This window comes from Salmonella sp. 741265116_PST (assembly GCF_046567715.1).
In the GTDB taxonomy this organism is placed as follows: Bacteria; Pseudomonadota; Gammaproteobacteria; order Enterobacterales; family Enterobacteriaceae; genus Salmonella; species Salmonella enterica.
Map to the genome: position 1 here is coordinate 1 of NZ_JBKFPH010000003.1, position 56638 is coordinate 56638.

The 56638-nt window shown below is 51.8% G+C and carries 51 protein-coding genes, 7 tRNA genes, 8 other RNA genes, 3 pseudogenes and 1 other annotated feature (1 of these 70 cut by a window edge); of the genes and pseudogenes, 26 read left to right on the plus strand and 43 right to left on the minus strand.

Features of this window, described 5'->3' with window-relative positions; all coding sequences use genetic code 11:
- Positions 1 to 58 precede the first annotated feature (58 nt).
- Positions 59 to 604: pseudogene (locus tag ACLD11_RS02700) on the plus strand (tetratricopeptide repeat protein); the annotation flags it as partial.
- Positions 605 to 641: 37 nt separating this feature from the next.
- Positions 642 to 1496 (plus strand): 3-deoxy-8-phosphooctulonate synthase, encoded by an 855-nt coding sequence (kdsA, locus tag ACLD11_RS02705; RefSeq protein ID WP_000811046.1) that lies wholly within the window; start codon positions 642 to 644, stop codon positions 1494 to 1496.
- A gap of 53 nt (positions 1497 to 1549) precedes the next feature.
- Here kdsA and chaA read toward each other — a convergent pair whose 3' ends face one another.
- Positions 1550 to 2650, minus strand: coding sequence for a sodium-potassium/proton antiporter ChaA (chaA, locus tag ACLD11_RS02710; protein WP_000148418.1), 1101 nt, complete (start codon positions 2648 to 2650; stop codon positions 1550 to 1552).
- Between the two features lie 266 nt (positions 2651 to 2916).
- Between chaA and chaB the strand changes: the two genes are divergently transcribed.
- Entirely contained in the window at positions 2917 to 3147 is a 231-nt protein-coding gene (gene chaB, locus ACLD11_RS02715; RefSeq protein WP_023176685.1) for a putative cation transport regulator ChaB, read from the plus strand.
- 79 nt (positions 3148 to 3226) lie between these two features.
- Here the strand turns inward: chaB and ACLD11_RS02720 are convergent, their stop codons facing one another.
- Complete coding sequence (locus tag ACLD11_RS02720; RefSeq protein ID WP_001179794.1) at positions 3227 to 3580, minus strand: DsrE/DsrF/TusD sulfur relay family protein; 354 nt, start codon at positions 3578 to 3580, stop codon at positions 3227 to 3229.
- A 177-nt stretch (positions 3581 to 3757) separates the two neighbouring features.
- On the opposite strand from ACLD11_RS02720, the gene ACLD11_RS02725 reads away from it, so the two are divergent.
- Positions 3758 to 5182 (plus strand): YchO/YchP family invasin, encoded by a 1425-nt coding sequence (locus tag ACLD11_RS02725; protein ID WP_001116352.1) that lies wholly within the window; start codon positions 3758 to 3760, stop codon positions 5180 to 5182.
- On the opposite strand, the gene narL is transcribed toward ACLD11_RS02725, so the two are convergent.
- Positions 5183 to 5833, minus strand: coding sequence for a two-component system response regulator NarL (gene narL, locus ACLD11_RS02730; RefSeq protein ID WP_001064598.1), 651 nt, complete (start codon positions 5831 to 5833; stop codon positions 5183 to 5185).
- Complete coding sequence (gene narX, locus ACLD11_RS02735; RefSeq protein WP_000476244.1) at positions 5826 to 7622, minus strand: nitrate/nitrite two-component system sensor histidine kinase NarX; 1797 nt, start codon at positions 7620 to 7622, stop codon at positions 5826 to 5828. The genes narL and narX overlap by 8 nt, the downstream gene beginning before the upstream one ends.
- 338 nt (positions 7623 to 7960) lie before the next feature.
- Between narX and narK the strand changes: the two genes are divergently transcribed.
- The 5 genes from narK to narI all read left to right on the plus strand — a co-directional run bounded on the left by narK (position 7961) and on the right by narI (position 16408).
- A complete protein-coding gene (narK, locus tag ACLD11_RS02740; protein WP_000019850.1) occupies positions 7961 to 9358 on the plus strand; it encodes a nitrate transporter NarK in 1398 nt (465 codons plus the stop codon).
- A gap of 387 nt (positions 9359 to 9745) precedes the next feature.
- Positions 9746 to 13489 carry a nitrate reductase subunit alpha gene (locus ACLD11_RS02745; RefSeq protein WP_411014507.1) on the plus strand — a complete coding sequence of 1248 codons (3744 nt, stop codon included), beginning with the start codon at positions 9746 to 9748 and terminating at the stop codon, positions 13487 to 13489.
- A complete protein-coding gene (narH, locus tag ACLD11_RS02750) occupies positions 13486 to 15024 on the plus strand; it encodes a nitrate reductase subunit beta (protein ID WP_000702614.1) in 1539 nt (512 codons plus the stop codon). The genes ACLD11_RS02745 and narH overlap by 4 nt, the downstream gene beginning before the upstream one ends.
- On the plus strand, positions 15021 to 15731 hold the full coding sequence (narJ, locus tag ACLD11_RS02755; RefSeq protein WP_411014508.1) for a nitrate reductase molybdenum cofactor assembly chaperone: 711 nt from the start codon (positions 15021 to 15023) through the stop codon (positions 15729 to 15731). Before narH ends, narJ begins: the two co-directional genes overlap by 4 nt.
- Entirely contained in the window at positions 15731 to 16408 is a 678-nt protein-coding gene (gene narI / locus ACLD11_RS02760; protein ID WP_045343554.1) for a respiratory nitrate reductase subunit gamma, read from the plus strand. The genes narJ and narI overlap by 1 nt, the downstream gene beginning before the upstream one ends.
- 210 nt (positions 16409 to 16618) lie before the next feature.
- Here the strand turns inward: narI and ACLD11_RS02765 are convergent.
- From ACLD11_RS02765 to ACLD11_RS02845, 17 genes are all read right to left on the minus strand, one after another.
- Positions 16619 to 16750: non-coding RNA, RtT sRNA (locus ACLD11_RS02765), on the minus strand.
- A 50-nt stretch (positions 16751 to 16800) separates the two neighbouring features.
- A tRNA-Tyr gene (locus ACLD11_RS02770) sits at positions 16801 to 16885 on the minus strand.
- 34 nt (positions 16886 to 16919) lie between these two features.
- A non-coding RNA gene (locus ACLD11_RS02775) (RtT sRNA) lies at positions 16920 to 17051 on the minus strand.
- A gap of 44 nt (positions 17052 to 17095) precedes the next feature.
- A tRNA-Tyr gene (locus ACLD11_RS02780) sits at positions 17096 to 17180 on the minus strand.
- A 34-nt stretch (positions 17181 to 17214) separates the two neighbouring features.
- Positions 17215 to 17346, minus strand: a non-coding RNA gene (locus ACLD11_RS02785) — RtT sRNA.
- 44 nt (positions 17347 to 17390) lie between these two features.
- Positions 17391 to 17475: transfer RNA gene (locus tag ACLD11_RS02790), tRNA-Tyr, on the minus strand.
- Positions 17476 to 17509: 34 nt separating this feature from the next.
- A non-coding RNA gene (locus tag ACLD11_RS02795) (RtT sRNA) lies at positions 17510 to 17641 on the minus strand.
- Positions 17642 to 17685: 44 nt separating this feature from the next.
- Positions 17686 to 17770 (minus strand) — tRNA-Tyr (locus ACLD11_RS02800).
- Positions 17771 to 17804: 34 nt separating this feature from the next.
- Positions 17805 to 17936, minus strand: a non-coding RNA gene (locus ACLD11_RS02805) — RtT sRNA.
- 44 nt (positions 17937 to 17980) lie between these two features.
- A tRNA-Tyr gene (locus tag ACLD11_RS02810) sits at positions 17981 to 18065 on the minus strand.
- A gap of 34 nt (positions 18066 to 18099) precedes the next feature.
- Positions 18100 to 18231: non-coding RNA, RtT sRNA (locus ACLD11_RS02815), on the minus strand.
- A 44-nt stretch (positions 18232 to 18275) separates the two neighbouring features.
- Positions 18276 to 18360, minus strand: a tRNA-Tyr gene (locus ACLD11_RS02820).
- A gap of 34 nt (positions 18361 to 18394) precedes the next feature.
- A non-coding RNA gene (locus tag ACLD11_RS02825) (RtT sRNA) lies at positions 18395 to 18526 on the minus strand.
- A 44-nt stretch (positions 18527 to 18570) separates the two neighbouring features.
- A tRNA-Tyr gene (locus ACLD11_RS02830) sits at positions 18571 to 18655 on the minus strand.
- 28 nt (positions 18656 to 18683) lie between these two features.
- Positions 18684 to 18825: non-coding RNA, RtT sRNA (locus ACLD11_RS02835), on the minus strand.
- A gap of 170 nt (positions 18826 to 18995) precedes the next feature.
- Positions 18996 to 19838 carry a formyltetrahydrofolate deformylase gene (gene purU / locus ACLD11_RS02840; protein WP_001191156.1) on the minus strand — a complete coding sequence of 281 codons (843 nt, stop codon included), beginning with the start codon at positions 19836 to 19838 and terminating at the stop codon, positions 18996 to 18998.
- A gap of 50 nt (positions 19839 to 19888) precedes the next feature.
- A complete protein-coding gene (locus ACLD11_RS02845) occupies positions 19889 to 20347 on the minus strand; it encodes a YchJ family protein (protein WP_001540172.1) in 459 nt (152 codons plus the stop codon).
- A 110-nt stretch (positions 20348 to 20457) separates the two neighbouring features.
- Here ACLD11_RS02845 and rssA point away from each other — a divergent pair, with 110 nt between their 5' ends.
- The 3 genes from rssA (at position 20458) to galU (ending at position 23578) form a co-directional block, all read left to right on the plus strand.
- Positions 20458 to 21363 carry a patatin-like phospholipase RssA gene (rssA, locus tag ACLD11_RS02850; RefSeq protein ID WP_183058872.1) on the plus strand — a complete coding sequence of 302 codons (906 nt, stop codon included), beginning with the start codon at positions 20458 to 20460 and terminating at the stop codon, positions 21361 to 21363.
- A 90-nt stretch (positions 21364 to 21453) separates the two neighbouring features.
- Positions 21454 to 22467 carry a two-component system response regulator RssB gene (gene rssB, locus ACLD11_RS02855; RefSeq protein ID WP_000193432.1) on the plus strand — a complete coding sequence of 338 codons (1014 nt, stop codon included), beginning with the start codon at positions 21454 to 21456 and terminating at the stop codon, positions 22465 to 22467.
- 202 nt (positions 22468 to 22669) lie between these two features.
- Positions 22670 to 23578, plus strand: a complete 909-nt coding sequence (gene galU, locus ACLD11_RS02860) for a UTP--glucose-1-phosphate uridylyltransferase GalU (protein ID WP_000729450.1) — start codon at positions 22670 to 22672, stop codon at positions 23576 to 23578.
- Positions 23579 to 23709: 131 nt separating this feature from the next.
- Here galU and hns read toward each other — a convergent pair whose 3' ends face one another.
- Positions 23710 to 24123 (minus strand): histone-like nucleoid-structuring protein H-NS, encoded by a 414-nt coding sequence (hns, locus tag ACLD11_RS02865; RefSeq protein WP_001287383.1) that lies wholly within the window; start codon positions 24121 to 24123, stop codon positions 23710 to 23712.
- A 738-nt stretch (positions 24124 to 24861) separates the two neighbouring features.
- Between hns and tdk the strand changes: the two genes are divergently transcribed.
- Entirely contained in the window at positions 24862 to 25479 is a 618-nt protein-coding gene (gene tdk / locus ACLD11_RS02870) for a thymidine kinase (protein WP_411014509.1), read from the plus strand.
- A gap of 195 nt (positions 25480 to 25674) precedes the next feature.
- On the opposite strand, the gene adhE is transcribed toward tdk, so the two are convergent.
- Entirely contained in the window at positions 25675 to 28353 is a 2679-nt protein-coding gene (gene adhE, locus ACLD11_RS02875) for a bifunctional acetaldehyde-CoA/alcohol dehydrogenase (protein ID WP_411011252.1), read from the minus strand.
- 476 nt (positions 28354 to 28829) lie between these two features.
- Between adhE and ACLD11_RS02880 the strand changes: the two genes are divergently transcribed.
- From ACLD11_RS02880 to ACLD11_RS02910, 7 genes are all read left to right on the plus strand, one after another.
- The gene (locus ACLD11_RS02880; protein WP_000615840.1) at positions 28830 to 29477 is read left to right on the plus strand and encodes a YchE family NAAT transporter; all 648 of its coding nucleotides are present in this window, start codon (positions 28830 to 28832) and stop codon (positions 29475 to 29477) included.
- 777 nt (positions 29478 to 30254) lie between these two features.
- Positions 30255 to 31886, plus strand: coding sequence for an oligopeptide ABC transporter substrate-binding protein OppA (oppA, locus tag ACLD11_RS02885; RefSeq protein ID WP_001527794.1), 1632 nt, complete (start codon positions 30255 to 30257; stop codon positions 31884 to 31886).
- Positions 31887 to 32008: 122 nt separating this feature from the next.
- On the plus strand, positions 32009 to 32929 hold the full coding sequence (oppB, locus tag ACLD11_RS02890; RefSeq protein WP_000911097.1) for an oligopeptide ABC transporter permease OppB: 921 nt from the start codon (positions 32009 to 32011) through the stop codon (positions 32927 to 32929).
- Positions 32930 to 32943: 14 nt separating this feature from the next.
- Positions 32944 to 33852 carry an oligopeptide ABC transporter permease OppC gene (gene oppC / locus ACLD11_RS02895; protein WP_000979653.1) on the plus strand — a complete coding sequence of 303 codons (909 nt, stop codon included), beginning with the start codon at positions 32944 to 32946 and terminating at the stop codon, positions 33850 to 33852.
- 11 nt (positions 33853 to 33863) lie between these two features.
- Complete coding sequence (locus ACLD11_RS02900; RefSeq protein ID WP_411011253.1) at positions 33864 to 34877, plus strand: ABC transporter ATP-binding protein; 1014 nt, start codon at positions 33864 to 33866, stop codon at positions 34875 to 34877.
- Positions 34874 to 35878, plus strand: coding sequence for a murein tripeptide/oligopeptide ABC transporter ATP-binding protein OppF (gene oppF, locus ACLD11_RS02905; RefSeq protein WP_000994696.1), 1005 nt, complete (start codon positions 34874 to 34876; stop codon positions 35876 to 35878). Before ACLD11_RS02900 ends, oppF begins: the two co-directional genes overlap by 4 nt.
- 47 nt (positions 35879 to 35925) lie before the next feature.
- Complete coding sequence (locus ACLD11_RS02910) at positions 35926 to 36762, plus strand: ion transporter (protein ID WP_000059074.1); 837 nt, start codon at positions 35926 to 35928, stop codon at positions 36760 to 36762.
- Positions 36763 to 36809: 47 nt separating this feature from the next.
- Here ACLD11_RS02910 and ACLD11_RS02915 read toward each other — a convergent pair whose 3' ends face one another.
- Both ACLD11_RS02915 and cls read right to left on the minus strand, forming a co-directional pair.
- Positions 36810 to 37139, minus strand: a complete 330-nt coding sequence (locus tag ACLD11_RS02915) for an HI1450 family dsDNA-mimic protein (protein WP_411014562.1) — start codon at positions 37137 to 37139, stop codon at positions 36810 to 36812.
- Between the two features lie 33 nt (positions 37140 to 37172).
- Positions 37173 to 38633 (minus strand): cardiolipin synthase ClsA, encoded by a 1461-nt coding sequence (cls, locus tag ACLD11_RS02920; protein WP_411014510.1) that lies wholly within the window; start codon positions 38631 to 38633, stop codon positions 37173 to 37175.
- A gap of 142 nt (positions 38634 to 38775) precedes the next feature.
- On the opposite strand from cls, the gene ACLD11_RS02925 reads away from it, so the two are divergent.
- Positions 38776 to 38949, plus strand: coding sequence for a YciY family protein (locus ACLD11_RS02925; RefSeq protein ID WP_001531561.1), 174 nt, complete (start codon positions 38776 to 38778; stop codon positions 38947 to 38949).
- Between the two features lie 43 nt (positions 38950 to 38992).
- On the opposite strand, the gene ACLD11_RS02930 is transcribed toward ACLD11_RS02925, so the two are convergent.
- Positions 38993 to 39289, minus strand: a complete 297-nt coding sequence (locus ACLD11_RS02930) for a YciI family protein (protein ID WP_000967605.1) — start codon at positions 39287 to 39289, stop codon at positions 38993 to 38995.
- Between the two features lie 223 nt (positions 39290 to 39512).
- On the opposite strand from ACLD11_RS02930, the gene tonB reads away from it, so the two are divergent.
- Positions 39513 to 40235, plus strand: a complete 723-nt coding sequence (gene tonB / locus ACLD11_RS02935; RefSeq protein WP_023137495.1) for a TonB system transport protein TonB — start codon at positions 39513 to 39515, stop codon at positions 40233 to 40235.
- 58 nt (positions 40236 to 40293) lie between these two features.
- On the opposite strand, the gene yciA is transcribed toward tonB, so the two are convergent.
- From yciA to ACLD11_RS02955, 4 genes are all read right to left on the minus strand, one after another.
- Entirely contained in the window at positions 40294 to 40695 is a 402-nt protein-coding gene (yciA, locus tag ACLD11_RS02940; RefSeq protein ID WP_000210317.1) for an acyl-CoA thioester hydrolase YciA, read from the minus strand.
- Between the two features lie 160 nt (positions 40696 to 40855).
- Positions 40856 to 41395, minus strand: a complete 540-nt coding sequence (locus ACLD11_RS02945) for a septation protein A (RefSeq protein ID WP_000808683.1) — start codon at positions 41393 to 41395, stop codon at positions 40856 to 40858.
- Between the two features lie 56 nt (positions 41396 to 41451).
- Complete coding sequence (locus ACLD11_RS02950; RefSeq protein ID WP_000028507.1) at positions 41452 to 42195, minus strand: YciC family protein; 744 nt, start codon at positions 42193 to 42195, stop codon at positions 41452 to 41454.
- A gap of 25 nt (positions 42196 to 42220) precedes the next feature.
- Positions 42221 to 42625 (minus strand): YkgJ family cysteine cluster protein, encoded by a 405-nt coding sequence (locus tag ACLD11_RS02955; protein WP_411011256.1) that lies wholly within the window; start codon positions 42623 to 42625, stop codon positions 42221 to 42223.
- 336 nt (positions 42626 to 42961) lie between these two features.
- Here ACLD11_RS02955 and ompW point away from each other — a divergent pair, with 336 nt between their 5' ends.
- A complete protein-coding gene (ompW, locus tag ACLD11_RS02960; protein WP_411011257.1) occupies positions 42962 to 43600 on the plus strand; it encodes an outer membrane protein OmpW in 639 nt (212 codons plus the stop codon).
- A gap of 81 nt (positions 43601 to 43681) precedes the next feature.
- Here ompW and ACLD11_RS02965 read toward each other — a convergent pair whose 3' ends face one another.
- The 11 genes and pseudogenes from ACLD11_RS02965 to trpL all read right to left on the minus strand — a co-directional run bounded on the left by ACLD11_RS02965 (position 43682) and on the right by trpL (position 53208).
- On the minus strand, positions 43682 to 44560 hold the full coding sequence (locus ACLD11_RS02965; RefSeq protein ID WP_023185838.1) for a manganese catalase family protein: 879 nt from the start codon (positions 44558 to 44560) through the stop codon (positions 43682 to 43684).
- Between the two features lie 19 nt (positions 44561 to 44579).
- Positions 44580 to 44975, minus strand: a pseudogene (locus ACLD11_RS02970) (ferritin-like domain-containing protein); the annotation flags it as partial.
- Between the two features lie 122 nt (positions 44976 to 45097).
- Positions 45098 to 45211: pseudogene (locus ACLD11_RS02975) on the minus strand (DUF892 family protein); the annotation flags it as partial.
- 73 nt (positions 45212 to 45284) lie between these two features.
- Positions 45285 to 45788 carry a ferritin-like domain-containing protein gene (locus ACLD11_RS02980; RefSeq protein ID WP_001022826.1) on the minus strand — a complete coding sequence of 168 codons (504 nt, stop codon included), beginning with the start codon at positions 45786 to 45788 and terminating at the stop codon, positions 45285 to 45287.
- Between the two features lie 89 nt (positions 45789 to 45877).
- Positions 45878 to 46060 carry a general stress protein gene (locus ACLD11_RS02985; RefSeq protein WP_000807657.1) on the minus strand — a complete coding sequence of 61 codons (183 nt, stop codon included), beginning with the start codon at positions 46058 to 46060 and terminating at the stop codon, positions 45878 to 45880.
- A gap of 480 nt (positions 46061 to 46540) precedes the next feature.
- Positions 46541 to 47347, minus strand: coding sequence for a tryptophan synthase subunit alpha (gene trpA / locus ACLD11_RS02990; protein WP_023227058.1), 807 nt, complete (start codon positions 47345 to 47347; stop codon positions 46541 to 46543).
- Positions 47347 to 48540, minus strand: a complete 1194-nt coding sequence (trpB, locus tag ACLD11_RS02995) for a tryptophan synthase subunit beta (protein ID WP_411011259.1) — start codon at positions 48538 to 48540, stop codon at positions 47347 to 47349. Before trpB ends, trpA begins: the two co-directional genes overlap by 1 nt.
- A gap of 9 nt (positions 48541 to 48549) precedes the next feature.
- Positions 48550 to 49908, minus strand: a complete 1359-nt coding sequence (gene trpCF / locus ACLD11_RS03000; RefSeq protein ID WP_411014511.1) for a bifunctional indole-3-glycerol-phosphate synthase TrpC/phosphoribosylanthranilate isomerase TrpF — start codon at positions 49906 to 49908, stop codon at positions 48550 to 48552.
- A 3-nt stretch (positions 49909 to 49911) separates the two neighbouring features.
- Entirely contained in the window at positions 49912 to 51507 is a 1596-nt protein-coding gene (trpD, locus tag ACLD11_RS03005) for a bifunctional anthranilate synthase glutamate amidotransferase component TrpG/anthranilate phosphoribosyltransferase TrpD (protein WP_411014512.1), read from the minus strand.
- A complete protein-coding gene (locus ACLD11_RS03010; protein ID WP_001194386.1) occupies positions 51507 to 53069 on the minus strand; it encodes an anthranilate synthase component 1 in 1563 nt (520 codons plus the stop codon). Before ACLD11_RS03010 ends, trpD begins: the two co-directional genes overlap by 1 nt.
- A 22-nt stretch (positions 53070 to 53091) precedes the next feature.
- Positions 53092 to 53187: a sequence feature (Trp leader region), on the minus strand.
- Entirely contained in the window at positions 53164 to 53208 is a 45-nt protein-coding gene (gene trpL, locus ACLD11_RS03015; protein ID WP_010989026.1) for a trp operon leader peptide, read from the minus strand. Its footprint overlaps the feature before it by 24 nt.
- A 121-nt stretch (positions 53209 to 53329) precedes the next feature.
- Here trpL and rnm point away from each other — a divergent pair, with 121 nt between their 5' ends.
- From rnm to rluB, 3 genes are all read left to right on the plus strand, one after another.
- Positions 53330 to 54211: an RNase RNM gene (gene rnm / locus ACLD11_RS03020; RefSeq protein ID WP_000500442.1), complete on the plus strand. Its 882-nt coding sequence runs from the start codon at positions 53330 to 53332 to the stop codon at positions 54209 to 54211.
- Between the two features lie 7 nt (positions 54212 to 54218).
- Positions 54219 to 54839, plus strand: a complete 621-nt coding sequence (locus tag ACLD11_RS03025) for an L-threonylcarbamoyladenylate synthase (protein WP_183059651.1) — start codon at positions 54219 to 54221, stop codon at positions 54837 to 54839.
- A gap of 100 nt (positions 54840 to 54939) precedes the next feature.
- A complete protein-coding gene (gene rluB, locus ACLD11_RS03030) occupies positions 54940 to 55815 on the plus strand; it encodes a 23S rRNA pseudouridine(2605) synthase RluB (RefSeq protein WP_001291233.1) in 876 nt (291 codons plus the stop codon).
- Positions 55816 to 55901: 86 nt separating this feature from the next.
- Here the strand turns inward: rluB and cobO are convergent, their stop codons facing one another.
- On the minus strand, positions 55902 to 56492 hold the full coding sequence (cobO, locus tag ACLD11_RS03035) for a cob(I)yrinic acid a,c-diamide adenosyltransferase (RefSeq protein ID WP_001278865.1): 591 nt from the start codon (positions 56490 to 56492) through the stop codon (positions 55902 to 55904).
- Positions 56489 to 56638: the 3' portion of a YciK family oxidoreductase gene (locus ACLD11_RS03040; protein WP_000559310.1), read on the minus strand. The gene runs 612 nt beyond the window's last position; only the last 150 of its 762 coding nucleotides appear in the window; its start codon lies off the right edge, out of view; its stop codon occupies positions 56489 to 56491. Before ACLD11_RS03040 ends, cobO begins: the two co-directional genes overlap by 4 nt.

A 56638-nucleotide genomic window follows, 5' to 3' on the forward strand; every position in this document is an offset into this window, starting at 1 on the left:
ATAACAGAAGAACCAGTCCGGTTGCGGACTGGTTGACGTTACAGAGGTTTGAAAGTCTAAAGTCCTGAAAAAACGCCAGGGTAGCGCGGTATCGTTGGGCGCTATTTTATTATGGATAGCAAACCGTCTTGATTTGCCGTTGGTGCCCGTTATCTTCCCAACACAGTTGATTTTGCGTATTGAATCGCTGGAAGGGGAAATGTGGCTGATTAACCCGTTCAACGGTGAAACGCTTGATGAACATACTCTGGAAGTCTGGTTAAAAGGCAGTATTAGTCCGGTCGCCGAGTTGTTTAATGAAGATTTGGACGAAGCGGATAACGCCGAAGTGATTCGTAAGCTACTGGATACGCTGAAATCCTCGCTGATGGAGGAACGGCAAATGGAGCTGGCGCTGCGCGTTAGCGAAGCATTGTTGCAATTTAACCCGGAAGATCCTTACGAAATCCGTGACCGCGGGTTGATCTACGCGCAGCTTGAGTGTGAACACGTTGCGCTGACTGATTTAAGCTACTTCGTTGAACAGTGTCCGGAAGACCCGATCAGCGAAATGATTCGTGCGCAGATCAACACCATTGCGCACAAGCAAATTGTTCTACATTAATTAACCGACATTTTACCTATAAGTGTAAGGCGATCCTATGAAACAAAAAGTGGTTAACATTGGCGACATTAAGGTGGCAAATGACCTGCCGTTTGTGCTGTTTGGCGGTATGAACGTGCTGGAGTCACGCGATCTGGCAATGCGCATTTGTGAGCACTACGTAACCGTTACCCAGAAGCTGGGTATTCCTTACGTGTTCAAGGCCTCTTTTGATAAAGCCAACCGTTCCTCTATTCACTCTTACCGTGGGCCGGGTCTGGAAGAAGGGATGAAAATCTTCCAGGAACTCAAACAGACATTTGGCGTAAAAGTGATCACTGACGTCCATGAAGCCAGCCAGGCGCAGCCTGTGGCTGATGTGGTTGACGTGATTCAGCTCCCGGCGTTTCTGGCGCGCCAGACCGACCTGGTGGAAGCGATGGCGAAAACCGGCGCTGTGATTAACGTGAAAAAGCCGCAGTTCGTAAGCCCGGGTCAGATGGGCAATATCGTGGATAAGTTCCATGAGGGCGGTAACGATAAGGTGATTCTGTGCGACCGCGGCGCGAACTTCGGTTATGACAACCTTGTGGTGGATATGCTGGGCTTTAGCGTGATGAAAAAGGTCTCCGGCAACTCGCCGGTGATTTTCGACGTTACCCATGCGCTGCAATGCCGCGACCCATTTGGCGCTGCCTCGGGCGGTCGTCGTGGTCAGGTGACCGAGCTGGCGCGCGCCGGTATGGCTGTCGGTCTGGCGGGCCTGTTCCTGGAGTCGCATCCGGACCCGGCTAACGCGAAGTGCGACGGTCCTTCCGCACTGCCGCTGGCGAAACTGGAGCAGTTCCTGACCCAGATAAAAGCGATTGATGATTTGGTGAAAAGCTTCGACGAGCTGGATACCGAGAACTGATTGCGGTTTTTAGCTTGTGTAGGCCGGATAAGATACTATCCGGCTTTTTTATATCAGGCAAAAATCGTCATCAGATAGGCGGCAAATAAAGCCAGATGCGCCGCGCCGTTTAGCACGTTGGTGCGTCCGGTAGAGAACGAAATATGGCACAGCACTAACGAGGCCACCATCACTACCATTTCCGGCGCGCCTAAACCAAACACCAGATCATTACCTGTCGCCCAGGCGATGAGCGTGACAACCGGCACGGTTAATGAAATCGTCGCCAACACCGATCCGAAGAACAGATTCATTGCCCGCTGAACCTGATTATTCAGTACCGCCTTCAGCGCGCCCAGTCCTTCCGGCGAGAGAATTAACAACGCGACCAGGAAACCGGTAAAGGCGACCGGGGCGTTCATGCTGGTCAGCAACGCCTCCAGCGGGCTGGCATTCATTTTGGTAACGGCAATGACCGCAATTAAATGAATGAGTAACCAGACCGTATGCCAGCCGCTACTGTGCGCGGAGGGTTTACCGTGGTGTGGATTGTCATCATCGCCTTCATCTTCATGTTCATAGATAAATAAGCTCTGGTGCGTTTTGGTTTGAATCAACAAAAATACGCCGTACATCGCGGCGGAAATTAACGCGACCAATAATGCCTGACCAGTAGAAAAATTGGCTTGCGGCAATGCCATGGGAAAAACCAGCACAATAATCGCCAGCGGAAATAGCGCGATAAGATACTGCTTAATCCCAAATAAATTCATATATTGCGTTGCGAATTTACGCCCGCCCAACAACAACGAGAAACCGACCAGTCCCCCGGTGACAATCATAATAATAGAGTAGAGCGTATCGCGCATAAGCGTTGGCGCAGCATCGCCGGTAGCCATCAGCGCGGAAATTAAACTCACCTCAAGAATAACGACGGACAGGCTTAAAATAAGCGATCCATAGGGTTCGCCGAGTCGGTGCGCTAATACATCGGCATGACGGACCACGCTAAATGCGCTGCTTAAAATACCAATAAGTGCAAGGATATTGATGCCAATAACCACTGGTAGTGACTGGCTGCTTCCCCAAAGGAACAGCACTACCAGCGCAAGAACCGGGAAAATAAGCGAAGTCTCCTTATGGCGGGTTTTCACCGCCTCACAGGCATGTGTCATGAGGGTCTCCCTTGTGCAGGTGTTAATATTTTGGAAAGAGTAAAGAAGGTAAAAATAGCAGAAATTTGTATTTTTTTAGTGGTTTTTTACGTAGTTTTACGGCGTAGACGATTTTTTTCTTTCAAGGTCAGTAAAACAAGCATCTTGTTTTAACAGTGTTTAAATAACAAAAAGTTAATTTCCGTAAAAAGCAAAAATCCTCCTCGACTGGCGTAATAACGCATTGTTTACCACACTTAATGTTTTCCCTGAAGACGGAGGCGGTGATGCCGTATAAAGCCAAAAGTGATTTACCCGATAATGTGCGGAATGTTCTTCCAGCCCATGCCCAGGAAATTTACAAAGAAGCGTTTAATAGCGCCTGGGAGCAATATAAAGATAAAGCCGATCGTCGTGATGACGCCAGTCGCGAGGAAACCGCACACAAAGTCGCCTGGGCGGCGGTTAAAAACGATTATGAAAAAGGCGAGGATGATAAATGGCATAAGAAAAAATAAACGCGGTATTACTCACGTGTTAGCCTGATTTTCTTGCCGGAAGTCTATCCTGACGCGGGAGCTTTTCCCGCGTACAGATTCAAAATGTCAGCACTTTGTCCGCCGCCAGCGTCCATTGCGCCAGCTCGACCAGCGTTCCGATTTCCACACCGTCAATCAGCGGCAGTGGAGTGATACCACGTCCGTCCGCACAGGTTTTGCATAATTTTACCGGTACGTTTTGCGCGGTCAGAATTTCCAGCATTTGCTGAATATTGTAGCCTTCGGCTGGTTTTTGACCGCGTAACCCTGCGGTTACGGCATCTGACATCAAAAACAGGCGTAAATCGAGATGGCTTTCCTGCTCGCGCAGCGCAATGGCCAGACGCAGGCTATTAAATAATGATTCGCTGCCGTAGGCGGCGCCGTTAGCGATAATGACGATATTTTGCATGAATAACCCTTCTCCTCGAGAAATTTTGTCGGCAATGGCGTTATGTTACCTCGGGAACCGGGTGCCGCCAAATGCGTGGATAAAATCCCGGGACGCTCTGCGGAAAAAAATAAGGATATTCCTGGAAGCACGAGAAAAGGCTGCAAAACCTGTCCGGACACGTTATGGTTTACTCTGATGCCATTCCTCTTATCTTTTGTTGTAGAAGTTGCCGACACGTTGAGCCGTATTGTTTTTCGTTCATTCTCACTCTCGCTTCTCTTGCTGGCTGCCAGCGGTACGATCCGTGCGCAGGCGCAAGATCCTTTCACGCAAAACCGTCTGCCGGATTTAGGCATGATGCCGGAATCCCACGAAGGGGAAAAGCATTTTGCCGAGATGGCCAAAGCGTTTGGCGAAGCCAGCATGAAAAATAACGATCTGGATACCGGTGAACAGGCGCGGCAATTCGCTTTCGGACAGGTACGCGATGTGGTCAGCGAGCAGGTTAACCAGCAGCTTGAAAGCTGGCTATCAGCCTGGGGCAGCGCCAGCGTGGATATTAACGTCGATAACGAAGGTCATTTTAACGGCAGTCGCGGAAGCTGGTTTATCCCTTTACAGGATAAACAGCGCTATCTGACCTGGAGCCAGCTTGGTCTTACGCAACAGACTGACGGACTGGTAAGCAACGTTGGCATAGGACAGCGCTGGGCGCAGGATGGCTGGCTTCTTGGCTATAATACCTTTTACGATAATCTGCTGGATGAAAATTTGCAGCGCGCCGGCTTTGGCGCGGAGGCGTGGGGAGAATATTTGCGTTTATCCGCCAACTATTATCAGCCTTTTGCCGACTGGCAGACGCATACGGCGACCTTAGAACAGCGAATGGCGCGCGGGTATGATATCAACGCGCAAATGCGGCTGCCGTTTTACCAGCATATCAATACCAGCGTTAGTCTGGAGCAGTACTTTGGCGATAGCGTGGATCTGTTTGACTCCGGAACGGGGTATCACAATCCTGTCGCGTTAAAACTGGGTCTCAACTATACGCCAGTACCTTTGCTTACCATGACCGCCCAGCACAAACAGGGCGAGAGCGGGGTCAGTCAGAATAACCTGGGGCTGACGCTTAACTACCGCTTCGGCGTGCCGCTCAAAAAGCAGCTTGCCGCCAGTGAAGTGGCGCAAAGCCAGTCATTACGCGGTAGCCGCTATGATACGCCGCAACGTAACTCGCTGCCGACAATGGAGTATCGGCAGCGTAAAACGTTAACGGTTTTTCTGGCGACGCCGCCCTGGGATCTTACGCCTGGTGAGACGGTTGCGTTAAAATTGCAGGTGCGCAGCGTGCACGGTATTCGTCATTTGAGCTGGCAGGGCGATACACAGGCATTAAGTTTGACGGCAGGAACGGACACCCGCAGTACCGAGGGCTGGACAATCATTATGCCGGCCTGGGATCACCGCGAAGGCGCGGCAAATCGCTGGCGTTTATCGGTGGTGGTTGAGGATGAAAAAGGTCAGCGTGTCTCTTCCAATGAGATCACGCTCGCGCTGACTGAACCGTTTATCACGATGCCGGACGATAATCCGCATTGGCAACCGTTCCAGGAGCAATAATTAAAAGATGCGTTCCTGATGCACCCAGACGGCGGCCTCCACGCGCGATTTCAGCTTCATTTTCTTGAGCATATGTTTCACGTGCACTTTGACCGTACTTTCGGTGATATCCAGACGTCGGGCAATCATCTTATTCGGCAATCCCTGCGCGATGAGCTTCAGAATATCGCGCTCACGCGGGGTGAGTTGCGTTACATCGCGATCGGTGGTGGCGCGGTTGGCCCGCAGGCTGGCCGCCAGTACCGGCGTTAACGCTTCACTTAATACCATTTCGCCGGCGGCGGCCTGTTGTAACGCTTTGAGCAAGTCCTCAGGCTCCATGTCTTTTAACAGATAACCGTCCGCGCCGCGCTTTAGCGCCGTGACGACATCTTCTTCATGGTTGGATACGCTGAAAACGACAATACGTCCTGACAGCGCTTTTTCGCGTAATTTATCCAGCGTTTCGAGACCATTCATTCCCGGCATATTCAAATCAAGGAGGATCAGATCGGGATCGAGCGATTCCGCCAGGTCAATACCCTGCTCACCGTTGCTGGCTTCTCCGACCACGCTGATATCGGGCGCCATACTCACAAGCTGCTTTACACCCGTGCGTAGCATCGGATGGTCGTCAATTAACAGGATAGTTGCCGGTTCCTGATTATTCATGGGTATCTCCCTGGGTTTCTGTGAAGTTTGTTTCTGGAATAAAAGTAACAGTGACCTCTGTTCCGCCAGTCTCGCGTCGGCGTACCTGGCAATCGCCGCGCAAACTTTGCGCCCGATCGCGCATGATGATCATGCCGTAGTGATTACTGCGTTCGGCGTTTTCCGGGACGCCGCAGCCATTATCCTGCACTTTTAGTTTGACCTGTTTGCCACATTGCGTCACTGTCACCACCACATCGTCGGCATGAGAGTGTTTAAGGGCGTTGCTGAGGGCTTCCCTGGCAATTTGCAACAGGTGTATCGCCTGGTGTGACGGCACCAGGCGGGGGGGAAGCTGATAATCCAGTTTTACCGTAAAGCCAAACCGGGCGCTGAACTCCTGGCAGCTTGCTTCCAGCGCCGGACGTAGCCCGGGTTCCGTCAACTGTAACCGGAAAGTGGTTAACAGTTCGCGCAGTTGCGCCCAGGAGCAGTTTAGCTCATTGCGAATTTGGCTGAGTAACTCACGGCTGCTTTCCGGTAACACGTCGCCCTGCATTTGCAGGCAGCTCACCTGCATCTTCATACAAGAGAGCGACTGGGCAATAGAATCATGCAGTTCGCGGGCAATGGTGGCACGCTCTTCCATGACAATCAACTGCTGCTGGCGCTCCTGATGCCTGTCGAGCGCCAGAGTCGCGGTCAGCTGTTCAACCAGCGTGTCCACCAACTGTTGCTGATCGTGGCTGAGATGGCGTCCATAGGGCAGCGTCGCCAGCAAAATACCGTATTGGGTGTGAGAGTCGGTGAGCCGCCATTTTAAGGTGGTGCCGCCGTTAATCATCGGCAGGGCGCTACGTGGGCAAAGGTGGCAGCCTTTATCATCGCAACTGATGTCCGACTGACAGGTAAATTCCTGGTGATTATCTTCATCTTCCAGGTCATAGACTCGCAGCTCAATATCATGCAACTGGGTTAAATTTTGCAGGCCATTCAGTACCGGTGAAAGACGCTCACATAGCGGAGCCTGTGAATGCAGTCGGCGGTTGGCTTGCCACAAAAACGAGAGAATCTGGTTTTTATGTTCCAGACCGGCTGTTTTTTCCTGTACGCGCTGTTCCAGTACCGCATAACTTTCGGCCAGCTCTTCAGACATGTTATTGAGCGCAGAACCCAACGCGGCCATCTCATTGCGTCCACTGATATTGGCACGTTGGGTAAAGTCGCGCTGACTGACGGCGCGCGCCATTGATAATAACTGTTTCCAGGGCTGCAAAAGGCGAACACGTAGCCAGATAATCGTAAATACCAGCAATAGCGCCATAAAGATCGCCATTACCCGGTGAACTAATACCACGCGTTCGATACGCAATTCAGTAGTATGGTCGAACGACGTCACCAGGCGATCCAGGCCCGCCACAAAGCGCGTGACATCTTCTGCGACCGCGTGCGCGTTTTGCGCGTGCTGTAGTCCTGGCGAGAGTTCGTTATGCCAGTAATCCTGCAACGCTTTAAGCTGCTTCTGCTGCCCGTCTCGCTCAGCGGCGCGGGTCAGTTCAGGGCTGAATGCCGTTTGCTCCATCTCATCCAGCAGCTTTTGATCTTTAGCATCCAGCGGGACAGCGGCCAGTAGTCGATAGCTTTGCATACGCAATGAGCCCGCTTTATTAATCGCATGAGCGCTACCCTGCACGCCCTGAACCAGCCAGCCGGAAACCGCCATCCCCGCCACGCCGATAGCGGTAGAGAGCATGACAATCAGCGCCAGTTGGTTAACCAGCGTAAGAGGAGAGAAACACCGTTTAAACATGTTACCTTCTTTCTTCGGGGTAATGTCGCCGAAAAAACGTAGCAAAAAAGGGGCGTCAATCGGCTGTGCCGCTATTCTCAACGATACAGCGGAGTATACCCATACCTATAACGAGTTACTCCTTAATTGCCGTCGTAGAGAGGTATCTGCGACGGGAAGGAGTAGACAGACACAGCATGGTGAAAAACCACAGCTTTTTTACCAAAATAGCCTACTCATTAAGGGTGATAACGCTTTTTAGTCGCCGGTGATGACGACTTTTCCTTTGATTTATATCAACTTACCTTCGGCAGTAAACCCTAATGTGGCAGACATCAAATCAAGAATCAGAGGTGTCTATGAGTCACTCATCCGCCCCGGAAAGGGCAACTGGCGCTGTTATCACGGAATGGCGTCCGGAAGATCCGGCATTCTGGCAGCAGCGCGGCCATCGTGTCGCCAGCCGTAATTTGTGGATTTCTGTCCCGTGTTTACTGCTGGCGTTTTGCGTCTGGATGCTATTCAGCGCAGTGGCGGTGAACCTGCCGAAAGTGGGATTTAATTTTACGACCGATCAGCTCTTTATGTTGACTGCGCTGCCATCTGTTTCCGGCGCGCTGCTACGGGTGCCTTACTCCTTTATGGTGCCGCTATTTGGCGGACGTCGCTGGACAGCGTTCAGTACCGGTATCCTCATCGTGCCTTGCGTATGGTTAGGCTTTGCCGTTCAGGATACCAGTACGCCATTTAGCACTTTCATTATTATTTCCTTGCTGTGTGGTTTTGCCGGCGCGAACTTTGCCTCCAGTATGGCGAACATCAGCTTTTTCTTTCCTAAACAAAAGCAGGGCGGCGCGCTGGGTTTGAACGGCGGTCTGGGCAATATGGGCGTGAGCGTGATGCAGCTGGTTGCGCCGCTGGTGGTTTCGCTCTCTATCTTTGCCGCCTTTGGCAGCCACGGTGTAGAGCAGCCGGACGGTTCTCAGCTCTATCTGGCGAACGCAGCCTGGATTTGGGTGCCTTTCCTGGCCATTTTTACGCTGGCAGCGTGGTTCGGCATGAACGAACTGGCGACGTCTAAGGCCTCGCTAAAAGAGCAACTGCCGGTGCTCAAACGTGGTCATCTGTGGATCATGAGTCTGCTATATCTGGCGACCTTCGGATCGTTTATCGGTTTCTCCGCGGGGTTCGCTATGCTGTCTAAAACGCAATTCCCGGATGTGCAGATCCTGCATTATGCGTTTTTCGGTCCGTTTATCGGCGCGCTGGCGCGTTCGGCAGGCGGCGCAATTTCTGACCGTCTGGGGGGGACCCGCGTCACGCTTATCAACTTTGTCCTGATGGCGATTTTCAGCGGTCTGCTGTTCCTGACATTACCTACTGGCGGCGTTGGCGGTAGCTTTATCGCGTTCTACGGGGTATTTCTGGCGCTGTTCCTGACGGCTGGGCTGGGGAGTGGTTCTACCTTCCAGATGATCTCCGTTATCTTCCGTAAACTGACGATGGACCGGGTAAAAGCGGAAGGCGGGTCGGAAGAAAGAGCCATGCGTGAAGCGGCGACCGATACGGCGGCGGCGCTGGGCTTTATTTCCGCGATTGGCGCGATTGGCGGCTTTTTTATTCCGAAAGCGTTTGGTTCATCTTTAGCATTAACCGGTTCGCCAGTCGGCGCGATGAAAGTCTTTCTTATTTTCTATATCGCCTGCGTCGTTATTACCTGGGCGGTATATGGACGTCATTCTAAAAATAAAAAGTAACTTTTGATTATCCTTTGCGCGGCGTTAGACCGCGCTTTTTTTTACCTGCATTTAGTTACAACATACTTATAGTCAAAAAGAGAGACGCGACAGGGCTAACCACGCACATCTTTATCGGTCATTCAGGGGGATACCCCTTAATACCCACTTGTTGAAAATTTAACATTCACGTTGTGCGTAAATTTAATTTTATGTATTTAAATCAGTAAGATATATAAATAAAACTCCTCCTCCAAAAGGAGTATACAGGAGGTTAGCGCGCCATTTGCATCCCTGTCCGCCTTGATCGTTATCAATTCTCACGCCCATTCAGCGCGTTACCTTCGCCCTTAGTTAAGCAATGTCGATTTATCAGAGAGCCGTAAGGTTCCACACAGGAGAAACCCGATGAGTAAATTCCTGGACCGGTTTCGCTACTTCAAGCAGAAGGGCGAAACCTTTGCCGATGGGCACGGCCAGCTTCTCGAAACAAACCGGGACTGGGAGGACGGATACCGCCAACGTTGGCAGCATGACAAAATTGTGCGCTCAACCCATGGGGTGAACTGCACCGGTTCTTGTAGCTGGAAAATTTATGTCAAAAATGGTCTGGTGACCTGGGAAACACAGCAAACCGATTACCCGCGCACCCGTCCTGATATGCCAAACCATGAACCTCGCGGCTGCCCGCGCGGGGCAAGTTACTCCTGGTATCTCTACAGCGCTAACCGACTGAAATATCCGCTAATGCGCAAACGTCTGATGAAGATGTGGCGCGAGGCGAAAAAACTGCATCGCGATCCGGTAGAGGCATGGGCCTCAATCATTGAAGATGCCGATAAAGCCAAAAGCTTCAAACAGGCGCGTGGTCGTGGCGGCTTTGTTCGCTCCTCATGGCAGGAAGTGAACGAGCTGATCGCCGCCTCCAACGTGTACACCGTGAAAACCTATGGCCCTGACCGCGTCGCGGGCTTCTCACCCATCCCGGCGATGTCGATGGTTTCCTACGCTTCCGGCGCACGTTATCTTTCGCTGATTGGCGGCACCTGCCTGAGCTTCTACGACTGGTACTGCGACCTGCCGCCAGCCTCCCCGCAAACCTGGGGCGAGCAGACCGACGTGCCGGAATCCGCTGACTGGTACAACTCCAGCTATATTATCGCCTGGGGCTCTAACGTGCCGCAAACCCGTACGCCGGACGCCCACTTCTTTACCGAAGTACGTTACAAAGGCACTAAAACCGTCGCGGTGACGCCGGACTATGCTGAAATCGCCAAACTGTGCGATCTGTGGCTGGCGCCGAAGCAGGGGACCGATGCGGCGATGGCGCTGGCGATGGGCCACGTCATGCTGCGCGAATTCCACCTCGACAACCCGCGCCAGTACTTCACCGATTATGTCCGCCGCTATACCGACATGCCAATGCTGGTGATGCTTGAAGAGCGTGATGGTTATTATGCCGCAGGTCGTATGCTGCGCGCTGCCGATCTCGTTGATTCGCTGGGGCAGGAAAATAACCCGGAATGGAAAACCGTCGCTATCAACAGCAACGGTGAAATGGTGGCGCCAAATGGCTCCATCGGCTTCCGCTGGGGTGAAAAAGGCAAATGGAACCTCGAACAGCGCGACGGGACTACCGGTGCAGAAACTGAATTGCAGCTCAGCTTGCTGGGTAGCCAGGATGAGATTGCTGACGTGGGCTTCCCGTATTTCGGCGGCGAGGGTTCAGAGTACTTTAATCATGTGGCGCTGGATAACGTCCTGCTGCATAAACTGCCGGCAAAACGTCTGCAACTGGCCGATGGTTCTACCGCGTTAGTCACTACCGTTTACGATCTGACCATGGCTAACTATGGTCTGGAACGCGGCCTGAACGATGATAATTGTGCCGCCAGTTATGACGATACCAAAGCATATACGCCAGCATGGGCCGAGCAGATCACCGGCGTGCCGCGGGCGCAGATCATCCGTATCGCACGGGAGTTCGCCGATAACGCGGACAAAACGCACGGGCGTTCAATGATTATCGTTGGCGCCGGTCTGAACCACTGGTATCACCTCGATATGAACTATCGCGGGCTGATCAATATGTTGGTGTTCTGTGGGTGCGTTGGTCAGAGCGGCGGCGGCTGGGCGCACTACGTCGGCCAGGAAAAACTGCGCCCGCAAACCGGCTGGCAGCCGCTGGCGTTTGCCCTTGACTGGCAGCGTCCGGCGCGTCACATGAACAGCACCTCTTACTTCTATAACCACTCCAGCCAGTGGCGCTACGAGACGGTGACCGCCGAGGAATTACTGTCGCCGATGGCGGACAAATCCCGCTATAGCGGTCATCTGATTGACTTCAATGTGCGCGCCGAGCGTATGGGCTGGTTGCCGTCGGCGCCGCAGTTAGGCACTAACCCGCTGTACATTGCGCGTGAAGCGGAAAAAGCCGGTATGACGCCGGTAGACTATACCGTCAAATCCCTGAAAGAGGGTTCGATTCGCTTTGCCGCCGAGCAGCCGGAAAACGGTAAAAACCACCCGCGTAACCTGTTCATCTGGCGTTCAAACCTGCTTGGGTCTTCCGGTAAGGGCCATGAGTACATGCTGAAATATCTGCTGGGTACTGAGCATGGTATTCAGGGGCTGGATCTGGGTAAACAGGGCGGTGTGAAGCCGGAAGAAGTGGAGTGGCGTGACAATGGCCTGGACGGCAAACTGGATCTGGTGGTGACGCTGGATTTCCGCCTGTCGAGCACCTGCCTGTACTCCGATATCGTACTGCCGACGGCGACCTGGTATGAAAAAGACGATATGAATACCTCGGATATGCATCCGTTTATTCATCCGCTGTCTGCCGCCGTAGATCCGGCCTGGGAATCGAAAAGCGACTGGGAAATCTACAAAGGCATTGCGAAGAAATTCTCCGAAGTCTGTATAGGCCACCTGGGTAAAGAGACTGACGTCGTGACGCTGCCGATCCAGCACGATTCTGCCGCTGAACTGGCGCAGCCGCTGGACGTGAAAGACTGGAAAAAAGGCGAATGCGATCTGATTCCAGGGAAAACCGCGCCGCACATCATGACCGTCGAGCGCGATTATCCGGCGACTTACGAACGCTTTACCTCTATCGGCCCGCTGATGGAGAAAATCGGCAACGGCGGGAAAGGGATTGCCTGGAACACGCAGAGCGAAATGGACTTGCTGCGTAAGCTCAATTACACCAAAGCGGACGGTCCGGCGAAAGGTCAGCCGATGCTCAACACGGCGATTGACGCGGCAGAGATGATCCTGACGTTAGCGCCGGAAACCAACGGTCAGGTGGCGGTGAAAGCCTGGGCGGCGCTGAGCGAGTTTACCGGTCGCGACCATACGCATCTGGCAACCAATAAAGAAGAAGAGAAAATCCGCTTCCGCGATATTCAGGCCCAGCCGCGCAAAATTATCTCCAGCCCGACCTGGTCTGGTCTGGAAGATGAGCATGTTTCTTATAACGCCGGTTATACCAACGTTCACGAGCTGATCCCGTGGCGTACGCTGTCTGGTCGCCAACAGTTGTATCAGGATCACCAGTGGATGCGCGACTTCGGCGAAAGTTTGCTGGTGTATCGCCCACCGATCGATACCCGCTCGGTGAAAGCGGTGATGGGGCGTAAATCCAACGGTAATCCGGAGAAGGCGCTCAACTTCCTTACGCCGCACCAGAAATGGGGTATCCACTCGACCTACAGCGATAACCTGTTGATGCTGACCTTGTCGCGTGGCGGCCCGATTGTATGGATGAGCGAAACCGACGCCAAAGAGCTGGGCATTGAAGATAACGACTGGATCGAAGTCTTCAACAGCAACGGTGCGCTGACGGCACGTGCGGTTGTCAGCCAGCGTGTACCGGCGGGAATGACCATGATGTACCACGCGCAAGAACGTATCGTAAACCTGCCGGGGTCGGAAATTACCCAGCAGCGCGGCGGTATTCATAACTCGGTGACGCGCATTACGCCGAAACCGACCCATATGATCGGCGGCTATGCGCAGTTAGCCTACGGCTTTAACTACTACGGCACCGTCGGCTCCAACCGCGATGAGTTTGTCGTGGTACGTAAGATGAAGAACATTAACTGGTTGGATGGCGAAGGCAATGACCAGGTACAGGAGAGCGTAAAATGAAAATTCGTTCACAAGTCGGCATGGTGCTGAATCTCGATAAGTGCATCGGCTGTCATACCTGTTCAGTCACCTGTAAAAACGTCTGGACCAGCCGTGAAGGTATGGAATACGCCTGGTTTAACAACGTGGAAAGTAAGCCTGGCGTTGGTTTTCCGAATGACTGGGAAAATCAGGAAAAATGGAAAGGCGGCTGGATCCGCAAAATCAACGGCAAACTACAGCCGCGCATGGGCAACCGGGCGCTGCTGCTGGGTAAAATCTTCGCTAACCCGCATCTGCCGGGCATCGACGACTACTACGAGCCGTTTGATTTCGACTATCAGAATCTGCACACCGCGCCGGAAGGCAGCAAAGCGCAGCCGATTGCCCGTCCGCGCTCGCTGATTACCGGCCAGCGGATGGACAAAATTACCAGCGGGCCAAACTGGGAAGAGATTCTGGGCGGTGAGTTCGAAAAACGCGCCAAAGACCAGAACTTCGAAAACATGCAGAAGGCGATGTACGGCCAGTTCGAAAACACCTTCATGATGTACCTGCCGCGCCTGTGCGAGCACTGTCTCAACCCGGCGTGCGTGGCGACCTGCCCGAGCGGTGCTATCTACAAGCGTGAAGAAGATGGCATCGTGCTGATCGACCAGGACAAGTGCCGCGGCTGGCGGATGTGTATCACCGGTTGCCCGTACAAGAAAATTTACTTCAACTGGAAGAGCGGCAAGTCCGAGAAGTGCATCTTCTGCTACCCGCGTATCGAAGCTGGTCAGCCGACTGTTTGCTCGGAAACCTGCGTGGGCCGTATCCGTTATCTTGGCGTACTGCTGTATGACGCCGATGCCATTGAAAGCGCCGCCAGTACGGAAAACGAAAAAGATCTGTACCAGCGTCAACTGGACGTGTTCCTCGATCCGAACGATCCGGCTGTCATTGAGCAGGCGCTGAAGGACGGCGTGCCGCAGAGCGTGATCGATGCGGCGCAGCAATCGCCAGTGTACAAAATGGCGATGGACTGGAAGCTGGCGCTGCCGCTGCATCCGGAATACCGCACGCTGCCGATGGTCTGGTACGTGCCGCCTTTGTCACCGATTCAGTCTGCCGCCGACGCGGGTGAACTGGGCAGCAACGGTATTCTGCCGGATGTAGACAGTCTGCGTATCCCGGTGCAGTACCTGGCAAATTTGCTGACCGCAGGCGATACCCAGCCGGTGCTGTTGGCGCTGAAACGGATGCTGGCGATGCGTCACTACAAACGTGCGGAAACCGTAGACGGTAAAGTGGATACCCGCGCGCTGGAAGAGGTGGGTTTAAGCGAAGCGCAGGCGCAGGAAATGTATCGTTACCTGGCAATTGCTAATTATGAAGATCGCTTTGTGGTGCCGAGCAGCCATCGTGAACTGGCGCGTGACGCATTCCCGGAGAAAAGCGGTTGTGGCTTTACCTTCGGCGATGGTTGCCACGGGTCTGATACCAAATTCAATCTGTTCAACAGCCGCCGCATCGACGCTGTTGATGTGACCAGCAAAACGGAGCCGCACGCATGATTGAACTCGTCATTGTTTCGCGTCTGCTCGAGTACCCGGATGCTGCCCTGTGGCAGCATCAGCAGGAGCTGTTCGATGCGCTCGCGTCATCTGAGAACCTGGATAAAGAGGATGCCCAGACTCTGGGCGTTTTCCTGCGCGATTTAACCGCGCAGGACATGCTGGATGTACAGGCCGCCTACAGTGAACTGTTTGACCGCGGTCGCGCCACATCGCTGCTGCTGTTTGAACATGTTCACGGGGAATCCCGTGACCGCGGTCAGGCGATGGTTGACCTGATGGCACAGTATGAGCAGCACGGTTTGCAGCTCGACAGCCGCGAACTTCCCGATCATCTGCCGCTGTATCTGGAATACCTTGCGCAGTTGCCGAAAAGCGAAGCGTTAGGGGGTTTACAGGATATCGCGCCGATTCTGGCGCTGCTCAGCGCACGTTTGCAACAGCGTGACAGCCGTTATGCGGTGCTGTTCGATCTGCTGTTAAAACTGGCGAATACCGTTATCGATAGCGGTAAAGTGGCTGAAAAAATTGCGAATGAAGCACGTGATGATACCCCACAGGCGCTGGATGCGGTCTGGGAAGAAGAGCAGGTGAAATTCTTCGCCGATCAGGGGTGTGGCGAGTCGGAAATCTCCGCTCACCAGCGTCGTTTTGCCGGGGCCGTGGTGCCGCAATATCTGAATATCACCACCGGAGGACAGCACTAATGCACTTCCTGAATATGTTCTTCTTTGATATCTACCCGTACATTGCCGGATCGGTATTTCTGATCGGTAGCTGGTTACGTTACGACTACGGCCAGTACACCTGGCGGGCGGCTTCCAGTCAGATGCTGGATCGCAAGGGAATGAACCTGGCGTCAAACCTGTTCCACATTGGGATTCTGGGTATTTTCGCCGGTCACTTCCTGGGCATGTTAACGCCGCACTGGATGTATGAAGCTTTTCTGCCGGTCGACGTGAAGCAGAAGATGGCGATGATTGCCGGCGGCGCCTGCGGAGTACTGACGCTGGTTGGCGGTATTTTACTGCTCAAGCGTCGTCTGTTCAGCCCACGTGTCCGCGCCACCACTACCGGCGCAGATATTTTGATTCTCTCATTGCTGGTGATTCAGTGCGCGCTGGGTCTGCTGACCATTCCGTTCTCCGCCCGGCATATGGACGGGAGTGAAATGATGAAGCTGGTCGGGTGGGCGCAGTCAGTTGTGACCTTCCACGGTGGCGCATCCGCACATCTGGACGGTGTGGCCTTTATCTTCCGTATGCACCTGGTACTGGGGATGACGCTGTTCCTGTTATTCCCATTCTCGCGCTTGGTGCATATCTGGAGCGTGCCGGTCGAGTACCTGACCCGCAAATACCAGATTGTACGTGCGCGTCACTGATTTTCTCTCGATGCCCTAAACTCCGCTTCGGCGGAGTTTTTTTATGGCTGTTTGCCGGATGGCGGCATAAATGCCTTATCCGGCCTACGCAGGCGTCAACTCTCCTGTAGGCCTGATAAGCGCAGCGCATCAGGCATATTGCGGGCAAGTATCGAGGGCAGAATATAGAACATTAAGGTTTGATTTTGCTGAAGTGCGACTGGGAAGTGATGGTGGTGGGGGAAGGATGACTCAGCGCTGCGCGCTTCGCCCTTCGGGTCGTTGCCGTTGGCAACGCTTTCTCGCTTTCGCTCGAATCGAACCTTAGTCGAAGCTTCTCATCCTTCCCCACATGGGTAGAATTATGACAAACCGATGTCGAATGAAGATTAGATGCTTTCTGAAGATCATGATGGTGGTGGGGGAAGGATTCGAACCTTCGAAGTCGATGACGGCAGATTTACAGTCTGCTCCCTTTGGCCGCTCGGGAACCCCACCAGGGGTAATTCAAATTGTAGGTAAAGCTTGAAGATGGTGGTGGGGGAAGGATTATTCGTCGCTTCGCTCCTCACCCTACGAGCCGTTGCCGTTGGCAACGTTCTCTCGCTTTCGCTCGAGTCGAACCTTAATCGAAGGTTCTCACCCTTCCCCGACAAGTGCAAACTTCTGCATTGCTCATCGAGTTAACTACATCGCTGTAGTGAATAATGGTGGTGGGGGAAGGATTCGAACCTTCGAAGTCGATGACGGCAGATTTACAGTCTGCTCCCTTTGGCCGCTCGGGAACCCCACCAGGGGTAATTCAAATTGTAGGTAAAGCTTGAAGATGGTGGTGGGGGAAGGATTATTCGTCGCTTCGCTCCTCACCCTACGAGCCGTTGCCGTTGGCAACGTTCTCTCGCTTTCGCTCGAGTCGAACCTTAATCGAAGGTTCTCACCCTTCCCCGACAAGTGCAAACTTCTGCATTGCTCATCGAGTTAACTACATCGCTGTAGTGAATAATGGTGGTGGGGGAAGGATTCGAACCTTCGAAGTCGATGACGGCAGATTTACAGTCTGCTCCCTTTGGCCGCTCGGGAACCCCACCAGGGGTAATTCAAATTGTAGGTAAAGCTTGAAGATGGTGGTGGGGGAAGGATTATTCGTCGCTTCGCTCCTCACCCTACGAGCCGTTGCCGTTGGCAACGTTCTCTCGCTTTCGCTCGAGTCGAACCTTAATCGAAGGTTCTCACCCTTCCCCGACAAGTGCAAACTTCTGCATTGCTCATCGAGTTAACTACATCGCTGTAGTGAATAATGGTGGTGGGGGAAGGATTCGAACCTTCGAAGTCGATGACGGCAGATTTACAGTCTGCTCCCTTTGGCCGCTCGGGAACCCCACCAGGGGTAATTCAAATTGTAGGTAAAGCTTGAAGATGGTGGTGGGGGAAGGATTATTCGTCGCTTCGCTCCTCACCCTACGAGCCGTTGCCGTTGGCAACGTTCTCTCGCTTTCGCTCGAGTCGAACCTTAATCGAAGGTTCTCACCCTTCCCCGACAAGTGCAAACTTCTGCATTGCTCATCGAGTTAACTACATCGCTGTAGTGAATAATGGTGGTGGGGGAAGGATTCGAACCTTCGAAGTCGATGACGGCAGATTTACAGTCTGCTCCCTTTGGCCGCTCGGGAACCCCACCAGGGGTAATTCAAATTGTAGGTAAAGCTTGAAGATGGTGGTGGGGGAAGGATTATTCGTCGCTTCGCTCCTCACCCTACGAGCCGTTGCCGTTGGCAACGTTCTCTCGCTTTCGCTCGAGTCGAACCTTAATCGAAGGTTCTCACCCTTCCCCGACAAGTGCAAACTTCTGCATTGCTCATCGAGTTAACTACATCGCTGTAGTGAATAATGGTGGTGGGGGAAGGATTCGAACCTTCGAAGTCGATGACGGCAGATTTACAGTCTGCTCCCTTTGGCCGCTCGGGAACCCCACCAGGGGTAATTCAAATTGTAGGTAAAGCTTGAAGATGGTGGTGGGGGAAGGATTATTCGTCGCTTCGCTCCTCACCCTACGAGCCGTTGCCGTTGGCAACGTTCTCTCGCTTTCGCTCGAGTCGAACCTTAATCGAAGGTTCTCACCCTTCCCCGACAAGTGCAAACTTCTGCATTGCTCATCGAGTTAACTACATCGCTGTAGTGAATAATGGTGGTGGGGGAAGGATTCGAACCTTCGAAGTCGATGACGGCAGATTTACAGTCTGCTCCCTTTGGCCGCTCGGGAACCCCACCACGGGGTAAATTCATTATGCTGCTTGCATTCTATAGCGGGAAGGATTATTCGGAGCTAAAGCTCCTCACCCTTCGGGCCGTTGCCTGCGGCAACGTTCTCTCACTATTGCTCGAGTCGAACCTTGAAGTCGATGACGGCAGATTTACAGTCAGCTCCCTTATGATCGCTCGGGAACCCCACTACGGGGTAATGCTTAATACTGGCCCGCTTCCTTTCGGGAAGCGGGGCGCATCATATCAAATGACACGCCGCTGTAAAGCATTCCTTTGCCTGAAATGAACTGTTTGCGTACTTTTCATCCGTAACGGATTAAAGCTAATCAATTCATATTACTGACGATTAAAGAATAATCGTCCGATTGCCGTAAACAAAGACCCGCTGCGCCAGAACCTGATACAGCGCGCGGCTTAATACGTTTTTCTCAACGTCGCGCCCGGCACGCATCATATCTTCTGCGGTGTAGGTGTGATCGACGTGAATCACATCTTGCATAATGATTGGACCTTCATCCAGATTATCATTCACATAGTGCGCGGTAGCGCCGATGATTTTCACGCCGCGCTCATAGGCCTGATGATAAGGGCGCGCGCCGATAAACGCTGGCAGGAATGAGTGGTGGATATTGATAATTTTGTTCGGAAAGCGCGCCACAAAACCTGGCGTTAAAACACGCATATACTTGGCCAGCACCACATAGTCCGGTTGATGGGCATCAATGGCGTCCGCCATCTTCGTGTCATGCTCTTCACGCGTTAATCCCTCATGGCTGACCAGTTCGAAAGGGATCTCAAAACGTTCAACCAGCGAGCGTAACGTTTCATGGTTGCCAATGACCGCGGCGATTTCAACATCCAGCCCGCCATAGTTGGCTTTCATCAGCAGGTCGCCCAGACAATGCGCCTCTTTGGTAACCAGAATCACTACCCGACGGCGTCCGGCGGGATTGAGTTCACGAACAGAGCCTTCCGGTAAGGCGCTGTCCAAATCGGCCAGAAGAGTGGAATCATTGAAGATGCCTTCCAGCTCGGTCCGCATAAAAAAGCGTCCGGTGCGATGGTCCACAAATTCATTGTTTTGCACAATATTAAGCTCATGCTTATAGCAAATGTTGGTAATCCGCGCGATAAGGCCTTTTTGATCGGGACAAATAGTACGCAGAACTTTACGTTGTAGTGATTGCATTGCCGGAAAAATCCTGTTGAGAGTGTTTGCTGTATCGATACTGTCAGGCGTCACTGGCCGCAGCACTTTTTAAATTTTTTGCCTGAACCGCACGGGCAGGGATCATTTCGACCCAACTGCGGGCGGGTACCGTCAATATAATACCACTGACCGTTTTCTTTGATAAAACGAGAGCGTTCGATAATCGCCCCAGTTTTCCCTTGTTCGGAAAAACGCGCGATAAAACTAACATACCCTGTATTTTCTGCTTCTGACCAGGTATGTTCAAAAATAGTCAGGCCGAGCCACCTGGTATTGGCAAATCCGGCGATGATATCATCGCGAAACGCGGCCGCATTGCAGGTTGGATGCCAGCTCTTAATTAAGTAATCTGCGTCTTTCATCACAAAAGCGCAATAACGAGAGCGCATGAGATGTGACGGATCGGGTGCTACTCGTTCTCCGGACACAATACGACCACAACATAGGCTATACTCGTCAGCGCTACCACAGGGACAAGGCTGAGACACAATAATCTCCCTGAATATAAAAAACGGCGTTGAACGCCAGGGTGGCATTATGTTAACTGAGCAGTGGCGATGTTGCTACGTCTTGAAGCCAGGGGAAGTCGTTAAGTACGATGAGAAAAATGAAAATAGGGCTGGCGCTGGGATCTGGCGCAGCGAGAGGATGGTCTCATATTGGGGTCATCAAAGCCCTCAAGCAAACAGGCATTGATATTGATATCGTTGCAGGATGCTCAATAGGTTCACTGGTCGGCGCCGCGTATGCCTGTAATAAATTATCTGCGCTTGAACAGTGGGTATGTTCATTCCGCTACTGGGATGTTTTACGCCTGATGGATGTATCCTGGGGCAGAGGAGGGTTGCTTCGCGGCGAACGCGTATTTAATCACTATCGGGATATTATGCCCATCACGGATTTTGACCACTGTTCAAGACGTTTTGGCACGGTCGCGACGAATCTTAGCACGGGACGAGAGCTATGGTTTACTGAAGGCGATCTACACCTTGCTGTACGCGCGTCGTGCAGTATGCCAGGGCTGATGTCTCCGGTTGAGCATAACGGTTACTGGCTGGTAGATGGCGCAGTCGTTAATCCGGTACCTGTTTCGTTAACCAGGGCGCTGGGGGCTGATATCGTTATTGCGGTAGACCTGCAACATGATGCCCACCTCATGCAGCAAGATCTGCTCTCTGTAAATGTCGGGAATATCAATGAAGAGAGCGATGATGCGCTGCCCTGGCATAAGCGTTTAAAAGAACGTTTCAGTAGCCTGACTTCACGCCGTGGCGTGAGTTCGCCAGGGGCAATGGAAATCATGACAACCTCCATTCAGGTGTTGGAAAATCGTCTTAAACGTAACCGTATGGCTGGCGATCCGCCTGATATTCTCATTCAACCATTCTGTCCGCAAATCTCTACGCTGGATTTTCATCGCGCCCATGCCGCTATTGCGGCGGGTCAGTTAGCTGTAGAGAAAAAGATGGACGAACTTATACCCTTGGTGCGTACCGACGTTTAATGTACCTTTTACGATCACTTAAGCAAATTCTGACAGGCGCAAGCGGCAATACCATGCCACTATTGATTAAAGCCAGTCAGGGGAGAGAACATGACGCAGCCATTGGTCGGAAAACAGATTCTTATTGTTGAAGACGAGCCTGTATTTCGCTCGCTTCTGGATTCGTGGTTTTCCTCTTTGGGAGCGACAACGGCATTGGCAGGCGACGGGGTAGATGCCCTGGAGTTGATGGGGCGTTTTACCCCTGATCTCATGATATGTGATATCGCTATGCCGAGAATGAACGGTCTCAAACTGGTAGAAAACTTACGTAATCGCGGAGACCAGACGCCTATTCTGGTTATTTCCGCAACAGAAAATATGGCGGATATCGCCAAAGCGTTACGCCTTGGGGTTGAAGATGTCTTGCTGAAGCCGGTAAAAGATCTCAACCGCTTGCGGGAAACCGTATTCGCTTGCTTATACCCTAATATGTTTAACTCGCGGGTTGAAGAAGAAGAACGCCTGTTTCGTGACTGGGATGCAATGGTGAGTAATCCGACCGCCGCAGCGCAATTGTTGCAGGAATTGCAGCCCCCGGTGCAGCAGGTGATTTCCCATTGCCGCATTAATTACCGGCAGCTCGTCTCCGCCGATCAGCCTGGACTGGTGCTGGATATTGCGCCGCTATCTGATAACGAACTGGCATTTTATTGCCTGGATGTCACCCGGGCGGGCGATAACGGCGTGTTAGCCGCATTGTTGCTGCGGGCGCTATTTAACGGCTTATTGCAGGATCAGCTCGGCCAACAAAAGCACCGTTTACCGGAATTAGGCGCGCTATTAAAACAGGTAAATCATCTGCTCAGACAAGCTAATTTACCAGGGCAATTCCCGCTATTTGTCGGCTACTATCACAGTGAGCTCAAAAATTTGATTCTCGTCTCCGCCGGATTGAACGCCACCTTAAATACGGGCGCTCATCAGGTTCAAATCAGCAGCGGCGTGCCGCTAGGAACATTGGGTAACGCCTACCTTAACCAATTAAGCCAGCGTTGCGACTCATGGCAGTGTCAAATATGGGGCGCAGGAGGACGTTTGCGGTTGATGTTGTCTGCGGAATGACCAAACGAAAGCGCGGGCGGAAATTGCTTTACCGGCCTTTCCCGACGAGTGTTACTATCTGCGGCAGATTTATAAGTATTTGTCTTAATTATACCAATATAAGTCCTTTTTGGACCTGAGGCTTGTTCTGGTACTGATATACTGGAACACGATACAGATTAATGAACACGTTCAATACATGAACAGTCCAGGAGAATTTTAAATGGCTGCCCTTAATTCGAAAGTCAAAAAAGCCGTTATCCCGGTCGCGGGATTGGGAACCAGGATGTTGCCAGCGACCAAAGCTATCCCGAAAGAGATGCTGCCGCTGGTTGATAAGCCATTAATTCAGTACGTCGTGAACGAATGTATCGCTGCTGGCATTACTGAAATCGTGCTTGTGACGCACTCGTCTAAAAACTCTATTGAAAACCACTTTGATACCAGTTTTGAGCTGGAAGCGATGCTGGAAAAACGCGTTAAGCGTCAGCTTCTGGAAGAGGTCCAGTCTATTTGCCCTCCGCATGTCACTATTATGCAGGTACGTCAAGGGCTGGCAAAAGGCCTGGGCCATGCCGTATTGTGCGCACATCCCGTTGTCGGAAACGAACCTGTCGCTGTTATTCTGCCAGACGTTATTCTTGACGAATATGAGTCCGACCTGTCTCAGGATAACCTGGCTGAAATGATCCGCCGTTTCGACGAAACCGGCAATAGCCAGATTATGGTTGAGCCAGTAGAAGATGTGACTGCATACGGCGTGGTCGATTGTAAAGGCGTTGAGCTGGCACCGGGCGAAAGTGTGCCGATGGTTGGCGTGGTTGAAAAACCAAAAGCGGATGTCGCGCCGTCTAACCTTGCGATTGTCGGGCGTTATGTGTTGAGCGCGGATATCTGGGCGTTGCTGGCGAAAACCCCTCCGGGCGCCGGGGATGAAATTCAGTTGACCGATGCTATCGATATGCTGATCGAAAAAGAAACGGTTGAAGCCTACCACATGAAGGGCAAAAGCCATGACTGTGGTAATAAGTTAGGATATATGCAGGCATTCGTTGAATATGGCATCCGTCATAATTCGCTGGGTGCTGAATTTAAAGCCTGGCTCGAAGAAGAAATGGGTATTAAGAAGTAACGATACGTTATAAATTTTTTAACAGAAGCGCTGGTAAATCCGGCGCTTTTTTTATGTCTGCGTTCGTTAGCGGGGAACTCAGGCAAAAAAAATCCCGCCAGCGGCGGGATTTTAAGCATCCAGGAAGTAAATTATTCCTTGATCAGGAAATCTTCCAGTTGCTTACCTTGTTCTTCCATTGCTTTTTTGATTACAGCCGGTGTACGACCCTGGCCAGTCCAGGTTTTAGTTTCACCGTTTTCGTCAACATAGCTATATTTAGCCGGACGAGCTGCGCGTTTAGCTTTGGTGCCGGATTTAGCGGCAGCCATGCTATTCAGCAGTTCATTCGGGTCAATGCCGTCGGCAATTAACATTTCACGATACTGTTGCAGTTTACGAGTGCGTTCTTCCACTTCAGCAGCAGCAGCGCTTTCTTCTTCACGACGCTCATTAACGACAACTTCTAATTTTTCCAGCATTTCTTCAAGCGTTTCCAGAGTGCATTCTCTTGCCTGCGCACGAAGAGTACGGATGTTGTTCAGAATTTTAAGTGCTTCGCTCATTGTAGTAATCTCAAACTTATATTGGGGTGGTTTGTTGAGCTAATAATAGAGCGATAAATTCAGTTGTGCAATAGCCAGGAATGTAAGGAATTCAAAATTACGCTTTATTAAGCACACGTTTTAATTATCTCAACTTAAATTTTCCTTGAGACGACGCACAAAAAAGAGCTTATTGGCAGGGGGGATACTCACCGTCTGTCACTAAAAATTTAGGAGTCAGGTCACATTTTATCATGATGAAATACGATCTCATTGCAGAGATATCAATCTCTTGTATTAGCTTTCCTTACAAGAAAACCCTATTACTTTGCACCGGGTATGAGTAACGGTAACAATAAGTACAAGGTTTTCATATTGGTGGGTGATGATAAGCATTGTTGATGAATTTTAACGGCATAATTTGTGAAGGAATGTGTATATACCCTTCATACTTCAAGTTGCTTATGCGTTGGCTACGGATTACTCGGCCCATCCATGGGCCTCGCCCTGACGGGCCGTCGCACGCGACGTTCAAATTTGCTCCCGGCAGATTTGTCGTTCACCCCAGTTACATCGTTATCTATGCTCCTGGGGATTCACTCCCTTGCCGCCTTTAAGCAACTCGAATTATTTTGGGTATAGTGAGCGATGTTTGCACAATTCTTAATACTCACCGGAGCGCGAGCCGCGCCGTCGCGTCGGTAAATTATGGTACAATCCCGCCAATCTTTATTTCACTCAGGTGAGGTCCTGCGACCAATGGCACAGCTATATTTCTACTATTCGGCAATGAATGCGGGTAAGTCGACTGCACTGCTGCAATCTTCATACAATTATCAGGAACGCGGGATGCGTACCGTCGTATATACGGCGGAAATCGACGATCGTTTCGGCGCAGGCAAAGTCAGCTCTCGTATCGGTTTGTCGTCGCCGGCAAAATTGTTTAACCAAAATACATCCTTGTTTGAAGAGATTCGTGCCGAGAGCGCGCGGCAGACAATACATTGCGTGTTAGTCGACGAAAGCCAGTTTTTGACTCGCCAGCAGGTTTATCAATTATCCGAGGTTGTCGACAAATTAGGTATTCCAGTACTTTGCTATGGGCTACGAACAGACTTTCGTGGGGAGCTCTTTATCGGCAGCCAATACTTGCTGGCATGGTCAGATAAGCTGGTGGAATTAAAAACTATCTGTTTCTGCGGTCGTAAAGCCAGTATGGTTCTGCGCCTCGATCAGGACGGCAGGCCTTATAATGAAGGCGAACAGGTGGTTATTGGCGGGAATGAACGCTACGTTTCAGTTTGCCGAAAGCATTATAAGGACGCGCTGGAGGAGGGCTCACTGACGGCGATTCAGGAGCGTCATCGGCACATATGATACCTGAGGTAACGATGGCTTATAAAACGCCCTGTAGCACTTTGGACGTCATTATTCAGGCCTCATGACGAAGGGCGTGCCGTGAGCGCGTAGGCCAGATGATAAGCATAGCGCCTTCAGGCATCAGATAAACAGGTAAAACAAAAAACGGCCTCAATTGAGGCCGTTATTGGTCATGCTAAAGCAGATAACGAATTAAGCGGATTTTTTCGCTTTCTTCTCTGCTTTCGGTGCGGCAACGACGTCTTTCTTCGCTGCAACTTCACCTTCGGTGAAATCACGACCGTAGTAGGTATCCAGCAGAATCTGTTTCAGTTCGGAGATCAGCGGATAACGCGGGTTAGCGCCGGTGCACTGGTCATCGAAGGCATCTTCAGACAGTTTGTCAACGTGTGCCAGGAAGTCAGCTTCCTGTACGCCTGCTTCACGGATAGACTTAGGAATGCCCAGCTCAGCTTTAATGCTTTCCAGCCATGCCAGCAGTTTTTCAATCTTAGCGGCGGTACGGTCGCCCGGCGCGCTCAGGCCCAGGTGGTCAGCAATTTCAGCGTAACGACGGCGTGCCTGCGGACGATCGTACTGGCTGAAAGCGGTCTGCTTGGTCGGGTTGTCATTCGCGTTGTAGCGGATAACGTTACAAATCAGCAGGGCGTTCGCCAGACCGTGCGGAATGTGGAACTGAGAGCCCAGTTTGTGCGCCATGGAGTGACATACACCGAGGAAGGCGTTGGCAAACGCGATACCGGCGATAGTCGCCGCACTGTGAACACGTTCACGCGCAACCGGGTTTTTAGACCCTTCGTGGTAAGACGCCGGCAGGTTTTCTTTCAGCAGTTTCAGAGCCTGCAGAGCCTGACCGTCAGAGAACTCAGAAGCCAGTACGGAAACGTAAGCTTCCAGGGCGTGAGTAACGGCATCCAGACCACCGAACGCACACAGGGACTTCGGCATATCCATCACCAGGTTGGCATCGACAATCGCCATATCCGGGGTCAGGGCATAGTCAGCCAGCGGATATTTCTGACCGGTTGCATCGTCGGTCACAACCGCAAACGGTGTGACTTCAGAACCAGTACCGGAAGTGGTGGTGACGGCGATCATTTTCGCTTTCACGCCCATTTTCGGGAACTTGTAGATACGTTTACGGATGTCCATAAAGCGCAGCGCCAGTTCTTCGAAGTGGGTTTCCGGATGTTCGTACATGACCCACATGATTTTCGCGGCGTCCATCGGAGAACCACCGCCCAGCGCGATGATCACGTCTGGTTTGAAGGAGTTAGCCAGCTCAGCGCCTTTGCGAACAACGGTAAGAGTCGGGTCGGCTTCAACTTCGAAGAAGACTTCGGTTTCAACACCCGCCGCTTTCAGCACAGAGGTGATCTGGTCTGCGTAGCCGTTGTTGAACAGGAAGCGGTCAGTCACGATGAGCGCACGTTTGTGGCCATCAGTAATCACTTCATCCAGCGCGATGGGCAGAGAGCCACGGCGGAAGTAGATAGATTTCGGAAGTTTGTGCCACAACATGTTTTCAGCTCGCTTAGCAACGGTTTTCTTGTTGATCAGGTGTTTCGGACCAACGTTTTCAGAGATGGAGTTACCACCCCAGGAACCACAACCCAACGTCAGGGAAGGTGCGAGTTTGAAGTTGTACAGGTCGCCGATACCACCCTGAGAGGCCGGGGTGTTGATCAGGATACGCGCGGTTTTCATCATCTGACCGAAGTAAGCAACGCGTTCTGGCTGGTTATCCTGGTCAGTGTACAGGCAAGAGGTGTGACCGATACCGCCCATTGCGACCAGTTTTTCTGCTTTTTCTACCGCTTCTTCGAAATCTTTCGCACGATACATCGCCAGAGTCGGAGACAGTTTTTCGTGTGCGAACGGTTCGCTTTCGTCAACGACCGTAACTTCACCGATCAGAATCTTGGTGGTTTCTGGTACGGAGAAGCCTGCCAGTTCAGCGATTTTGTAGGCTGGCTGACCGACGATAGCGGCGTTCAGAGCGCCATTTTTCAGGATAACGTTTTGAACCGCTTTCAGCTCCTGGCCCTGCAGCATGTAGCCGCCGTGGCTGGCGAATCGTTCGCGAACGGCATCATAGACGGAATCAACAACGACAACAGACTGTTCAGAAGCACAGATTACGCCGTTATCGAAGGTTTTAGACATCAGAACAGACGCCACAGCGCGTTTGATATCCGCGGTTTCGTCGATAACAACAGGGGTATTACCTGCGCCTACGCCGATAGCCGGTTTACCGGAGCTGTATGCTGCTTTAACCATGCCCGGACCGCCAGTGGCGAGGATCAGGTTAATATCCGGGTGGTGCATCAGCGCATTAGACAGTTCTACGGAAGGTTGATCGATCCAGCCAATCAGATCTTTCGGCGCGCCGGCAGCGATAGCTGCTTGCAGAACGATATCTGCCGCTTTGTTGGTTGCCTCTTTAGCGCGCGGATGCGGAGAAAAGATGATGGCGTTACGGGTCTTCAGGCTAATCAGCGATTTGAAGATGGCGGTAGAGGTTGGGTTAGTGGTTGGAACGATACCGCAAATAATGCCGATAGGTTCAGCAATGGTGATGGTCCCGAAGGTGTCGTCTTCAGACAGCACGCCGCAGGTTTTTTCATCTTTATAAGCATTGTAAATATATTCAGAAGCGAAGTGGTTTTTAATCACTTTATCTTCGATGATACCCATACCGGATTCGGCGACGGCCATTTTGGCCAGCGGAATGCGGGCATCAGCGGCGGCCAGAGCGGCGGCGCGGAAGATTTTGTCGACCTGTTCTTGAGTGAAACTGGCATATTCACGCTGGGCTTTTTTTACACGCTCTACGAGTGCGTTAAGTTCAGCGACATTAGTAACAGCCATAATGCTCTCCTGATAATGTTAAACTTTTTTAGTAAATCATCTGCGCGATACGTGAGTATAGACAGATCGACGATACTTTGTATAAATGCCTGAAATTCAGGTGGTTACTTAACGTCCGTTTCGCTCTGATTTACTAAAAGAGCTTCTGCGTTAGTATCATTTAACTCTAACGCGTTACGTCCAGGTGGCGTAAGCAAGATTACTCACTTCTGAGTAGCGATTGTGTGATCTAAATCAAGATTACGCAAAGCTGACACCTTTCAGCAGGCCATTTTAGCCTTTTATGTAAATTGTTAAGAAATCGTTGTCATGAAGAGTAAGTGGATTAGCATAACGAGTACATATAAATAACAGCGATGAATGGATGAAATTAGGTGTAGATAAGAGGTGAACTATGCGAATAAAAGGCGTATCTTCTGCGCGTTTTGATCATTAACGAACATTGACTTCATCCGGCTAACGCTTCGGAGCTAACCGTGATTCAACCGCTTTTTGATTTTCCTGTTTACTTTAAGTTTTTTATCGGGCTCTTTGCGCTGGTTAACCCGGTGGGGATTATTCCCGTTTTCATCAGCATGACCAGCTACCAGACGGCCACGGCGCGTAATAAAACTAACCTCACCGCGAATCTGTCGGTCGCGATTATCTTGTGGAGTTCCTTATTCCTCGGAGATGGCATCCTGCAGTTGTTTGGTATTTCTATTGATTCGTTCAGAATTGCGGGCGGTATCCTGGTTGTCACCATTGCAATGTCGATGATCAGCGGGAAGCTGGGGGAAGATAAACAAAACAAGCAAGAAAAGTCAGAGACGGCCATACGCGAGAGCATTGGCGTTGTGCCGTTAGCGCTGCCGTTAATGGCGGGGCCAGGGGCGATTAGCTCCACTATCGTCTGGGGGACGCGTTATCACAGCATCGCGCATTTGCTTGGTTTTTCAGTTGCTATTGCGCTTTTTGCGCTTTGCTGCTGGGGCGTGTTCCGTATGGCGCCGTGGCTGGTTCGTTTGCTGGGGCAAACCGGTATCAACGTTATTACCCGAATCATGGGGCTGTTGTTAATGGCGCTCGGCATCGAATTTATTGTCACAGGAATAAAAGGTATTTTCCCCGGCTTGCTCAACTAAACTCCCACCTGTTGATTTACAGGCGGCGCCCTAAGGGGGCCGCCTTGTGACATTCCCAGTGACATTCCCACGTAACACTTCTTACTTTGATAAGCATTCAGCGTTTTAATGATAAAAAATACTAATATAATCTAACGATATTTATTTTTATTAATCAATCTATTATCAACATTACTGAGTCGGTGAGATGCGGTAGGTCTGTTATTTTATTCACACCATACTCTGGGGCTTGATGAAGGATTATTGAAATGTTATTAGTTGTTTCAGCTCCATCGTAGATGAATGTGCTAAATAATGAGCATTTGTTAAATGTGTGTGTGTTTTATGGCGCAGGCATATCCTACAGAGTGACAAAGAGATGCTTTTCTGGCAACTCATTGATGAAAAACAATAAATTGAATTTTTTAACATTCTTTAACTGTTTTTCTGGGCAGGAAATTTTCCATAAAAGAGAATTGGTTAACAAAATTGTAAAATGAATTGGCGGTTCAGAAACGCATTTGATACTTTTCGGCCAAACATTTTGCAGAAGATTTCACATTGTTGATAACTATTTTCATTTAGATGGTTGACAGAAGTAACGTGCGACGTGGGCAGGTACGTCGTATACCGAATCGACGAAAGGCGATCGAACGAATCGTCAGAAAATAAATAAAGTCGGTGATAGCAAAAGCAGTGACAGACCTGGCAGTACACCACCAGTGCTGTACAGGAACCCTGACGGGATTAAACAGGCTGGTAAAAACCAGTAATTATAATGAGTGGAGTACAAACACAATGTCTAACATCACGAAAAAAAGTTTGATTGCAGCGGGAATACTCACTGCGCTCATCGCCGCCAGCGCCGCGACTGCGGCAGACGTGCCCGCCGGCGTTCAGTTAGCCGACAAGCAAACGTTGGTACGTAATAATGGATCAGAAGTGCAGTCTCTCGACCCGCATAAAATTGAAGGCGTGCCGGAATCGAACGTCAGCCGTGACCTCTTCGAAGGCTTATTAATTAGTGATGTCGAGGGGCATCCTTCACCGGGCGTCGCGGAGAAATGGGAAAATAAAGATTTTAAAGTCTGGACATTCCATCTACGTGAAAATGCGAAATGGTCAGATGGTACGCCCGTCACCGCCCATGATTTCGTTTATAGCTGGCAACGCCTGGCCGATCCTAATACGGCATCGCCGTACGCCAGCTATCTGCAATACGGTCATATCGCTAATATCGATGACATTATCGCCGGTAAAAAACCCGCCACCGATCTGGGGGTAAAAGCGCTTGATGATCACACCTTTGAAGTGACCTTAAGTGAGCCGGTGCCTTATTTCTACAAATTGTTGGTCCACCCTTCAGTGTCTCCTGTACCGAAATCAGCGGTCGAAAAATTTGGCGATAAATGGACGCAACCGGCCAATATTGTCACTAACGGCGCTTATAAGTTAAAAAACTGGGTGGTGAACGAACGTATCGTGCTGGAGCGTAACCCGCAATACTGGGATAACGACAAAACCGTCATCAATCAGGTAACTTATTTGCCTATCTCTTCGGAGGTGACGGATGTCAACCGCTACCGCAGCGGCGAGATCGATATGACTTATAACAATATGCCGATCGAATTATTCCAGAAACTGAAGAAAGAGATCCCGAATGAAGTTCGCGTAGACCCTTATTTGTGTACCTATTATTACGAAATTAATAATCAAAAAGCGCCATTTAACGATGTCCGCGTGCGTACCGCGCTGAAACTGGCGTTAGATCGCGACATTATTGTTAATAAGGTTAAAAATCAGGGCGATTTACCCGCTTATAGCTACACGCCGCCATATACCGATGGCGCAAAACTGGTAGAGCCTGAGTGGTTCAAATGGTCCCAGCAAAAGCGTAATGAAGAAGCGAAGAAATTGTTGGCTGAAGCCGGCTTTACGGCGGATAAGCCCTTAACATTCGACCTGCTGTATAACACCTCCGATCTGCATAAAAAACTGGCCATTGCCGTGGCGTCTATCTGGAAGAAAAATCTGGGCGTCAATGTGAATCTGGAGAATCAGGAATGGAAAACCTTCCTGGATACCCGTCATCAGGGCACCTTTGATGTTGCCAGAGCCGGGTGGTGCGCAGATTATAATGAACCGACCTCGTTCCTGAATACTATGTTGTCCGACAGTTCAAATAACACCGCGCATTATAAGAGCCCGGCGTTTGATAAGCTGATTGCCGACACGCTGAAAGTGGCGGACGATACACAGCGCAGCGAACTGTACGCTAAAGCGGAGCAGCAGTTAGATAAAGACTCGGCTATTGTGCCGGTGTATTACTACGTTAACGCGCGCCTGGTGAAACCCTGGGTGGGCGGGTATACCGGTAAAGACCCGCTGGATAATATTTATGTGAAAAACTTATATATTATCAAACATTAATGGCAAGACATGGGACAACTGCGGTTGTCCCATGGTGTCTTTTTTCATCGCACTATAACTTTCCCTGGCGGATCTGTTTGTCACGTCCGGGAAGTAAAGGCACAGGCCAGAAGGTACGGGCAATGTTGAAATTTATTTTACGCCGCTGTCTGGAAGCGATTCCGACGCTGTTTATTCTTATTACCATCTCTTTCTTTATGATGCGCCTCGCGCCGGGGAGTCCTTTTACCGGCGAGCGCGCATTGCCGCCGGAAGTGCTGGCCAATATTGAAGCAAAATATCATCTGAACGATCCCATCATGACGCAGTACTTCAGCTACCTGAAGCAGCTGGCGCATGGCGATTTTGGACCATCGTTTAAATACAAAGATTACACGGTCAACGATCTGGTTGCCGCCAGCTTCCCCGTTTCGGCGAAACTTGGCGCCGCCGCTTTTTTGCTGGCGGTCATTATTGGTGTCAGCGCTGGCGTGATTGCCGCGCTAAAGCAAAATACGCGATGGGATTATACGGTGATGGGATTTGCCATGACCGGCGTCGTTATCCCCAGTTTTGTGGTAGCGCCGCTACTGGTGATGGTCTTTGCGATAACCTTGCAATGGCTGCCTGGCGGCGGCTGGAACGGCGGGGCGTTAAAATTTATGATCCTGCCGATGGTCGCGCTTTCACTGGCCTATATTGCCAGCATCGCTCGTATTACACGCGGCTCGATGATTGAAGTTCTGCATTCGAACTTTATTCGTACCGCGCGGGCAAAAGGATTACCGATGCGCAGAATCATCTTCCGCCATGCGTTAAAACCTGCGCTGCTGCCGGTTTTATCCTATATGGGGCCAGCCTTTGTCGGCATTATTACCGGCTCAATGGTGATTGAAACGATTTATGGCTTACCGGGCATTGGGCAGCTTTTCGTTAATGGCGCGCTCAACCGCGATTACTCGCTGGTGTTAAGTTTGACCATTCTAGTCGGGGCGCTGACCATATTATTTAACGCCATTGTCGATGTGCTCTATGCCGTTATCGACCCGAAAATTCGCTATTGATACTGGAGCTCGCGATGATGTTAAGTAAGAAAAACAGCGAGACGCTGGAAAATTTCAGTGAAAAGCTGGAGGTGGAAGGCCGCAGCCTTTGGCAAGATGCCCGTCGGCGCTTTATGCATAACCGTGCGGCGGTGGCTAGTCTTATTGTCCTGTTTCTGATAGCCCTGTTCGTGACAGTAGCGCCTATGCTGTCGCAATTTACCTATTTCGATACCGACTGGGGCATGATGTCCAGCGCGCCGGATATGGCGTCCGGCCACTATTTCGGCACTGACTCTTCCGGGCGCGATCTGTTGGTGCGCGTTGCCATCGGCGGGCGTATCTCATTGATGGTCGGGATTGCCGCCGCGCTGGTGGCGGTCATTGTCGGAACGCTGTATGGCTCGCTGTCCGGGTATCTGGGCGGCAAAATTGATTCTGTGATGATGCGTTTGTTGGAGATCCTCAACTCGTTCCCGTTTATGTTCTTTGTGATTTTGCTGGTGACGTTTTTTGGGCAGAACATTCTGTTGATTTTCGTCGCCATCGGCATGGTCTCCTGGCTTGATATGGCGCGTATCGTGCGTGGCCAAACCCTAAGTCTTAAACGTAAAGAGTTCATCGAAGCCGCGCAGGTGGGTGGTGTGTCGACCGCCAGCATTGTGATCCGCCATATTGTGCCTAACGTCCTGGGCGTAGTAGTAGTGTATGCATCGTTGCTGGTGCCCAGCATGATTCTGTTTGAGTCTTTCCTCAGTTTCCTGGGGCTTGGGACGCAGGAACCGTTAAGCAGTTGGGGAGCGTTGTTGAGCGATGGCGCAAATTCAATGGAAGTCTCACCGTGGCTGCTGCTGTTTCCGGCTGGCTTTCTCGTGGTGACGTTATTCTGTTTTAACTTTATTGGCGATGGCCTGCGTGATGCCCTCGACCCGAAAGATCGTTAAGGAGTACAGCCATGAGCTTATCAGAAACCGCAAGCGCGACTCAGGCGCAGCAACCGGCGAATGTACTGCTGGAGGTAAACGATCTTCGTGTTACGTTCGCTACGCCTGATGGCGATGTGACGGCGGTCAACGATCTGAACTTTACGCTTCGCGCTGGAGAAACGTTAGGTATTGTTGGCGAGTCTGGATCGGGGAAATCGCAAACGGCGTTCGCATTAATGGGACTGCTGGCGACGAATGGTCGAATCGGCGGTTCTGCGACCTTTAACGGACGTGAAATTCTTAATCTACCTGAGCGCGAACTGAATACGCTGCGCGCAGAACAGATTTCGATGATTTTTCAGGACCCGATGACCTCGCTAAATCCTTATATGCGTGTTGGGGAGCAGTTAATGGAAGTCCTGATGCTGCATAAAGGAATGAGCAAAGCGGAAGCTTTTGAAGAGTCCGTCAGAATGCTGGATGCCGTAAAAATGCCGGAAGCGCGCAAACGGATGAAAATGTACCCGCACGAATTTTCCGGCGGAATGCGTCAACGTGTGATGATTGCGATGGCGCTGTTGTGCAGGCCGAAACTGCTTATTGCCGATGAGCCTACCACCGCGCTTGATGTTACCGTGCAGGCGCAGATTATGACCTTGCTTAATGAGCTAAAGCGCGAATTTAATACCGCCATTATCATGATTACCCACGATCTGGGCGTGGTCGCGGGTATTTGCGATAAGGTCCTGGTAATGTATGCCGGGCGTACCATGGAATACGGTAAGGCGCGCGATGTCTTTTATCAGCCCGTTCATCCGTATTCGATAGGCCTGCTTAATGCGGTGCCACGTCTGGATAGCGAGGGGGCTGAAATGCTGACGATTCCGGGCAATCCTCCCAATTTATTGCGTTTGCCTACAGGTTGTCCGTTCCAGCCGCGTTGTCCTCATGCGATGGAGATCTGCAATAATGCGCCGCCACTTGAAGCGTTCAGTCCTGGTCGTTTGCGCGCCTGTTTTAAACCGGTGGAGGAACTGCTATGAATGCTGTGATTGAACAACGTAAAGTTCTCCTCGAAATCGCCGATCTGAAAGTCCATTTTGATATCAAAGAAGGGAAGCAGTGGTTCTGGCAACCGCCGAAAACCCTGAAAGCGGTGGACGGCGTTACGCTACGCCTGTATGAAGGCGAAACGCTGGGCGTGGTGGGCGAATCCGGCTGCGGCAAGTCGACGTTTGCACGCGCCATTATTGGTCTGGTGAAGGCGACAGACGGTAAAGTCGCCTGGCTGGGAAAAGATCTGTTGGGCATGAAAGCGGATGAGTGGCGCGAGGTGCGCAGCGATATCCAGATGATTTTCCAGGACCCGCTGGCGTCACTCAACCCGCGAATGACGATTGGCGAAATTATCGCTGAACCGCTGCGCACTTATCATCCTAAGCTTTCGCGCCAGGACGTGCGTGACCGCGTGAAAGCCATGATGCTGAAAGTGGGGCTGTTGCCGAACCTCATCAACCGTTATCCCCATGAGTTTTCCGGGGGGCAGTGCCAGCGCATCGGTATCGCCAGGGCGTTGATCCTGGAACCTAAGCTCATTATTTGCGATGAGCCGGTGTCGGCGCTGGACGTTTCTATTCAGGCGCAGGTGGTGAATTTGCTCCAGCAGTTACAGCGAGAGATGGGGCTGTCGTTGATTTTTATTGCGCACGACCTGGCGGTCGTAAAGCACATATCCGATCGTGTCCTGGTGATGTATCTCGGTCATGCGGTAGAATTGGGCACCTATGATGAGGTGTATCATAATCCACTGCATCCTTATACCAAAGCGCTGATGTCGGCGGTACCGATTCCCGATCCCGATCTGGAGCGAAATAAGAAGATACAATTGCTGGAGGGCGAATTACCTTCGCCCATTAACCCGCCTTCCGGCTGCGTGTTCCGTACACGCTGTCCGATAGCCGGGCCAGAATGCGCGCAAACGCGACCGGTGCTGGAAGGGAGTTTTCGCCATGCCGTTTCCTGCCTTAAAGTAGACCCGTTATAATCGCAAGGGCTGACAATTCGTCAGCCCTTCTTTTAGGTGAGGTTACCGTGTCACTTTCTTTGTCGTCGGTTCGCCGTCGTCTTTATCATAATCTGTTCGATTTGACTACGCGCTCAGGTCGCCGTTTTGAAGGGTTATGCGCGCTGTTTGCGCTGCTCAGCGTACTGGTCATTTTTGTTGAATCAGGCGTAGGAACGGAATATCACCTGACATTTGATGAATGGCATATTTTTGTCTGGCTGGAGCTCTGCGTTACCCTGATATTTACCGGTGAATACTTGCTCAGACTGTTTAGCTGGCCCGAACCGGCAAAATACGTTTTTAGTTTCTGGGGATTTATTGATCTGGTGACGATTTTGCCGCTGTACGTCATGTGGCTGTGGCCGGAAATTAGCCTGAACTATATGTTTGCCTGGCGTGCTATGCGAGCGATTCGCGTGCTGCGTATTCTTAAACTGCTACGCTTTATGCCATCCCTGCGCGTATTCTGGAGCGCCATTATTAGCGCGCGTCATCAGCTTATTCTGTTCTATTCATTTATTGCGATCGTGATGATTATTTTCGGGGCCCTGATGTATCTTATTGAAGGACCGAAATATGGCTTCACGACGCTTAATGCCTCGGTGTATTGGGCGATAGTGACAGTCACAACCGTGGGGTACGGTGATATTACGCCGCATACGCCGCTGGGACGCATTGTCGCGTCGGTGCTTATTTTGATTGGCTATTCGGTGATTGCAATTCCTACAGGACTGATTACCACGCACATGAGCAGCGCGTTTCAAAAACGTCACTGGCAGCGAAAATGTCCGCAGTGCCAGCAAAGCCAGCATGAACATAGCGCGCAATATTGTAACCGATGCGGCAGTAAGCTACCGGATTAAACAGGCTTGCCGGAGGGCGCAATCAAACGCCATCCGGCCTGAACCGCTTATTCGCGCCAGAGAATATGGCACAGCTTGTGGTCCTTTTCCCGGCACAGCAGAACGCGGGCAAAAATGTCGTTAATTTCGCCGTCTTCGGTATCCGCCAGGCCAATAATCACCTCGGCAAAAAAGTCTGGATTCAGGTCAAAATCGACGTGCTCTTGCCAGTCTTCAGCGGGATCAAACAACTCCGCGCCGCCGCGCTCCTCGAATTGCAAATTGAACAGAATGATATCAGCCGGATCAAGATTATCCGCCGCCAGCTCAAGAAAAATATCGTAAGCCTGCTCAAGCGTTTCGTCTTCAGTCAGGCGATTGTTCAGATCCATTTCCATAGTGACTACCTGTTTACTCATGTTGGTCACGTTTTACAGCAATGGACTAAAGAAGTAAAACAATCGCTCGGTAATACGCTGCCATAGCGGACGTTTTACCCACAAACGCGCATCTAACAGGCGGGAGCGCGAGATATAATCGTCCTGTACCGCAGCCAGATCGGCGCCGAAACCTGTATCATCAATGACCAGCGTAATCTCGAAATTAAGCCACAGGCTACGCATGTCGAGATTCACGGTGCCGACCAGGCTCAGTTCGCCATCGACCAGCACGCTTTTGGTATGCAACAGCCCGCCTTCGAACTGATAGATTTTCACGCCCGCCGCCAGTAACTCGCTGAAAAAGGCGCGACTGGCCCAGCCGACGAGCAGTGAATCGTTTTTACGGGGCAGGATAATACTGACATCCACGCCGCGCTGCGCAGCGGTACAAATGGCGTGCAGCAGATCGTCGCTGGGGACGAAATATGGCGTGGTCATAATTAAATATTCGCGCGCAGCATAGGTGGCGGTTAATAGTGCCTGGTGAATGAGATCTTCCGGAAAACCAGGACCGGAAGCAATGGTATGAATGGTATGCCCGCTGGCCTGTTCAAACGGCATAATATTCACGTCCGGCGGGGGAGGCAGAATGCGTTTACCCGTCTCGATTTCCCAATCGCAGGAGTAAACAATCCCCATTGCTGTCGCCACGGGGCCCTCCATTCGCGCCATCAAATCGACCCATTGCCCAACGCCGGCATCCTGTTTGAAAAAACGCGGGTCCACCATATTCATACTGCCGGTATAGGCGATGTAATTGTCAATCATCACCATTTTACGGTGCTGGCGAAGATCCATACGGCGTAAAAAGACGCGCATCAGATTCACCTTCAGCGCCTCTACGACTTCAATGCCAGCGTTACGCATCATGGCCGCCCAGGGGCTGCGGAAGAAAGCGACGCTACCCGCGGAATCCAGCATAAGCCGGCAGTGGATGCCGCGGCGGGCGGCGGCCATTAACGATTCAGCGACCTGATCCGCCATGCCGCCTGGCTGCCAGATGTAAAACACCATTTCGATATTATGCCGCGCCAGTTGGATATCGCGAATAAGCGCCTGCATGACATCATCGGAGTCGGTAAGCAATTGCAACTGGTTGCCTTTGACGCCCGCAATCCCCTGACGTCGTTCGCACAGCTTAAACAAGGACGATGCGACGCTACTGTTTTCTTGCGCGAAAATGTGTTTACAGGCTTTGAGGTTATTCAACCATTTGGCGGTAGACGGCCACATGGCGCGGGCACGCTCGGCGCGACGTTTGCCTAAATGCAATTCGCCCACGGACAAATAGGCGATGATCCCGACCAGCGGAAGGATATAGATGATTAATAACCAGGCCATTGCGGAGGGAACTGCGCGCCGTTTCATTAGAATACGTAATGTGACGCCGGCAATGAGAACCCAGTATCCCAAAATGACCAGCCAACTCACCACGGTGTAGAAGGTTGTCATAACTTTAAAAATCCTTTAGAAAGCGTGTTGTTAAGAGTTTACGCGTCAGGATTCACATGGCAAATAAAAACACGGGAAAAGCGCTGGTCTGCATCCGGCGAGGGGGTATAATGGCGCTTCTGTTACAGTGAGAGTCGTAAACATGAAGCGTAGTAGAACGGAAGTGGGGCGCTGGCGAATGCTACGTCAGGCGAGCCGCCGTAAAGCGCGTTGGCTTGAAGGGCAATCACGCCGTAATATGCGTATCCATACCATCAGGAAATGCATCTTTAATCGTCAGCGTAATTCATTACTCTTTGCGATTCACGGTGTGTGAGCCAGTAAGGGCACCGTATGCGGTGCCCAACAGGCCATCCTCTTTAAAAGATCTTCTTATATGGTTTGACCGAAACCTGCGCATAGACGCCCGCTGCGACGTAGGGGTCCGCATCAGCCCAGGATTGCGCTGCTTCTAAAGATTCAAATTCAGCAATCACCGTTGACCCGGTAAATCCGGCTACCCCAGGATCGTTACTGTCCACAGCGGGCATCGGCCCGGCAGTTAATAATCGCCCTTCATCATGCAGAAGTTGCAGGCGCGCCAGATGCGCGGGCCGTACCGAGAGGCGTTTTTCAAGCGAGTTGGCATTATCCTGAGCGTAAATAACATACAGCACGGGTAGAGCTCCTTAATCGGTAAAAGTTGCTGATTACGTTATTGGAAAGGGCCTTTATCTGCAATGTAAAGATACCGACTTTGTTAAACATGCACATTTTGTGTGGTGTTTTTGTGCGATATCATCTTTTAAATGCCGCTATCGGCAATGCCTTATTGAATATGATTGCTATTTGCATTTAAAATTCAGCTCTGGTTTTTCAACTGAAACGATTATGACTTCAATGACCCTTGATTTACCTCGTCGCTTTCCCTGGCCGACACTCCTTTCCGTAGGCATTCATGGTGCTGTAGTGGCGGGTTTGCTCTATACCTCGGTACATCAGGTTATTGAATTGCCTGCGCCAGCGCAGCCTATCACGGTGACAATGGTTTCACCCGCTGACCTGGAGCCGCCCCAGGCGGTTCAGCCGCCGCCGGAGCCGGTGGTTGAACCCGAACCGGAGCCAGAGCCGATCCCTGAACCGCCTAAAGAAGCGCCCGTGGTGATTGAGAAACCCAAACCTAAGCCAAAACCCAAGCCGAAACCGAAACCGGTGAAAAAGGTTGAAGAGCAGCCGAAGCGCGAAGTCAAACCGGCCGAGCCGCGTCCTGCCTCACCGTTTGAAAATAGCGCCCCGGCGCGGCCAACAAGCAGCACCGCGTCGGCGACCAGCAAGCCGGCGGTGAGCGTGCCCACTGGACCTCGCGCTCTGAGCCGTAACCAGCCGCAGTATCCGGCGCGAGCACAGGCGTTACGTATTGAAGGCCGCGTAAAGGTGAAGTTTGACGTGACCTCTGCTGGGCGAGTGGAAAATGTACAGATTCTGTCCGCGCAGCCGGCCAATATGTTTGAGCGTGAAGTTAAGAATGCGATGCGCAAATGGCGCTATGAAGCAGGCAAGCCGGGTTCCGGGCTGGTGGTCAATATTATCTTCCGTCTGAACGGTACGGCGCAGATTGAGTAACTCTGGCGCCGCCAGTAGGAATATTACCATCACCTGCTGGCGGCGTAAGCGGGTATACTTAACCCTGAACCGGGAGCGGGCGAGGTTTACCGTCCGGATCGACGGCAACATAAATAAACAGCGCCTCGGTGGCCTTGTAGCGCTGTCCAATCGGTTCTGACGCGACTTTTTTCACCCAGACTTCAATATTGATGCTAATAGACGTCGTGCCGCGTTTAACGCAGCGCGCGTAGCAGCATACGACATCGCCAACCGCGACGGGGCGCAGAAATGTCATTCCTTCCACGCGTACGGTTACAACCCGACCGTGCGCGATCTCTTTGGCCAGTATCGCGCCGCCAATATCCATTTGCGACATCAGCCAGCCGCCAAAAATATCGCCGTTCGCATTGGTATCGGCAGGCATGGCCAATGTACGTAAAACCAGCTCGCCCTGAGGAGTATTATCCATTGTTGTCATTGTAAAACCGACTATCAGAAAAAATTACAGCCGCGATGCTACTATGAATTTTGTGTGGAGAATAGTGGGAATAAAGGTACTGACGGGAAAGCGCAGGGCGTAAAGGCGAAGAAAATATCGCCAGGCGTTCGCAGTCTGGCGATGATAAGTTACGGGAGGGTTATGATTTATCTTCCTGTGGCAGATGCCGGTAGATATAGACGCCGCTCAGCAGGGTAAAAATGAGCGTCAGCGCCGTGAGTCCAAAGACCTTAAAGTTGACCCAGATATTTTGCGGCAACCAGAAGGCGATATAAATGTTAGCCAGACCGCATACAATAAAAAACAGCGCCCACGCCAGATTCAGCTTTGACCAGACCTGCTGCGGCAACGCCAGTTCTTTACCTAACATACGTTGGATTAACGGTTTTTTCATCACCCACTGGCTTATTAACAGCGCGCCGGCGAACAGCGCATAAATAACCGTCACCTTCCATTTAATAAATTCATCGTTATGGAAGAAGAGCGTCAGACCGCCGAAGACGGCAACCAGAACAAAGGTAATCAGCGCCATCTTCTCTATTTTCCGATAGCGCACCCAGCTATAAATCAGCACGATTGCCGTCGCGACAATCAGTGCGGAGGTCGCCGCATAGATGTCATAAAGTTTATAAAACGCAAAAAAGACAACCAGCGGTAAAAAATCCAGAAACTGCTTCATTCTTCGATTCCATCATCAACGAGCGTCGAATGCGCCGCGTAACGGCGCATTGCGGATTATTGGCGAATCAACATATACAGGCGGAATAAGTAGATAAGCAATACTGCGGAAATCAGATTGCTCAACGTATTCGCCAGTACAGCGCCTACATTTGGGGTCAGTACAGCGAAGCTGGGCGCGAACAGCAATAGCAATGTTTTAGCCAGTAACCAGCCTATCACCGCAGGCGCGACCAGTCTCATGTTAGCCCAGGCTAAACGCATACTGCTGCGCATTGCGGCAAACACGCCCATTTTCTCTTCAACCAACATCACTGGCGCAAGCGCCAGCACAATGGCCATAATAATCCCCGGAACGACAATCAGCATTATACCGATTTGCACTAACAGGGTAGTCAGAAAAATGAGAATAAACAGTTTAGGCAATGCAGGGGCGCTGGCGCCGATAGCGCGCAGCGCGCTAACCCGATGTCCCGCTGAAACTAACTGAATCATCAGGATGATACCGCCGGCCAGAATAGCGTTGCCGATAAGCCCGGAAAACGTCGAGGCGGCAGAGGCGCGCAACAGGATCTGCTGCTGCTCCGGCGTCATATTTTGTACCAGCTCAAACAGGCCAGCGCTGCCTGCCAGATGTTCTCCTTCACTGAGTTGCGCGATTTGCGCATCGCTGGGTGAAAAGGCATGACCTAAGACCACCGTGATAAATGCGCACAGCAACGAAACCAGCAAGATAGTAATAAATTGATTTCGGAAAAAATTTCCGGCGTCACGGTAAACGGACTTCGCCGTGATAGACATGCACTCTCCTTGAGTTTTGCAGGTGTTAATTTGCGGGCAATTGTACCCTGGATAACTCTACAGTGGCAGCATCAGCAGTTGTATGGAAAAGCATATCTTTGTAAAGCGGCGGTAATCCGTATCGCGCGCGGGCGCGATTGCACGCCTCATTCACTTCGCCTCCTTCGCCCGATATCGAAAATTCGCGACAGGTTGAAGGGCGGTTTTCATAAATAGCGCAACTGACATTTTCACCCGGCGTGCCAATTAGCGCTTTACAGTGCGGCTGTTTTTGGTTGGTACCGGCCATACAACGTAAAAAAGGGGTAACAGGCTCGGTTAATGATGCCGGAACGCGTCCGCTGGCATCGTCGCCTTCAGCCCAATAAAAGGAGACACGGAAATAGGCACAATAGGCACCGCATGTCATGCATGGGTTAAGAACGCTCATGATTCACCTGCAAAAAACTCACGTATCAATAGATTACAACGGAAATTAATCTGTCCCGCAGTGTTCGCGAATCTTAACGCCACGCGCCATTGTGGGACATTGATTACCTTAGCCAGCCTTTATCGCCAGGGCAACAGAGCAGACAAATATTTGCATAGCGTGAATATGTCAAAATTGATCTGAATTACTATAACCAGGATTTTCAATACAAGTTCTAAATTAATCTGGATCAATAAATGTTAAATTATAAGAACAAATGTGATCTGTGTTAGATCACTTATTACTTCATTGTGGGTATATTCATCACGCTTTTATAACCATAACGATGGAGCGGGTATGAAAAAATTTACAGTGGCGGCACTGGCGTTAACAACTCTTCTCTCAGGTAGCGCGTTCGCGCACGAAGCCGGAGAATTCTTTATGCGCGCAGGTCCGGCAACCGTCAGACCTACAGAAGGGGCGGGTGGTACGCTGGGGCATTTAAACGGGTTTGATGTGAGTAATAACACGCAACTCGGACTGACATTCACTTACATGGCGACGGACAATATCGGGGTTGAATTGCTGGCGGCCACGCCGTTCCGCCATAAGGTGGGTACGGGCGCGACGGGCGATATCGCCACGGTTCACCTGTTGCCGCCAACGTTAATGGCGCAGTGGTACTTCGGCGATTCCAACAGCAAAGTGCGTCCTTATGTCGGCGTGGGGGTGAACTACACCACCTTCTTCGATAACGACTTCAACGATAATGGTAAAAAGGCCGGGCTGTCCGATCTGAGCTTTAAGGATTCCTGGGGCGCGGCAGGGCAAGTTGGGGTAGATTACCTGATTAACCGCGACTGGTTAATTGGCGCCTCTGTCTGGTACATGGATATTGATACTACCGCCAATTATAAAATGGGCGGCGTTCAGCAGCATGACAGCGTGCGTCTGGACCCATGGGTATTTATGTTCTCGGCAGGCTATCGTTTCTAATCGCGTGATGTTGTGACGAAAAAAGACCCCGCCAGGCGGGGTCAAAAAAGGACATGACACACGGATTTTACTTGTCGGAACTCACTTGTCTTCTTTCGGTTCGCCGCAGCCTGGTTCTGCGCCAGTGAGAGGATCAACGGTGGGGTCCGATTTCGTTCTTTCGGCCATCGCTTTGAGCAGCGCCAACTGCTCGCGCGGCAATTTCACTGTCGCCAGGCCATCGCCGCCATCAACAGCAGGCATCGGTTCTGCGACATAGTTGAAGTTCTCATCGCTATTCCAGCTACCTCGCGGATCGTCGCCTTGCGACATGTTGTAGTACACGTCGGTATACTGTTCTACCGGCGGTAATTTACCCGGCGGGAAGTTGTTACGAATCGAATACAGCGCCTTTTCAAAAGAGAGCTGGTGCGCGACTTCACGGGTCATTAAGAAACTGAGCGTGTCTTTTACGCCAGGATCGTCGGTCAGATTAATCAGGCGTTCATAAATGATCTTCGCTCGCGCCTCTGCCGCGATGTTTGAGCGTAGATCGGCTGTGACTTCGCCGATAGTATCAATATAAGCCGCGGTCCACGGTACGCCGCCGGAGTTCGTCAACGCAGGGCCGCCGCCATACAGCAGAGAGGTGATATGGCTGTCATTACCATTCTGCGTCAGCGAGCGATAAAGTTCCGCTTCGCTTTCGGTGCCTTCCGCCAGCTCGCCTTTAGCGCCTTTATTAAGCATTCCTACCAGCGAGCCGATAATTTCCAGATGACTCAGCTCCTCGGTGGCGATGTCCATTAACATCTCTCTACGACCGGCATCATCATCGCTTAAACCTTGCGTGAAGTAGCGGCAGGCGGCCGCCAGTTCGCCCTGTGGGCCGCCAAACTGTTCCAACAGCAGGTTCGCTAATCCAGGATTAGGCTCGCTCACTCGCACAGTATATTGAAGTTGTTTTACGTGTCGAAACATATTGCCTCCTGCTTATTATTTATTTTTTGGCTTCAACGCCATCTGCTTCAGATCGCAGTAAAAATTGTTCTGTTGTCTGCGGAATATGTTTGATAAGCCAGTCAGCCATTTGCATTTCTTCTTTCAGAATGGCTTCAATCGTCGGAATTGAGGCAGTGTCGCCAGCTTTTTTTGCCGCCGCCAGCAGGGAGGTATAACAAGCAATTTCGAACTGCTCGAAAACATAACCGCTGATTGAGCCTTTAACAATTTCATCGGAAGGGAACATGCCACCGATAGATTGCCCCATCGCTGCCATTTTGCTCATGGAGTCTTTCAACACCGAACGGGAAATGCCATTACGGTCCAACACTTCTTCGAGCATGGTAATTTGATGTTTGGTTTCATTAATGTGCTGTTCAATTCTGGCTTTTATACCCTTCATACTTCAAGTTGCTTATGTGTTGGCTACGCTCGTTCACCCCAGTCACATAGTTATCTATGCTCCTGGGGACTCACTCCCTTGCCGCCTTTAAGCAACTCGAATTATTTTGGGTATATATCAGGATAATTTTCAATACGGCTGGCCATAGATTCAAGCATCGATTCTGCCTGTTTTTCCATGGCATGGGCGTCACGAAGCCAGTCATGATAATGTTCAGTATAATTCATTTTAAATTCCTCAATGCGTGATAATCTGCTCCGATAATAAAACTGGAATCATGCAAGCTGATAACTATAGATATTATTTCGATTTGCGTTCAGCACTTTTATTAACATTGCTGACTGCTAAATCGGTAAGTTTTAAATCAGTTTGTTTTTCCTCGTCGAGGGTTTCTTTGAGTAGTTTTAATGCTTTGCTATAGCCAAGCTGCTCGGCCAGGGTGGCTAGCGTGCCGTAGCTGGCGATTTCGTAATGCTCGACTTTTTGCGCCGCGGCGATAAGCGCTGCATCGCGTACTTCGTTTTTCTCCGTACTTTCGATGACTTCATTGGCTTCTTCAATCAGCCCTTCCATAGCGACGCATTTCATTCTTTTCAGTTTAATGCCAGATTCAGATTCGACGATCTGATCAATACGTTCAATCTGACCTTGGGTTTCTTCAAGATGAGATTGAAAGGCCTGGCTTAATTTTTCATTGGACGTAGCTCTGGCAAGTTTAGAAAGAGCCTTGGTTAATTGTTTTTCTGCACTATAGGTGTCTGAAAGTAGATGGATAAAAAGGTCTTCAACGGTTTTGATATTCATAAATCTAATTCTCCTGGGCAAAATACTGCGAGCCAGAAGACTCGCAGATTGCTTGATAAAAGCATGTGTTATATTTACATTACAGTAAATCAGGAATTATCGGATTTACGTCCGCCGTGACTATTCTGGCCACCTTTTTTACCAGCTTCAGAAGCTCGTTGCGGATCGTTTTTGAAATTCCCACCGCTATGTTGACCGCCTTTGCGGCCTGCTTCAGATGCTTTCTCACGATTCTCGGCGAAATTTCCTGAACCACCACGATGTTCGGCCATATTATTTCTCCTGTCTCGTTGTTTGCTGAAAAAATCGGTTTTTAACCGTGTCGACACACTATTAAAATTAGTTGGTTAAACCGATTAGTCAAATTGACGGAAATAGTTGTGATTTACCGCGTAAATAACGCATAAAAAATGGTTTAAAGATAATATATTCTATATTTTCTTTTAGAATAAGCGTTTTAACAGAAAATGCTTTGCATTGTCATTAATAACAAGAGTTACTATCTGCGGCCACAGAAACGTTAACACATTGTTTGTTGACATTACTTTACATAAGGGAGAGGGAAATTGACGTGAAAACGCGAGAGTTACCGGTGTGATTAGGATTTTTCTTAGCAAAAATTGACTTCAGACTTTTTGAAAGCTGGACAGGGAAAAACAGCAAAAAGATTGATGATGTACGTCTGAATCGCGATTCTGGTTCAGCGTCAACCACTCATTAAGCCGCCAGCGTTATGCTGACGGCTTAACCCGTTATGCGCGGCTGGCGGCTTTCATCGCTGAGACAAAGGACCTGAGTTCCGCCAACATCTGTTCGGGAGACGCGAGGTTTTTCTCGATAATGTTGACAATGGCTGAGCCGGAGATAGCGCCAGCCGCCCCGGCACGCACGGCCGCAGACACCTGTTCCGGCGAGGAGATACCGAAGCCCTGTAACGCAGGCGCGGCATGGTACTCTTTAAGCTTCTCAATGAGATGATGCAACGGCAATGCGCCACGGTTTTCCGCGCCGGTGACGCCCGAACGCGAAAGCAGGTAGGTGTAACCGCGGCCGTAAGATGCGACCTGGCGCAGAAGATCGTCATCCGCATTTGGCGGGCAGATGAAGATCGGCGCGATATTATGCCGTAACGCCGCCTGGCGGAAGGGGGCCGATTCTTCAACCGGGACATCTGCGACCAGCACGGAATCTACGCCAACCTGTTCACAACGGGCATAGAATGCATCTATGCCGTTATTGAACACCAGATTCGCGTACATTAGCAGGCCAATCGGAATGGTCGGGTGTTTTTCACGAATCAGCGCCAGCATTTCAAAACACTGAGCCGGCGTGACGCCAGCGGCGAAGGCGCGTAAGTTCGCATTCTGGATGGTAGGGCCATCGGCCAGCGGATCGGAGAAGGGAACCCCCAGTTCCAGAGCGTCGGCGCCAGCGTCAATCAGTGTGTCGATAATTTTCAGTGACTGTTCAATGCCAGGGTCGCCCAGAGTTACGAAGGGGACAAAAGCGCCTTCCCGGCGATCGTTGAGCTGTGCAAATAAATTTTCGTAGCGTTCCATCAGATTTCCCCTCGCGCTTTCAGGATATCGTGTACGGTAAAGATGTCTTTATCTCCGCGGCCAGAGAGATTGACCACCAGCAGTTGCTCTTTTTCCGGCTGCTCGCGCATCATTTTCAGAGCGTGCGCCAACGCGTGGGAGGATTCCAGCGCCGGGATAATTCCCTCATGGCGGCACAACGTTTTGAAGGCTTCCAGCGCCTCATCATCGGTAATGGAGACATAATCCGCGCGTCCGATGCTGTTCAGGTACGCATGTTGCGGCCCAACGGACGGGAAATCGAGCCCGGCGGAAATGGAATAGGACTCTTCAATTTGCCCGTCCGCTGTTTGCATCATCGGCGCTTTCATCCCGAAATAGATGCCAACGCGACCATGTTTAAGCGGCGCGCCATGCTCGCCGGTTTCAATACCGTGACCGCCAGGTTCAACGCCTATTAGCCCGACGCTGGTATCATTAATAAAATCCGCAAACATCCCGATAGCGTTTGAGCCGCCACCGACGCAAGCGATAACGGCATCTGGCAGACGGCCCTCTTTGTCGAGGATTTGCGCTTTCGTCTCTTCGCCAATCATGCGTTGGAACTCGCGAACGATGGTGGGATAGGGATGCGGTCCTGCCGCCGTGCCGAGCATATAGTGCGCGATTTCGTAACTACCGGACCAGTCGCGCAGCGCCTCGTTACAGGCATCTTTTAGCGTAGCGGAGCCGCTATGAACCGGGATGACCTCAGCGCCCATCAGACGCATACGGAAGACGTTCGGCGACTGGCGCTCAACGTCTTTGGCGCCCATATAGATACGGCATTTCAGACCCAGCAGGGCGCTGGCGAGCGCAGAGGCGACGCCGTGCTGACCGGCGCCGGTTTCAGCGATAATCTCGCTTTTCCCCATCCGTTTGGCCAGCAGCGCCTGACCCAGTACCTGATTGGTTTTGTGCGCGCCGCCGTGCAGTAAATCTTCGCGCTTTAAATACAACGTGGTACGCGTACCGGCGGTAATGTTCTGGCATTTCGTCAGCGCGGTGGGGCGTCCCGCGTAGTTTTTTAGCAGATCGGCGAATTGCGCCTGAAATTCAGGATCTTTTTGCGCGCTGACGAAGGCCTCTTCAAGCTGGTTCAGCGCAGGCATCAGGATCTGCGGCACATACATGCCGCCGAATTCACCAAAGTAGGGGTTGAGAAGTGTTGTCATGTTTTTTCCTTAATATGCGCGCAGTGTCTGAAAAACCGAGGCCAGAAGACGAGCATCTTTGATGCCCGGCTGTGACTCCACACCTGAATTAAAATCGAGACCGGCACAGCCGACTTGCGCCGCCTGGACGCAGTTATCGGCCGCCAGCCCGCCCGCCAGTAACACATTATCCAGCGATTGTCTCTGTAGCAGTGACCAGTCGAAGCGCTGCCCGCTGCCGCCTTGCCCATTGTCAAAAATGTATTTATCAACATGGTGATAATCGCGTGCGGGAAGGGCATCGCTAACGCTCAACGCCTTCCAGATTTGCACATTGCGCGGCAACACCTCGCGCAGCGCGTTGACATACGCCTGGTCTTCGCTGCCATGTAGCTGTACGGCAGAAAGCGGCAGGACGGCAGCTTTCTGGCAAACATCGGCGATATCAGCGTCCTGGAAAACACCGACGTACTGCAATGGCGCGGCGCTTATCACTTCTCGCGCCTGCTCAACGCTAACCGCGCGCGGAGATGAGGGCACAAAAATCAACCCGCCATATATTGCACCAGCGTCACAGGCAGCTTTAGCGTCCTGGGCGCGGGTCAGGCCGCAGACTTTATTCTCGCCAAGCAGCACGCGACGGACGGCGGCGTTAAGATCGTCATGCGCCATTAACGCGGAGCCAATTAAAAAACCGTTGGCGAAGTGGCTCAGTTCGCGTACCTGACCATAGGTGTTAATCCCGGACTCGCTGATGACAGTCACGCCGTGGCCCAGTTTTGGCGCCAGCTGGCGGGTGCGATTCAAATCAATTGACAGATCGCGCAGATCGCGATTGTTGATACCTACCACTTTTGCGCCTAACGCTATCGCGCGCTCCCGTTCTTCGTCATTACTGACTTCCGTGAGCACGCCCATTTTCAGACTGTGCGCGACGGCGGAGAGTTGGCGATACTGTTCGTCATCCAGAACCGAGAGCATCAGTAAACAGGCATCGGCCTGATAGTAACGGGCAAGGTAGATCTGATACGGATCGATAATAAAATCCTTACACAGAATCGGCTGCGGCGCGCTTTGGCTAACGACCGGCAGAAAATCGAAGCTCCCCTGAAAATATTTTTCGTCGGTGAGCACCGAGATCGCCGAGGCGTAATGTTGATAAATACTGGCAATACGCGCCGGATCGAAATCATCGCGAATCACGCCTTTTGATGGCGATGCTTTCTTACACTCCAGAATAAAGGCGGTACGCGCGCCCTGGAGCGCATCATAAAAATGGCGTGTACTTGGCTGGATCTCATTTTGAAAACTGACCAGCGGCTGTTGCTGTTTGCGGGCTTCTACCCAAATCGCCTTGTCTGCGACGATTTTCGCTAAAACGGTTTGCATTATTTACCCTCTTGCCGCCAGTGCGGTGACTCTGTCATATGCGGTGCCGTTGCGCAGAACATCAAGCACGGTTTGCGCGTTGGCCTTGAGATCTTCCTGACCATGCAGACGCATCAGCATCGCCACGTTCGCGGCGACGGCGGCCTCATGCGCGGCATCGCCTTTACCTTGTAGTAACCGCGTCAGAATGTCACGGTTTTCTTCCGGCGAGCCGCCAGCCAACTGATCCTGATGGTAAGGCGTCAGGCCAAAATCCTCCGCCGTCAGTTGATAGCTTTTAATTTCGCCATCATGCAGCTCCGCGACAATCGTCGGCGCATGGAGTGAAACCTCATCCATGCCGCCGCTATGTACCACCGCCGCACGCTGATAGCCCAGTACCTTTAAGGTTTCCGCAATCGGCAGCACCAGTTCCGGGCTATAGACGCCAATCAACGCCAGCGGCGGATGCGCCGGGTTGATCAGCGGGCCGAGTACGTTGAACAGGGTTCGCGTTTTTAACTGTTGGCGAACCGGCATCGCGTGACGGAATCCGGTGTGATATTTCGGCGCAAACAGGAAACAGACGCCCAGTTCATCTAACGCCTGACGTGATTTATCGGCGTTCATATCCAGATTAATACCGAACGCCGCCAGCAGATCGGATGACCCCGATTTGCTGGACACGCTACGGTTGCCGTGTTTCGCCACTTTCAGTCCACAGGCCGCTGCGACAAAGGCGCTGGCGGTAGAGATATTGATACTGTTACTGCCATCGCCGCCGGTACCAACGATATCCGCAAACAGATACTCCGGGCGCGGGAACGGGGCGGCATTTTCCAGCAACGCAGTGGCGGCGCCGGCAATTTCATTGGGATGCTCGCCGCGAATTTTCATGCTCACCAGCGCGGCGGCGAGCTGTTCAGGCTTAAGTTCGCCGCGGACGACCGCCGAAAACAACTGATGGCTCTCTTGTTGCGTCAGTGTTTGCGCCTGATAGAGTTTCTCCAGAATCGGCTGTAGGGTGTTGGTCGGTTCCAGCTTTTGCTGCGCCCAGGCTAATGTTTGCTCCAGCAGGCGCGCGCCCTGTGTCGTCAGGATGGACTCAGGATGAAATTGAAAACCGCAAACGCGATCCGCATCATGACGTACCGCCATCACCATGCCGTTGAAATGGGCGTTAATGGTCAGCCCGGCAGGAACATTACTGCCGACCAGCGAATGATAACGCGCGACCGGTAGCGGATTCGCCAGCCCGGCGAACATCGCCTGACCGTCATGCTCAATGCTGGAGGCTTTGCCATGCAGGATTTCTCCCGCCTGACCGACATAACCGCCGTAAGCTTCGACAATCGCCTGATGCCCCAGACAAATGCCGATGATCGGTAACTTGCCGCGTAGTCGGGTCAGCAGCTCCGGCATACAGCCTGCCTCGCTGGGAACGCCCGGACCGGGGGAGAGCATTAGCACCGGGTTTTTCATTGTCGCCAGGCGATCGATAAGCGTCTGCGCCGGAATATGGTTACGGTAAATCACCACGTTGTGACCGTTGGTCCGTAGCTGATCTGCCAGGTTCCAGGTAAACGAGTCGATGTTATCGAGCAGCAGAATATCAGCCATCAGAAGGTCTCCTGTGCATGATGCGCGGTGGCGATAGCACGCAATACGGCGCGCGCTTTATTACGGGTTTCATCGGCTTCAGACTGCGGAACAGAGTCCAGCACAATTCCGGCGCCCGCCTGTACGGTGGCGATACCGTTCTCCACCAGCGCGGAGCGGATAACAATACAGGTGTCCAGATCGCCGTGGGCGGTGAAGTAGCCGACCGCGCCGCCATAGCTGCCGCGGCGCTGTCCTTCCGCATCGGCAATCAACTGCATGGCGCGTACTTTCGGCGCGCCGCTCAGGGTGCCCATGTTCATGCAGGCGCGATAGGCGTGCAGCGCGTCGAGATCGTGACGCAGTTCGCCCACCACCCTGGAAACCAGATGCATCACGTACGAATAGCGGTCAACTTTAGTCAGATCGGCAACGTAGCGACTGCCCGGCGTACAGATGCGCGCCAGGTCATTGCGCGCCAGATCGACCAGCATCAGATGTTCGGAAAGCTCTTTATGGTCGGTACGCATGTCCAGCTCAATACGACTGTCGAGATCTCTGTCCAGCGTACCATCGGCGCGGCGACCGCGTGGACGGGTACCCGCGATGGGGTAAATCTCAATCTGACGACTGGCGGCGTCATATTTCAGCGAGCTTTCCGGCGACGCGCCGAAAAGCGTGAAATCATTATCCTGCATAAAGAACATATACGGGCTGGGGTTGCTCTTTTTCAGCACGTAGTAGGCAGCCAACGGCGACGGGCAGGGCAGTGAAAAGCGGCGCGACGGCACCACCTGAAATATCTCCCCCGCGCGGATGGCTTTTTGCAACTGGCGTACCACCGCGCCGAACGCGTCATCGCTCTGATTGCATTCACAGCGCATGTCCGGCACCGGCGTCACCGGCAACGGCGGCGCAGGCTGGGTTAACTGTTGGCTAAGGTACGCCAGGCGGGCGTTCAGACGCTGTTTTTCCCGGTCGCTGGCGGTGAACAGACTGGCCTGAATACGGGTGCTTTTTTTCTGATGATCTATCACCATCAGCGTTTCCGCTAAATAAAAGCAGTAGTCCGGGCAGTTATTGCCAGCCTCAAGGTGTGGCAGCGCTTCAAAGCCAGCGACCAGGTCGTAGGCAAACAGACCGCCGAAAAACATAGCCTCCCGCTCTTGCGTCGGTATGTTCACCACTCCCTGTAACAGGCGGAACGCATCAAATACCGACAGAGAGCATAAACGGGCGTCTTCATCTAATAATGGGCTGACGGGCGGGAAGCGTAGAACGCGACCGGCAGGCAGGACTTCGTTCTCCACGCCTGCGGGCAGGGCGGTATCCAGTAGCGGCAATAACGAGGCGCCATTATCAGATAACGCCTGAATAGTGACAGTGTCACCTAAAGCGGTAATGCGCAGCGCGCTATCCACCAGTAGCAGGCTTTTTAAATCGTCTTTACTGTCGATATCCGCGGATTCCAGCAGCAGCGTGGCCGGGCGATCGCCGCAGACCTGGTGAAAAAGCGCCGTAGGGTTTTCCCGGTAGGCGGCATCGCAGGTCAACAGTTCGAGCGTGGGTTTTGGTGTTTGCATGGTTATTCTCATTATTTTGTTCAAAAAAAAGCCCGCTTAACAGGCGGGCCGGGTATCGTTTGGCTGATTACAGCTGTTCATACACCGCCCGCTATCAGGAAGTGCGCCACCAACCGTGTAATGCAAATGTCGCTGCCATTTTAGATACCCTCTTCATGTGAACTTTCGTACTAGTTAACTAGTTCGATGGAATAATGTCAACACCTATTTCAGTATATTTGCCGGAACCGTTATGATGTACATGACATACCTTTATCTCTATGGGAGCCGCCTTGAGCGACACGAATTACGCAGTGATTTACGATCTGCACAGTCATACCACGGCGTCCGATGGACTGTTGACGCCAGAAACATTAGTACACCGTGCGGTAGAGATGCGAGTCGGCACGCTGGCGATTACCGATCATGACACCACAGCCGCGATTCCTGCGGCAAGAGAAGAAATTTCACGTTCCGGGCTGGCCCTGAATCTTATTCCCGGCGTGGAGATTTCAACGGTCTGGGAGAATCATGAGATTCACATTGTGGGTCTGAATATTGATATTGCGCACCCGGCAATGCGCGATTTTCTGGCGCAGCAGACAGAGCGGCGTCAGGCGCGTGGTCGGCTCATTGCGGAGCGTCTGGAAAAAGCCCATATTCCCGGCGCGTGGGAAGGGGCATTGAGACTGGCCAATGGCGGCGCGGTGACGCGCGGCCACTTCGCCCGCTTTCTGGTGGAGTGCGGAAAAGCCGCGACCATGGCGGATGTTTTTAAAAAATATCTCGCGCGTGGGAAAACCGGTTACGTTCCGCCGCAGTGGTGTACAATAGAACAAGCTATTGATGTCATTCATCATTCTGGCGGTAAGGCGGTGTTGGCCCATCCGGGACGCTACGACCTTAGCGCTAAGTGGCTGAAAAGATTAGTGGCGCATTTTGCCGACCATCACGGCGACGCGATGGAAGTGGCGCAGTGCCAACAATCGCCCAATGAACGCACCCAACTGGCGACGCTTGCGCGTCAGCATCATTTATGGGCATCGCTTGGATCTGATTTCCATCAGCCCTGCCCGTGGATTGAGTTGGGGCGTAAACTCTGGCTGCCCGCTGGCGTTGAAGGCGTATGGCAGACATGGGAACAGCCGCAAATATCACAGTGAGGGAAGTATGAGCCAGTTTTTTTATATCCATCCGGATAACCCACAGCAACGGCTGATTAATCAGGCCGTCGACATTGTGCGTAAAGGCGGTGTTATTGTTTATCCAACCGATTCCGGCTATGCCCTTGGTTGTAAAATTGAAGACAAAGGCGCAATGGAGCGCATTTGCCGCATCCGTCATCTGCCGGACGGCCACAACTTCACGCTGATGTGCCGCGATTTGTCCGAGTTGTCGACCTATTCCTACGTCGACAACGTGGCGTTTCGTCTGATGAAAAACAATACGCCGGGTAATTACACCTTTATCCTGAAGGGGACAAAAGAGGTGCCGCGCCGTCTGTTGCAGGAAAAGCGTAAAACTATCGGCCTGCGCGTACCGTCAAACCCGATTGCGCTGGCGTTATTGGATACGCTGGGTGAACCGATGCTCTCGACGTCATTGATGCTGCCTGGCAGCGACTTTACCGAGTCGGACCCGGAGGAGATTAAAGATCGGCTGGAGAAGCTGGTGGATCTGATCATCCACGGCGGTTACCTCGGTCAACAGCCTACCACGGTAATCGATTTGACCAATGACTCCCCGGTGGTGCTGCGCGAAGGCGTCGGCGATGTTACACCTTTCTTATAAGGGCGTAAGCCTGTATACTACGCGGCCTTAAAATGGCGTGGCAACGCGCCGTTCATTCTCCTGTTCGACGCCTGTGAAGGCGACACCTGAAGGAAGCTCTATGAGCGAAAAGTTACAAAAAGTGCTGGCGCGCGCTGGCCACGGCTCTCGCCGTGAAATCGAATCCATTATTGAAGCGGGACGTGTCAGCGTTGACGGTAAAATCGCCACGCTTGGCGATCGTGTTGAAGTCACTCCCGGTTTGAAAATCCGTATCGACGGTCACCTGATTTCGGTGAAAGAGTCGGCGGAACAAATTTGCCGCGTTCTGGCCTATTACAAACCAGAAGGTGAACTGTGTACCCGCAATGACCCTGAAGGGCGGCCAACCGTTTTTGATCGCTTACCGAAACTGCGCGGCGCGCGGTGGATTGCGGTAGGACGTCTGGATGTCAACACCTGCGGGCTATTGTTGTTTACCACCGACGGTGAACTGGCGAACCGCCTGATGCACCCTAGTCGTGAAGTTGAACGGGAATATGCCGTGCGCGTGTTCGGTCAGGTGGATGAATCGAAACTGCGTGATTTAAGCCGTGGCGTACAGTTGGAAGATGGTCCGGCGGCATTTAAGACCATTAAATTCAGCGGCGGCGAAGGCATTAACCAGTGGTATAACGTGACGCTGACGGAAGGGCGCAACCGCGAAGTTCGCCGACTGTGGGAAGCGGTAGGCGTTCAGGTCAGCCGTCTGATCCGCGTTCGTTACGGCGATATCCCGCTGCCGAAAGGCCTGCCGCGCGGCGGCTGGACTGAGCTCGACCTCGCGCAAACGAACTATCTGCGTGGTCTGGTAGAGCTCCCGCCGGAAACCTCGTCGAAGGTCGCCGTCGAAAAAGACCGTCGTCGTATGAAAGCGAACCAGATCCGTCGGGCGGTAAAACGCCACAGCCAGATAGCTGGCGGACGCCGCTCCGGTGGGCGTAATAACAACGGGTAATCTCTACCGTGGTTTATAGGCCGAGAGTCATCAGACAAGAGGGTTTGTGCCGGATGGCGGCGCAAACGCCTTAATCCGGCCTACGGTTAATAATCAATTCCCATCTGGGCTTTTACGCCCGCGTCAAAAGCATGTTTAACCGGACGCAGTTCGCTGACGGTATCCGCAAGATCAAGAATATCCCGGTGACAGCCGCGACCTGTAATAATCACCGTCTGGTGACCAGGGCGCGCGTTTAGCGCGCTTATGACCTCTTCCAGCGGCAAATAGTCATACGCCACCATATAGGTCAGCTCATCCAGTACCACCATATCAAGCAGCGGATCGGCCAGCATCCGTTTCCCATGCTGCCAAACGGCCATACATGCTGCGGTGTCTGCCTCGCGATTTTGCGTCTCCCAGGTAAATCCCGTTGCCATCACCTGAAATTCGACGCCATGCGGTTCCAGCAGATTACGCTCGCCGTTGGGCCAGGTGCCCTTAATAAATTGCACCACGCCTACGCTTTTACCGTGTCCTACGGCGCGGGCGGCAGTCCCGAAAGCCGCCGTGGTTTTGCCCTTACCATTGCCAGTAAACACGATAATAATACCGCGCTCTTCCTGTGCCTGGGCGACACGGGCGTCAACCCGATCTTTTACCTTCTGCTGGCGCTGCTGATAACGTTCATCACTCATTGGGCGATTCCTGGTTTACGGCCCGGTTGGGCGTCAAAGGTCATACCGGTTTTACGGCGACTGTCGTCGCCCATAAGCCACAGGTAAAGCGGCATAATATCGGCAGGCGTTTTTAATTTCTGTGGATCTTCCGTCGGAAAGGCGCT

What these genes read in the sequence shown, in the direction of transcription:
- rluB (WP_001291233.1), top strand. Translation starts at nt 54,940, where the DNA reads ATGAGCGAAAAGTTACAAAAAGTGCTGGCGCGCGCTGGCCACGGCTCT.
- ACLD11_RS03010 (WP_001194386.1), bottom strand. Translation starts at nt 53,069, where the DNA reads ATGCAAACACCAAAACCCACGCTCGAACTGTTGACCTGCGATGCCGCC.
- narI (WP_045343554.1), top strand. Translation starts at nt 15,731, where the DNA reads ATGCACTTCCTGAATATGTTCTTCTTTGATATCTACCCGTACATTGCC.
- oppA (WP_001527794.1), top strand. Translation starts at nt 30,255, where the DNA reads ATGTCTAACATCACGAAAAAAAGTTTGATTGCAGCGGGAATACTCACT.
- ACLD11_RS02915 (WP_411014562.1), bottom strand. Translation starts at nt 37,139, where the DNA reads ATGGAAATGGATCTGAACAATCGCCTGACTGAAGACGAAACGCTTGAG.
- ACLD11_RS02745 (WP_411014507.1), top strand. Translation starts at nt 9,746, where the DNA reads ATGAGTAAATTCCTGGACCGGTTTCGCTACTTCAAGCAGAAGGGCGAA.
- trpD (WP_411014512.1), bottom strand. Translation starts at nt 51,507, where the DNA reads ATGGCTGATATTCTGCTGCTCGATAACATCGACTCGTTTACCTGGAAC.
- narL (WP_001064598.1), bottom strand. Translation starts at nt 5,833, where the DNA reads ATGAATAATCAGGAACCGGCAACTATCCTGTTAATTGACGACCATCCG.
- oppC (WP_000979653.1), top strand. Translation starts at nt 32,944, where the DNA reads ATGATGTTAAGTAAGAAAAACAGCGAGACGCTGGAAAATTTCAGTGAA.
- narK (WP_000019850.1), top strand. Translation starts at nt 7,961, where the DNA reads ATGAGTCACTCATCCGCCCCGGAAAGGGCAACTGGCGCTGTTATCACG.
- cls (WP_411014510.1), bottom strand. Translation starts at nt 38,633, where the DNA reads ATGACAACCTTCTACACCGTGGTGAGTTGGCTGGTCATTTTGGGATAC.
- narJ (WP_411014508.1), top strand. Translation starts at nt 15,021, where the DNA reads ATGATTGAACTCGTCATTGTTTCGCGTCTGCTCGAGTACCCGGATGCT.
- oppB (WP_000911097.1), top strand. Translation starts at nt 32,009, where the DNA reads ATGTTGAAATTTATTTTACGCCGCTGTCTGGAAGCGATTCCGACGCTG.
- adhE (WP_411011252.1), bottom strand. Translation starts at nt 28,353, where the DNA reads ATGGCTGTTACTAATGTCGCTGAACTTAACGCACTCGTAGAGCGTGTA.
- ACLD11_RS02900 (WP_411011253.1), top strand. Translation starts at nt 33,864, where the DNA reads ATGAGCTTATCAGAAACCGCAAGCGCGACTCAGGCGCAGCAACCGGCG.
- rssA (WP_183058872.1), top strand. Translation starts at nt 20,458, where the DNA reads ATGAGAAAAATGAAAATAGGGCTGGCGCTGGGATCTGGCGCAGCGAGA.
- tonB (WP_023137495.1), top strand. Translation starts at nt 39,513, where the DNA reads ATGACCCTTGATTTACCTCGTCGCTTTCCCTGGCCGACACTCCTTTCC.
- oppF (WP_000994696.1), top strand. Translation starts at nt 34,874, where the DNA reads ATGAATGCTGTGATTGAACAACGTAAAGTTCTCCTCGAAATCGCCGAT.
- ACLD11_RS02980 (WP_001022826.1), bottom strand. Translation starts at nt 45,788, where the DNA reads ATGAATATCAAAACCGTTGAAGACCTTTTTATCCATCTACTTTCAGAC.
- ACLD11_RS02925 (WP_001531561.1), top strand. Translation starts at nt 38,776, where the DNA reads ATGAAGCGTAGTAGAACGGAAGTGGGGCGCTGGCGAATGCTACGTCAG.
- ompW (WP_411011257.1), top strand. Translation starts at nt 42,962, where the DNA reads ATGAAAAAATTTACAGTGGCGGCACTGGCGTTAACAACTCTTCTCTCA.
- kdsA (WP_000811046.1), top strand. Translation starts at nt 642, where the DNA reads ATGAAACAAAAAGTGGTTAACATTGGCGACATTAAGGTGGCAAATGAC.
- hns (WP_001287383.1), bottom strand. Translation starts at nt 24,123, where the DNA reads ATGAGCGAAGCACTTAAAATTCTGAACAACATCCGTACTCTTCGTGCG.
- ACLD11_RS02965 (WP_023185838.1), bottom strand. Translation starts at nt 44,560, where the DNA reads ATGTTTCGACACGTAAAACAACTTCAATATACTGTGCGAGTGAGCGAG.
- galU (WP_000729450.1), top strand. Translation starts at nt 22,670, where the DNA reads ATGGCTGCCCTTAATTCGAAAGTCAAAAAAGCCGTTATCCCGGTCGCG.
- trpA (WP_023227058.1), bottom strand. Translation starts at nt 47,347, where the DNA reads ATGGAACGCTACGAAAATTTATTTGCACAGCTCAACGATCGCCGGGAA.
- rnm (WP_000500442.1), top strand. Translation starts at nt 53,330, where the DNA reads ATGGGAGCCGCCTTGAGCGACACGAATTACGCAGTGATTTACGATCTG.
- ACLD11_RS02720 (WP_001179794.1), bottom strand. Translation starts at nt 3,580, where the DNA reads ATGCAAAATATCGTCATTATCGCTAACGGCGCCGCCTACGGCAGCGAA.
- ACLD11_RS03025 (WP_183059651.1), top strand. Translation starts at nt 54,219, where the DNA reads ATGAGCCAGTTTTTTTATATCCATCCGGATAACCCACAGCAACGGCTG.
- cobO (WP_001278865.1), bottom strand. Translation starts at nt 56,492, where the DNA reads ATGAGTGATGAACGTTATCAGCAGCGCCAGCAGAAGGTAAAAGATCGG.
- chaA (WP_000148418.1), bottom strand. Translation starts at nt 2,650, where the DNA reads ATGACACATGCCTGTGAGGCGGTGAAAACCCGCCATAAGGAGACTTCG.
- ACLD11_RS02955 (WP_411011256.1), bottom strand. Translation starts at nt 42,625, where the DNA reads ATGAGCGTTCTTAACCCATGCATGACATGCGGTGCCTATTGTGCCTAT.
- rssB (WP_000193432.1), top strand. Translation starts at nt 21,454, where the DNA reads ATGACGCAGCCATTGGTCGGAAAACAGATTCTTATTGTTGAAGACGAG.
- ACLD11_RS02725 (WP_001116352.1), top strand. Translation starts at nt 3,758, where the DNA reads ATGCCATTCCTCTTATCTTTTGTTGTAGAAGTTGCCGACACGTTGAGC.
- tdk (WP_411014509.1), top strand. Translation starts at nt 24,862, where the DNA reads ATGGCACAGCTATATTTCTACTATTCGGCAATGAATGCGGGTAAGTCG.
- narX (WP_000476244.1), bottom strand. Translation starts at nt 7,622, where the DNA reads ATGTTTAAACGGTGTTTCTCTCCTCTTACGCTGGTTAACCAACTGGCG.
- purU (WP_001191156.1), bottom strand. Translation starts at nt 19,838, where the DNA reads ATGCAATCACTACAACGTAAAGTTCTGCGTACTATTTGTCCCGATCAA.
- trpB (WP_411011259.1), bottom strand. Translation starts at nt 48,540, where the DNA reads ATGACAACACTTCTCAACCCCTACTTTGGTGAATTCGGCGGCATGTAT.
- ACLD11_RS02985 (WP_000807657.1), bottom strand. Translation starts at nt 46,060, where the DNA reads ATGGCCGAACATCGTGGTGGTTCAGGAAATTTCGCCGAGAATCGTGAG.
- ACLD11_RS02950 (WP_000028507.1), bottom strand. Translation starts at nt 42,195, where the DNA reads ATGTCTATCACGGCGAAGTCCGTTTACCGTGACGCCGGAAATTTTTTC.
- narH (WP_000702614.1), top strand. Translation starts at nt 13,486, where the DNA reads ATGAAAATTCGTTCACAAGTCGGCATGGTGCTGAATCTCGATAAGTGC.
- chaB (WP_023176685.1), top strand. Translation starts at nt 2,917, where the DNA reads ATGCCGTATAAAGCCAAAAGTGATTTACCCGATAATGTGCGGAATGTT.
- trpCF (WP_411014511.1), bottom strand. Translation starts at nt 49,908, where the DNA reads ATGCAAACCGTTTTAGCGAAAATCGTCGCAGACAAGGCGATTTGGGTA.
- yciA (WP_000210317.1), bottom strand. Translation starts at nt 40,695, where the DNA reads ATGACAACAATGGATAATACTCCTCAGGGCGAGCTGGTTTTACGTACA.
- ACLD11_RS02945 (WP_000808683.1), bottom strand. Translation starts at nt 41,395, where the DNA reads ATGAAGCAGTTTCTGGATTTTTTACCGCTGGTTGTCTTTTTTGCGTTT.